Genomic DNA, 57087 nt, shown 5'->3' on the forward strand with positions numbered 1-57087 from the left:
GCCCTCGCAGCCTAGGCTCTTACTTAGCCAGTCCAACTTTCAGGGACCAGTTCATAAACTGCCGGGGGCTTTTCGATGGCCGGATTCAGGCGGGGAAGTCGCCGCGCTTGACCTGGGGCTTGGGAAGGCGGAGGCGGCGGAACTGCAGGGAGCGCATGGAGCCGTACCAGACGGTGCCCCGCTCCACCTCACCGAACTTCTCGGCCAGGCGCTTCTTGAGCTTCCGGGACAGGATGAAGACGTCCACGAAGACGGCCAGGAACATGACCCAGAAACCGCCAAGGACGTAGATCATCTGTTCGCTGCTCGCCGGGACCAGCAGGGAGATGATCACGAAGACGAGGGCGCCGAACATCAGGTATTCGCCAAGGCTGAAACGGGCGTCCACGTAGTCGCGGGCGAAGCGCTTCTGCGGCCCCTTGTCGCGCAGCGGCAGGAACTTCTCGTCACCGGTATCCATGGCCTGGCGCATCTTGAGGCGCTGGTCCGCGATCGCCGTGCGCTCGGCCGCCCGGGAGGCCTTGCGGTCCTCCGGAACCAAGGGGCGCTTGCGGGCAGCCACCTGGGCGCTCCGCTTGGGCGTGGGTGCGCCCTTGCCGATGGCGGCGTCCCGGGCTGCTGCCTCGGCCACCTGCTGGTCAACTACGTCCTGCGCCAGGGGCGCTTCCTTTTTACGTCCAAACACCCCTAAAGAATACCCTGCGGCGGCGCGCCCGAGACCCAGCCCACACCCGGCCGGGAGCGCGGTGATCCCAGCCGCAAATCGCGCCGTTGTCAGCGCCGGGGGAGACGCGTCCCGGGCCGCCGCCGGAGCGCCGTGGCGCATTTGTCGTGATGCCGGACACGGGTAGTGTTTTGGCCATGACTTCATCACCCGCGGGGACCCCGCAGCCCTCAGCCGTCGGCTCCATCGATGCCGCCGCCCTCCGCCAGGCCGTTACCGAATCCTTTGACGCCACCGTCGAGCAGTTGAAGGCGCTCGTTGCGATCCCGGGCATCGCCTGGCCCAGCTTCGATCCTGCTCCGCTGAACGCCAGCGCCGACGCCGTCGCCGAACTGGTCCGCGCCAGCGGGTTCGGGGACGTCCGGATCCTGCGCTGCGACAAGGAGGATGGCACCCCCGGCGGGCCCGCCGTCGTCGCACGCCGCCCCGCCGCAGCCGGCAAGCCCACCATCCTGCTCTATGCCCACCACGACGTCCAGCCGACCGGCGACCTCGCGCTCTGGGAAACCGAGCCGTTCACCGCCGTCGAACGCGACGGCCGCCTCTACGGCCGCGGCGCCGCGGATGACAAGGCAGGGATCCTGGCCCACGTCGCCGCCTACTCCGCCGTGACCCGGGTGCTGGGGGAGGAACTGGGCCTGGGCGTGACCTTCTTCTTCGAAGGCGAGGAAGAAGCAGGCTCACCCACGTTCCGTTCCTTCCTGGAAACCCACCAGGAACTGCTGCGCTCCGACGTGATCGTCGTCGCCGATTCGTCCAACTGGAAGGTCGGCATCCCGGCCCTCACCACCAGCCTGCGCGGCCTGGTGGACGGCACCATCGAGGTCAAGGTGCTGGACCACGCCGTCCACTCCGGCATGTTCGGCGGCCCCGTGCTGGATGCCCCGACCCTGCTGGCGCAGCTGATCGCCACCCTGCACGACGACGAAGGCAGCGTGGCGATCGAGGGACTCGTCAGCCGTGACGACGCCGAAGTCGACCTCACCGAAGAGGAGTACCGCAAGGACGCCTCCGTGCTCGACGGCGTCAAGCTGGCCGGCACCGGCACCATCGCCTCGCGCATGTGGACCAAGCCCGCACTGTCCATCATCGGCTTCGACGCCCCCGCCGTGGACGTCGCCTCCAACACCCTGCTGCCGCGTGCCCGTGCCAAGTTCAGCCTGCGGCTCGCCCCCGGCCAGGACCCGGCCGAGGCCATGGAAGCGGTACGCCGGCACGTCGAGACCCACGCGCCGTTCGGCGCCGAGGTGGTGTTCACCCCGGGGGAGAGCGGCAACGCCTTCCTCACGGACACCACCTCCACCGCCGCCGGCATGGCGATGTGGGCGCTCGGTGAGGCCTGGGGCGTGCCGGCCGTCGAGACCGGGATCGGCGGTTCCATCCCGTTCATCGCCGACCTGACCGAGCTGTACCCGGACGTGCAGATCCTGGTCACCGGCGTGGAGGACCCCGATTCGCGGGCGCACAGCGCCAACGAGTCGCTCCACCTCGGCGACTTCCGGAACGCAATCGTGGCCGAGGCGTTCCTGCTGGCCCGGTTGAACGCGGAAGGCCTGGCCTGAGCGGGAGGCGCCTGCGGCTGGACCGCCGGCTGGATCTCCGGCTGGATCTCCGGCTCTGCCGGGTGGGCGTTTCCGGGGAACATCCAGCCGGCGTTGACGGTTACGTCAGGAGTTAGAGCTACACGTCTGATCGACGTAGCATGTAGCTATAGCCCATACCGTTTAAGTAGGGGCGGGCACCGCGCAGGCGGAGCCGCCACGACCGTCGTAAGAAGGTAGGCCATGAGCACTACAACCAATGAAAACAGCGCCGACACCACCGTCCAGGCGGACCAGGAACTGGCCAGCCACGAGGTCCAGCTGACCGATGTGGCCGCCGGCAAGGTCCGCAGCCTGCTGGAACAGGAAGGCCGCACTGATCTTCGGCTCCGCGTTGCCGTGCAGCCGGGCGGTTGTTCCGGGCTGATCTACCAGCTGTACTTCGATGAGCGGCTCCTCGAGGGCGACGCCGTCCGAGACTACGACGGCGTCGAGGTCGTTGTCGACAAGATGAGCGTCCCCTACCTCAGCGGCGCGAGCATCGACTTCGAGGACACCATCTCGAAGCAGGGCTTCACCATCGACAACCCGAATGCGGGAGGATCCTGCGCCTGCGGGGACTCCTTCCACTAAGGCCTAAGGCCGGGCAATCAGCCCGGCCTTAGTGCCGTCCAAGGGACGGTCGCCGGAACCGCCGAAAACTCCATCGAGGCACGGCGCGGACATGTGGGCGAAAACTCGCGGGGAGCGGTAAGCTCTACATCGAGTAGTAAAACTTTTAGTGTGCCCGGAACGCCGACGGCGGCCGGGCGACAGCAACAAGTAGGAAGGGCCGTCTGTGAGTTCGCAGAACCGAACCGGCAGCCGACGCAAACAGATCACTACGATCACTGGCTTGGCACTAGCCGGCGCGTTGGCTTTGACTGGATGTTCACCAGAGGTACAGAAAGGGTGGCTGCCCACTGAGCGTGGCACCACCAACCACACTGACCGCATCATGGACCTCTGGGTCAACTCATGGATTGCCGCGCTGGTCGTCGGCATCATTACCTGGGGCTTGTTGATCTGGTGCATCGTCGCTTACCGGCGGCGGAAGGGCACCGTAGGGTTCCCCCGCCAGAACAGTTTCAACCTGCCCCTCGAGGTCTTCTACCTGACGATCCCGCTCTTCATGGTCCTGGTGTTCTTCTACTTCACCGACCGCGACCAGCAGGCGATCGACAACCGTGACCAGCCGGCCGACGTCGTCGTCGACGTCCGCGCCAAGCAGTGGGCCTGGGACTTCAACTACAAGAAGGGCGACGTCGTTACCGACGACGTCCACGAGGCCGGCGTCCAGGCGCACCTCACCGGCAACAACGTGGACAAGGAAAAGCTGCCCACGCTCTACCTGCCGGTCAACAAGTCGGTTGACCTCGAGCTGAACGCCCGCGACGTCATCCACTCCTTCTGGGTTCCCGCCTTCCTGCAGAAGCGCGACATGATCCCGGGCAAGACCAACTACATCCGGTTCACCCCCACCAAAGAGGGAACCTACGACGGCAAATGTGCCGAACTCTGTGGTGAGTACCACTCCGAAATGCTGTTCCGCGTGAAGGTTGTCTCCGATTCGGAGTTCAAGGCCCACCTGGACCAGCTCCGCCAGGACGGCAACACCGGACTGCTCGGCGAAGAGTACGACCGCAACCCGGCCCCGACCGAGAACAAGTAAGGGGAGCGCGACGTGGCAACGACCTACTCTCAGCCCTCCGGGATCCTTGAGGCTCCCGTAGTACCCAAATCCAAGGGGCGCATCGTCGTCAACTGGATCACCTCCACCGACCACAAGACCATCGGGTACATGTACCTGATCGCGTCCTTCGTGTTCTTCTGCTTCGGCGGCGTCATGGCGCTGCTGATCCGTGCAGAGCTCTTCGAGCCGGGCATGCAGATCCTGCAGACCAAGGAACAGTACAACCAGCTCTTCACCATGCACGGCACCGTCATGCTGCTGATGTTCGCGACGCCGCTGTTCGCCGGCTTCGCCAACGTGATCATGCCCCTGCAGATCGGCGCCCCCGACGTCGCCTTCCCGCGGCTGAACGCGCTGGCCTTCTGGTTCTTCCTGTTCGGCTCCACGATCGCCGTCTCCGGCTTCATCACCCCGCAGGGTGCGGCGTCGTTCGGCTGGTTCGCGTACGCGCCGCTGTCCAACACGACCTTCAGCCCTGGCGTGGGCGGTGACCTCTGGGTCTTCGGCCTGGCGCTCTCCGGCTTCGGCACCATCCTCGGCGCGGTCAACTTCATCACCACGATCATCTGCATGCGCGCTCCGGGCATGACCATGTGGCGGATGCCGATCTTCACCTGGAACACCCTGGTCACCGCCATCCTGGTGCTTATGGCCTTCCCGCCCCTGGCCGCCGCCCTGTTCGCCCTTGGCGCGGACCGCCGCTTCGGCGCGCACATCTTCGATCCGGAAAACGGCGGAGCCGTCCTCTGGCAGCACCTGTTCTGGTTCTTCGGCCACCCCGAGGTGTACATCATCGCGCTGCCGTTCTTCGGCATCGTGTCCGAGATCTTCCCGGTCTTCAGCCGCAAGCCGATCTTCGGCTACAAGGGCCTGGTCTACGCGACCATCTCCATCGCCGCACTGTCCGTGACCGTGTGGGCCCACCACATGTACGTCACCGGCTCGGTCCTGCTGCCGTTCTTCTCCTTCATGACGATGCTGATCGCGGTTCCCACCGGCGTGAAGTTCTTCAACTGGATCGGCACCATGTGGCGGGGTTCCATCACCTTTGAAACCCCGATGCTCTGGAGCATCGGCTTCCTGGCGACCTTCCTCTTCGGCGGCCTGACCGGCATCATCCTGGCTTCACCGCCGCTGGACTTCCACGTGTCGGACTCCTACTTCGTCGTGGCGCACTTCCACTACGTGGTCTTCGGCACCGTGGTGTTCGCCATGTTCGCAGGCTTCTACTTCTGGTGGCCGAAGTGGACCGGCAAGATGCTCAACGAGCGCCTTGGCAAGATCCACTTCTGGATGCTCTTCCTGGGCTTCCACGGCACCTTCCTCATCCAGCACTGGCTCGGCGTCGAGGGCATGCCCCGCCGCTATGCGGACTACATGCCGCAGGACAACTTCACCTGGATGAACCAGTTCTCCACCTACTCGTCCTTCCTCCTGGGTGCTTCGCTGATCCCGTTCTTCTGGAACGTCTACATCACCTGGCGGAGCAACGAGCGGGTTACGGTCGATGACCCTTGGGGCTTCGGCGCCTCGCTCGAATGGGCGACGTCCTGCCCGCCGCCGCGGCACAACTTCACCTCGCTGCCGCGGATCCGCTCGGAGCGTCCTGCCCTGGACCTGCACCACCCGGAACTCTCCCAGTACTACACCGTCGACTCTCCTGCCCCGGCAGCAGCGGCGCTCGGTAACGCCGACCAGAAGGATCAAGCCAAGTGAAAATCGAATCACGGATTTTTGGATTCGGAGTCTTCTTCTTCATCCCGGTCTCGATGGTCTACGGTTTCCTGACCGGTTGGTCGGAGTGGGTCGGCATACTCGGAGTCCTCCTGCTCGGCGGGCTGGCTGGCATGATCGGCGCGTACCTGGGCTTCACCGGCAAGCGCGTGGGCCTGCGCCCCGAGGACCGCAGCGACGCTGAGATCCACGAAGGCGCCGGCGAACAGGGCCACTTCAGCCCTTGGAGCTGGTGGCCGCTGGTTCTCGGCCTTGCCTGCGCTGGCGGGTTCCTTGGCCTGGCCGTGGGTTTCTGGATCACGTTCATCGCCGGCGGCCTGGCCGTGGTGGCGCTCGTGGGCTGGGTTTACGAGTACAGCCGCGGTGACCACGCGCACTAGCGCCTGGCACTGACAACGACGACGGCGGGCCCCCACCATTTGGTGGGGGCCCGCCGTCGTTTGCGTATGCCCTGCGGGCCGCGTCGGCCGGTCAGCCGGACTGGGACTCGAGCAGGGCGCAGAGGTCCGTGAGGGCGCGCTCAGCGTCGGCGAGGCTCGAATCGTCCGGGACAGTCTCCGGCCGGACGGCCAGTTCCACTTCACACCCGCAGGCGAAGTCCTCGGTCATGACCTCCAGCAGCGACCGCGCATCCACGCCCGGCCTGCCGTCCTTGCTGATCGTGACGGCGAATCCGGTCTGCGTCACGGCCCGGACAAACGCGGCCGCCGGGCGGGCGTGCAGTCCGATCGAGGCCTGGACGACCGCCTTGCGTGCTGGCAATGGAACTCCCTAAAACGTCTGTCGCCGGGCTGTGCCGGCCGGGTGCTTTTTTCGCCCGCCACCGGGTCCGGAAACGACAGGCCGGCGGGGCGCATATCCAGCGTAGCCGGGGGAGAAGTTCCGGGCGAACCGGGTAGCTTGGGTGGTCTAGACCTGCCGGTAAAGTGCCCTAGGCTTAAGGCATGAACTATTGCAGCAGGCGCCTCCGTGGGCTCTAACGCGGCCCGGATGTCCGGCGACATCGACCGGAACAGCGGCACCCCCATCTACGTCCAGCTCCGCGAGATCCTCCGCGCCCACATTGCCAGCTCCTGCCCGCCGGGCTCGGCGCTTCCCTCCGAACGGGACCTCTCCGAACGGTTCGGCCTGGCCAGGATGACGGTGCGCCAGGCCATCGATGCGCTCGTGGGCGAAGAGGTGATCGAGCGCGTGGTGGGCCTTGGCACGTTCGTCCGCAAGCCGAAGCTGGACCTCCAGGTCAAACTGACCTCGTACAGCGAGGAGATGCAGCGACGCGGTATGGTCCCGGCCGCCAAGGTGCTCAGCTTCGAGCAGATCAACGCCAGCGCTTTCCTGGCCCGCGAACTGCAGCTCGAAGAGGGCACCCCGCTGGTGCGGTTCCGTCGCCTCCTGCTGGCGGACAGTGAGCCAATGAGCGTGGACGAGAACTTCATCCCCGCGCACCGCGTGCCGGGACTGCTCGACGGCGAGCCGCCGACGTCGCTCTACAACGTCCTGAGCGAGCGGTACGGCCTGGTGATGGAGTGGGGTGAGGACATGATCGAAGCGACGGCGGCGTCCCCGTCCACGGCGCGTCTGCTCAACGTGGAGGTGGGCTCACCGCTGCTGAAAATCCAGCGCCACGCCTTCGTGGCCCGCGCCATGGTCGACTACTCGGTCTCCTACTACCGGGCGGACCGCTACAAGCTCTGGGTGCCGCTGCAGCGCCCGGGCGTCCGTCCCACACGGAACTACGCCTCCGGCTACCGCCCCTGACAGGCAGCGCGGGGCCCTTGGATACGCAGAAAGGCCCGGTCCTGGTGGACCGGGCCTTTCTGTTAGCTAACGCCGTGTCTCAGTGGCTGAGGCTCTTCTGCTCCGCAGCCGGTTCGATCGACTCGTGTTCGCCGTGGTGGCCGTGTGCCGCCGCGAGTTCGGCCGGGGTTGCCGGGGCGACCCGGTCCTCGAAGAACCACTTGGAAAGCATCGCGCGGCGCTTTTCCTTGCGGTCCACGACGCCGTGGCTGTTCGGCTCGGCCGGGAGCGGCGACGGGGATTCGAAGCCGACCAGCTTGTAGCGCTTGTATTCGTTCAGCGGGGCGTGGACCTCGATGAACTCACCGTGCGGCAGCCGCACGATGCGGCCGGTTTCGCGGCCGTGCAGGGCGATTTCGCGGTCCTTGCGCTGCAGGGCCAAGGCGACGCGCTTCGTGATGATGAAGGCGAGTACCGGGCCGATGAAGAACAGGGCGCGCAACCAGTAGGTGACGTCGTTCAAAGCCACGTGGAAGTGCGTGGCGATGAGGTCGGAACCTGCAGCAGCCCACATCACGCAGTACCAGACGAAGCCGGCCATGCCGATGGCGGTGCGGGTCGGCGCGTTCCGGGGGCGGTCCAGGACGTGGTGCTCGCGGTCGTCCTTGGTGATCCAGCGTTCAATCCAGGGGTAGGTGAACATCACGGTGAACAGGATGCCCGCCGGGACCAGCGCCGGCAGCAACACGTTGAACGTGAAGACGTGGCCGAACCAGACCTGCTCGACGTGCCAGTCCCCGAAGGTGCCCGGCATCAGGCGCAAGGCGCCGTCAACGAAACCGATGTACCAGTCAGGCTGGGTACCGGCCGAGACGGGGGAGGGGTCGTAGGGACCGTAGTTCCAGATCGGGTTGATGGTGAAGAAACCGGCCATCAGCGCGACGACGCCGAACACGATGAAGAAGAAGCCGCCGGCCTTCGCCGCGTAGACCGGGCCGAGGGGGTAGCCGACGACGTTGCCGTCGTTGCGTCCCGGGCCGGGGTACTGGGTGTGCTTGTGCACGACCACCATGAACAGGTGAATGACGATCATCAGCAGGATGAGCGCGGGAACCAGCAGGATGTGGAGCATGTACAGGCGGCCGATGATCGCGGTGCCCGGGAATTCTCCGCCGAAGAGGAAGAACGAGATGTAGGTGCCGATGACCGGGATGGACTTGATCACGCCGTCGATGATGCGCAGGCCGTTGCCGGAGAGCAGGTCATCGGGGAGCGAGTAGCCGGTGAAGCCGGCGGCCATGGCCAGGATGAGCAGGACGCTGCCCACCACCCAGTTCATTTCGCGCGGCTTGCGGAAGGCGCCGGTGAAGAAGACGCGCAGCATGTGCACGGACACGGAGGCCACGAACAGCAGTGCCGACCAGTGGTGGACCTGGCGCATGAACAGGCCGCCGCGGACATCGAAGGAGATGTTCAGCGACGAGTTGTAGGCCACCGACATTTCGACGTTCTTCAGCGGCAGGTAGGAACCCTGGTAGTGGGTTTCTGCCATCGACGGGTCGAAGAAGAACGTCAGGAAGGTGCCGGAGAGCAGCAGGATGACGAAGGAGTACAGGGCCACTTCGCCGAACATGAAGGACCAGTGGTCCGGGAAGACCTTGCGGCCGAATTCCCGGAGCATTCCGGAACCGCCAACGCGCTGGTCAACAAAGTCGGTAATGCGGCCGCCCTTGGTCTTGGCGACAAAGGTGGGGGTGTCAGCTGTTGATGTTGCGCTCATGCTCATCACGCTCCCAGTAGCTAGGTCCAACAGGTTCTTTGAAGTCGCTCGTAGCGTAGAGGTAGCCCTCGTCGTCTACGGCGATGGGCAGCTGCGGGAGCGGCCGGCTGGCCGGGCCAAAGATAACCTTGCATTCCTGGGTCAGGTCGAAGGTCGACTGGTGGCACGGGCACAGCAGGTGGTGGGTCTGCTGCTCGTACAGCGCAACAGGGCAACCAACGTGGGTGCAGATCTTGGAGTAGGCAACGATTCCGTTGTAGCTCCAGTCCTCACGGCCCGGGGAGGGCTTGAGGGATTCCGGGTTCAGGCGCATGAGCAGGACGACGGACTTTGCCTTCTCGTTCAGCTTGCCTTCGTGCAGCTCGTTCAGGCCTTCCGGGATGACGTGGAAGGCGGAACCGATGGTGACGTCCGAGGCCTTGATGGGGGTGCCATCGGGGTCGCGGGTGAGTCGCTTGGTCTTGCCGTCAACCGGGGCCCACATGGTGTGAGCCAGCTTGTTGTCCGGACGCGGACCGAGGTCGCCGAAGACGGCCAGGGCCGGAAGCGGAGCAAGTGCGACGGCGCCCAGCAGGGTGTTGCGGATCAGCGGGCGGCGCTTGATGCCGGTTTCCTCGACGATGTCGTCGACGATCCGGACGGCGGCCAGGCGGTCCTCTTCGGTGCGGATGGCGTGGCGCTCTTCCGACACTTCGTGGTCCGGCATGAGGGCCTTGGCCCAGTGCACGATCCCGGTGCCGATGCCCAGCATCGCGAAGGCGGTGCCGATGCCCAGCAGGGTGTTCTGCAGCCGGATGGTGGCGATCGAGGAGTCAGCTCCAAGATCGATGGCGAAGTACGCCACCAGGAATATCAGGGTGCCAACGACGGAGGCACCGAACAGAATGGCCACCTGCCGTTCCGCTCGCTTTGCGGCCCTCGGGTCCGTGTCAGCCAGGCGCAAACGATGCGGGGGAATTCCAGGATCCTGGAACTTCTCCACCTCATTCTGACCAGCCGTAGCTACGGTGCCCGAGTGGTTCGGACTGCCGTCACTATGGTTGCCCATAATTCGCCTCATCCTTCTCTCGTCTCGACCAGTGTCGAGTTAGTTTTCAATTCAAACTGCTGACGGATCAGCAGAAAATTCTTACAGGTACCGCGGTGTGCCTAGGACGTCCGCGAAGTCAGCCAGATGGTGAAGGCGATGATGACGCCCAGGCCGGCGATCCAAACAAACAGGCCTTCGGAGACAGGACCCAGGGCGCCCAGGTCGTTGCCCCCGGGGGAGCCGTTGGCTTCGATCTGCTTCAGGAAGGTGATGATGTCACGCTTGCCTTCGGGGGAGACATTGGCGTCGGAGAAGACCGGCATGTTCTGCGGGCCGGTGACCATGGCTTCGTAGATGTGCTTGCCGGAGACGTCGGCGAGGGCCGGGGCGAACTTGCCCCGGGTCAGCGCGCCGCCGGCTGCAGCAGCGTTGTGGCACATGGCGCAGTTGGTGCGGAACAGCTCGCCACCCTTGGCGGCGTCGCCCTTCTCATCGAGGACACCTGCCTCCGGAATGGACGGGCCGGGGCCGAGCGAAGCAACGTAAGCCGCCAGCTGGTGGGTCTGCTCTTCGTTGAACTGGGCGGGCTTCTTGTACGCCTGCGGGCCGTTCATCTGCATGGGCATGCGGCCGGTGCCAACCTGGAAGTCAACGGCGGCGGCGCCGACGCCGACGAGCGACGGGCCGGCCTGCGAGCCGCTGGCACCCATGCCGTGGCAGGTGGCGCAGTTGGCGGCGAACAGCTTGCCGCCTTCTTCTGCGTCGCTTGCACTGAAGCTCGTGGTGTCGGCCTTGGCCTGGTTGACGGTGGTGGCGACGGCGTACAGCCCACCAGTGATGAGGAGGCCCATCAGCAACAGCGCAACTGCTGCCAGTGGGTGACGTCGCTTCTGCGAGAGTGCCTTCACGTGGTGGTTCCTTTATTCGATCCTGCGTTGGCTCGGGGAGCCGATTCTTGAAATTCTATCTCTTGTAGAAAGAGAGACAAGTCTTGGCTACTTAAGGACGTAGATGACCAGGAAGAGGCCGATCCATACGACGTCGACAAAGTGCCAGTAGTACGAGGTGACGATCGCGGAGGTTGCCTCAAAGTGCCCGAACTTCTTCGCCGCGAAGGAGCGTCCGATGATGAGCAGGAAGGCAATCAGGCCGCCGATAACGTGCAGGCCGTGGAACCCGGTGGTCATGTAGAACGCGGAACCGTAGGCGTTGGAAGAGAGCGAGACGTGCTCGGAGACGAGCATGGCGTACTCGGTCGCCTGGCCGGCCACGAAGAACGCACCCATGATGAATGTGAGTGTGAACCACTCGTTCATTCCCCAGCGGGTGAAGCTCAGGGGCCCGCCGAGCCTGCGCGGCTGGAGCCGTTCGGCGGCGAAGACGCCCATCTGGCAAGTAAAGGAACTGGCCACGAGGACGATCGTGTTTACGAGCGCAAAGGGGAAGTTGAGCTTGGCTGTCTCTTCGGCCCACATCTGTCCTGAAGTCGAACGGAGTGTGAAGTACATGGCAAAGAGACCGGCGAAGAACATCAACTCACTGGACAGCCAGACGACGGTTCCAACGGAAACCATGTTCGGGCGATTCAGCGTCGGGTGCGCCGGGGTACTGGGGGCATGGGTCGCAGATGTCACATAGACATTATGTCTGTAAAAGTCCGTCCTGCCCAACGCAAACCGCGTTTCGGGGCGACTTTTTCTACAAAGACGCGAAATCGCGCGGAAAAGTTCCCGGGCCCCTTCGCATTGGGCATTGCAGCCCCCGGCTCGATAGCATCGGAACGTGACTTCTCAGGCATCTGCACAGGCTGTAGGCAAGACTTGGCCGCGCCTCATTGGCGCCCTCATCCACGGCACGGACCTCACCGCCGGCGATACTGAGTGGGCGATGAACTCCATCATGTCCGGCGAGGCGACCCCCGCCCAGGTGGCCGGCTTCCTGGTGGCGCTGCGCGCCAAGGGCGAAACGGTGGAAGAACTCACGGGCCTCGTCGAGGCGATGATCAACTCGGCCAACCCGATCGAGATCGCCGGTGAGAAGCTGGACATTGTCGGAACCGGCGGCGATCAGCTCAACACGATCAACATCTCCACGATGGCGGCCTTGGTCTCGGCAGGCGCCGGCGCGAAGGTGGTCAAGCACGGCGGCAGGGCGTCCTCGTCGACCTCGGGCTCCGCCGACGTGCTGGAAGCGCTGGGCGTCCGGCTGGACTTGCCCATTGAACGCGTCGCCAGAAACGCCGAGGAGGCCGGCATCACGTTCTGCTTCGCCCAGGTCTTCCACCCTTCAATGCGGTATGCCGCCGTCGCGCGCCGCGAGCTGGGTGTGCCCACGGCGTTCAACTTCCTGGGGCCGATGACCAACCCCGCGCACGTCCAGGCGTCCGCCGTCGGCGTCGCGAATGAACGGATGGCGCCGCTGGTGGCCGGCGTGCTCGCCAAGCGCGGCAGCCGCGGCCTGGTTTTCCGGGGCAACGACGGGCTGGACGAGTTGACCACCACCGGCCCGTCCAGGATCTGGGAGATCCGTCACGGCGAAGTGGCTGAGCAAGTTTTTGACCCGCGCGAACTGGGAATCCGGCAGGCGACCGTGGAGGAACTGCGCGGCGGCGACGCTGCGGCCAATGCCGCCGTCGTCCGTGCGGTGCTGGCCGGCGAACCCGGGCCTGCGCGGGATGCCGTGCTGCTCAACGCCGCGGCCGGCCTCGTTTCCTTTGACCTGGACGCCTCGGGCCCGCTGACCGACCGGATGGCCGCGGCGATGAAGCGGGCCGAGGAGTCCGTCGAGTCGGGCGCGGCAGCTGCGGTGCTGGACCGCTGGGTCGCACTGTCCCGCGACTAACTTCCTTCCGGCTGGCTGCGCTCCCCGCCCGCTGGACTGGCTACTGTTCGAAGCCCAGGGCGAACGCCGCGTCGAGGTCGTGCTGCGAGTAGGCCCGGAAGGCGATGTGCGTGGTGGTGTGCACCACGGCCGGGACCTTGGAGAGCTTGTCCGCGATGACGTCGGCGAGTTCCTCGTGCTTGGCGACGCGTGCGATCGCGATCAGGTCCCATTCGCCGGTCACGGAATAGACCTCGCTGATGCCGGGAATCGCGGAGATTTTTTCAGCCGTCTCCGGGATGGCGGAAGCGTCTGTCTTGATCAGGACGAAAGCGGTGATCACGTGGGGGCCTTTCGGATCTGTTGCGCCGTTGCTGGCTTGTTGATTGGCCCCATTGAGGCCGTGCCATCTGCTTGCAAGCCTAGTGCATCAGCCCAGCCGGCGCCGTGCCCGGAAACGCCGTGTGGCCGCGAAGAGCAGACGGTAGCCGAGCAGGAAAACGGCCAGGCTGAGCAGCGCCACGATCACGAACGGCAGCACCACAACTTGTCCGGTGAGGGCCCTGAGCAGCATGCCTACCGCCACCGTGCCGAGCCAGACCGCGACGCCGGCCGGCCACAGCGCCAGGGGTGCCCGCCAAAGGCGCAGGGCGAGCCATGCCACGGCGGCACCGGCGAGAAACGGCCAGGCCGTCGCCAGGACCCCGGTGATGATCTCGCCTCGCTGATGGGCGTCGCGTCCGATCGCGGCGAAGAGCAGGATCAGGACCGCGTCGGCGGCGGCGGCCAGCAGGGCGGTTCGTGCGGTCGACGGCGGGTGGGGGACTGGGGCAGTGTTGGCTGGCATGCTTTTAGCCTAGCCGCGCCCCGATGCTGGCATGAGGTTCCTGCGTGGCCTCTTCGCGAGGGGTCCAAAAAATCTTTGCCTGCCACCTCCCTCTATTGTGAAGCAGCATGTTACTCTCCCGTACATAAGTCGCATTGGGGTGTGACTTCTGACGGCAGGGGAAGGCTGAGATGACCGATCGGAAGTATGCACTTGACATGCGCAATCCATGGCGCTGGGGGGCTGCCGTTGCGGCGGCTGCACTGGTCAGCGGCGCCCTGTTGCCCGTTGGCTCCGCTGCGCTGGCAGCTGAGGATGGAACCAGTGCTTCGGCCTGGGACTGCTCGTCGGGCTTCGTGGCACTGACCTTCGATGACGGACCCAACGTCTTCAACGAGGACCGCACCAGTTGGATCTTGGACACCCTGCGCGATTATGGCGTCCACGCCACGTTCTTCATCCTAGGAGAACGGGTCGCCGATCCTAACCAGCCCACCCGACCTGATCTCGTGCGCCGGGAAGCTGCTGAAGGCCACACGGTTGCCAATCACACGTGGGACCACCCGGATCTGACCAAGTTGAGCACCGGCGACGTGCAGTCGCAGCTGTCTCGCGACAACGACGCGATCACCGCGGCAGGCGCACCCCGGCCCACGTTCTTCAGGCCACCTTACGGCTACACCAATGACAACGTTGCCGCGGTGGGCGAGTCCTTGGGCCTTCGGCAAGTGATCTGGGACGTTAACAAGGGTGACACAGCGGCGACCAGCACGTCCGCGGTTTCCGATCCGGTCCTGGCGGCCGTTCGTTCCGGGAGTGTGGTCGTCCTTCACGACTGGGCTCCGCACACGGCCGAGGCGCTGCCGGCAATCCTCGACGGTCTGAAGTCCCGGCAGCTTTGCCCGGGGCTGCTGAACCGCACCACTGCCTACAACGCACAACTGCGCAGCTATGTGTCTGTCGTGGCCGATCCGAACGGGCCTAACAGTTCGAGCCCCCGGCAATGTCCCTGCAGTATTTTCAAGTCCCTTCAAGTCCCGAGTCTCGCAGCAAGTTCTGCCACCGGCCCGCACGAGCTGGGCGTGCGGTTTGCTGCTGATGTCCCCGGGGTCATCACCGCTATCCGGTTCTACAAGGCCGCGGTGAACACCGGGCCACACCCTGTTCGCCTGTGGTCCAGCAGCGGGCAGTTGCTCGGGTCCGCAGTCGCACAAAGCGAGACCAGCTCCGGCTGGCAACAGGTCGACATCCCCGGCGGCGTCCACGTCGAGGCGGCGACGCAATACATTGCCTCCTACTCGGCGCCGGCCGGCCGCTTCGCTCAAGACGTCAACTTCTTCGCCTCCGACGCGGGCTCCCCGCCCGTCCGGGGACTGGCCAGCGTCGCCGGGGCGGGCAACGGCGTCTACGCCACTGCGACAGGAACCTTCCCCGCCCACACCTATGCGGCCAGCAACTACTGGGTGGATGTGGTTTTCGTCCCGGACGGCTCCGCACCGACAGTCGCCGCGGCAGATGACACGGGGGCCACGGCTTTCCAGACGGTGCTCTCGGTGCCGGCACCCGGTGTGCTCTCCAACGACACCGGGAGCGGATTGGCCGTCTCGGCTTGGACCCAGCCCTCACACGGTTCGGTGAACATGACGTCCACGGGTGGTTACAGTTACACGCCGGCAGCGGGCTTCTCCGGAGCAGACGCTTTCACTTATACCGTCACCGACACGGCAGGAAGGACGGCGTCCGCCACCGTGCGGATCACCGTGTCCGCACCGGTGAACGTCATCGCCCGTGACAGTTTCACACGCGTTGGCACCGGCGGCTGGGGCAGCGCGGATCTCGGCGGCGCCTGGTCACCGAACAACTCGGCGCTCAGCCTGGACGGTCAGCGGGGGGTGGTAAGGCTTGCCGCCGGGCAGACCCGCCAAGTGTTCCTGAACGGTGTCAGCGTAAGGGACACCGACGCGACGGCCACGCTCCGACTGGATGCGGTGCCGGGGGGAAGCGGAGCGTACGCCAGCCTGGTGGCGCGCCACGTTGCCCCCACGGTCGAATACCGCGGGACGGCCAGGGTGCAGGGGAATGGCACGGTTAGCGCCCTCATCTACAGGATGAACGGCACCGAACCCGAGACCGTCATAGGACGGGAAATCCAAATCCCCGGGTTGTCCGCCGCGCCGGGGTCTACGCTCTCACTTCGGTTGAAAGCGGTGGGTACCGGTCCCACAACGCTCAGCCTCACCGTGTGGCAGGCGGGTTCGAATGAACCCTCGCCGCAGGTGACGGCGAACGACAGTACCGCAGCCCTGCAGACTGCCGGTGTGCCTGGGGTGACTGCTGGGCTGTCTTCCAAGAACGGGCCAACAAGCATCCGGTACAGCTTCGACGACCTTGTCATTCGCTAGTGGATCCAGGAAGCGACCATGACCACGCTGCCCGGCAGAGCCAACACGGCCTTGATGGTGATCGATGTGCAGAACGGCGTGGTTGAGGGTGTTCACCGGCGCGACAGCGTGATCGCAAACATCGCTGAGCTCGTGGACATGGCCCGGGCCGCGGAGGTCCCGATTGTCTGGGTTCAGCATTCCGACGCCCAGTTGGAACGGGGGAGTGAGGCCTGGAAGTACGTCCCGGAGTTGTTCCGGCGGGATGCTGAACCGCTGGTGCATAAGTCCTACGGCGATTCCTTCGAGGGAACCGATCTTGAAGAGGTCCTCGCCGCCGCCGGCGTGGGGCGCCTGCTGGTAGCGGGGGCTCAGACGGACGAATGCATCAGGTCCACGATCCATGGAGCGTTTGTGCGCGGTTACGACGTCACCCTCGTGGCCGACGCCCACAGTACCGAGGACCTAACGGCCTGGGGCGCCCCGCCGCCGGAGCTGGTTATTGCGCACACGAACCTCTACTGGCAGAACCAAACGGCTCCCGGGCGTACTGCGGCGGTAGTGCCGACCAAAGAGGTGACCTTCGACGCCGCCGGCGCCACGACCGCCGACGGATGACACCCCGGGTTGCAATGACGGGCTCTGACGCCGGCCGCTGGCCTACGATCGTGGGATGGCTAGCCTCATCGTTCCGGACGTAAGTTACCACTCCACCTGGCTGGAGGGATCAGCAGAATTCGACGGCGCCCACAGGGACGGCGCCGGCGGTGAGGACTGGAGCCTGGAAGAACTCAGGGATCCTCGGTCATTCCGCCGCTTTGTCGACGCGCTCGTCGACGACGCGTTGCCGGAGAGCCCCCGGAAACCGGGGTACGTGCCGTGCACCTACTTGTGGATCGTGGACGGTGAAACATTCCTGGGCTCACTGGCGATCAGGCACGAGCTCAACGATTGGCTCCTCAACGAGGGCGGCCACATCGGCTACAGCGTGAGGCCATCCGGCAGGCGCCGCGGGCACGCCGCGAAGGCACTGGCCGATGCCCTGCCGGTGGCGAAGGAACTTGGAATCTCCCGGGTCCTGATCACCTGCGACGAGGACAACGCCGGCTCCAGGGCGACCATCGAAAGGAACGGCGGCCGCTACGAGGACACCCGCAACGGCAAGCGGCGCTACTGGGTGGACACCGCCGAGCAGGGCGTCGCCTGAAGTTTTTCCGCTGCGTCTGTAACTCCTGGCCATGCCCGGGAAACCTTATATCTAGCGGGATGTTGAGCCCGCCTTCACAGATATTGGGGGGGGTACTGAAAATGAAATCCAATCGCGCCACAGTCTTCACGGCCGCCACCGTGACAAGTCTTGCCGTCAGCCTGTTACTTGCCGGCTGCGGATCACAGCCGGGGGCTGCTCCTGGCGCCGCGCCACAGATGGCAGTGACAGACACAACCAATACCTCGTCGGTGCTGGCCGTCGCGCCGGCGTCCAGTGCGTCGGGAACCTCTGCCGGCCCGACGGCGGCAAAGCACGCACCCAGCGAGCTGAAAACCTTCACGTTCCCGGACGGGCATATCTCCTTCGCCTACCCGGCGACGTGGACCGTGCGAACCGTGGCCCCACCCGCCGGACTACCCGGAATCGAAGCGATCGTCGCGGACGCTGCGGGCCATGACCTGCTCTCTCTGGCCAATGGAGTCACCGCGGGCTGTGCCGGCGGTCCCGTATCGCGCCGAGTGTTCGATCAGGCGGCGGTCCCGGGAATGACCGCCCCGGACGGCACGGAGCCCGTCTTCGGGTTCGCGGTGGAATCCTACGGAGCGGGCGATGCCTACAACATGGGCCTGGTCGATCCCCGGTCCCTGAAGCCGGGCGACGGCGTCCCGTCATGGTGCAACCTCGTGTCGACCGCCAACGGCGGGCTGTTCACCCGTGTCATTTTCGACGACCCCGCGTTCCCGAACAGGGGAGCAGCCAGAGCCTGGATGGCAACCGACCAATACGCCCAGCTCAAAGCGCTACTGGTAAGCCTGGACTACAGCTGATACCCGTGCTGGGTTGACATGTAGTTCGCAGGACGACGACGTCGACAGCGGTTTGAGTTGGACGCGGAGAACTGCGCAGGCAAGCCCGCCGGGTGGGGTACCGGCGTGCTTTCCTGCAGCAGGGCCTTGTCGTAGTCTCCGTCAGTGGCAATCGATAGGTAGGCTGATGCCAACTTCGTCGTCCACACGACCAGGGCACGTCCGTGCGGCCGGCCGATGACGCTCAAAGAATGCTATGCAGGTGAGGATAAGGACGACTATTGCCTGGGGTGGGTCGGTGACGCGCTTAGTTCGGTGGGGACGGGCATATTTCGCCTTCCAGGCTCTTGCCGGTGCGTCCTGGTGGGCCGCGGTTTTCGCATCGCCGATGGTGCGTGAGGCGACCCTCGGCAATCTCGACTCTGTTGCCGTCGCAGTCTTCGACATTCCACTGTTCGTCGTGGCCTCGGCCATGGCGGCTTTCGGGGTTCGGGCCGCAGCAGTCGTGAGTGCCGGCTGGACCGGCGTTGTCGCCGTCGTGCTGGCGGCATATGCCTCGATTACAGCCGAAGCGGGCTGGGGCGTACTGAGCATGGGTGCTGCCACCGCTGGTTCACTGATCGCGCTTTGCGCGGTCTTGCTAGGCCGCATACCGACAGCGTGGATCATCCGCGGCCCGTTCGCGTTCCGTCCCGCCACCAGGCGCCGGACCGCGGCCGGCCATCTGGCCACAACATTCGGGCAGATCGTCGTCTTTTGGAGCTTCTTCCTGGCGGTGATTCCTCTTGCCATCTTGTTCCTCGAACGACGCTTGGCGCTGGCGCTCCCGTTTCCGCCGTTTACCGCTCCAGCCGGTGCTGTGGTTCTCGTGCTGGCCAGCGCCCTCGGCCTCTGGTCGGCAGTAGTCATGTCAACGCGGGGGCACGGCACGCCGTTGCCGTCAGCGATGCCCAACCGCCTGGTCATCGCGGGTCCGTACCGCTGGATTCGCAATCCGATGGCCGTCGCCGGCATTGTCCAAGGCGCCGCGGTCGGCCTGATCATGCAGTCGTGGCTCGTCATCGCCTACGCGATCGCCGGCTCGCTGGTGTGGAACTATGCCGTCAGGCCGCTGGAGGAATCCGACCTCAGGGAACGGTTCGGGGACGAATATCAGCAATACCGCGACACGGTGCGCTGCTGGCTCCCTCGGCTACCGAGAGCACAGCGCCGTCAGACGAGTTCACCGTAGCCGCCGGTGAGCCTGACCACCACCGAGGCGGCGGCGCTCTGTGGGTCCGAGCCCGGGAGAGAGGGCTCCGGGAACGCCCGGCGTAGGCTGAGCCCACGAATCCTTTGCTCCGGCGCCGCCTGGCGGCTGGCCTGTGGGCCGGGGCGATCTTGCCGCGCCGGACAGCCTGCTGCCGCACCTTGGCGGTCTCATTGCGGTTCCTGCGGCAATTACGGGGTTGATTGTCGGACTGCCGGTCGTACACCCGGGGAGGGATTACCAGGAGCCGCTCCTGTAGGGCTTTTCGCGTTACTTTACATAATGTTGATTATCGGCGTTACGGTGAGCGGTCGGAAGAAGGCTTCCGCCGGACGGGCCGCGGCTGCTGTCCGTCGTCTGCGCCATCCTCTGCGCCGCGACGTTGATGCTGGGATGAAGCTGCCACAGCGATTGGCCTTGGGTTGCCGAAGGCATTCCAACTCTGGATGCGCCAGGACGGTGCCTAAGCCCGCGGATTTGCTGACGATGTGATGGATTGGCTGCAAATCCATATTTCTCACGCATGGTCGCTCTGTTATTAGCCAAACTAGTCTCAGTTCACCGGCAAGCGTCGTTTCTGACCCGCCAGACAGATTCCTGGCCATTAGCGGCTATCTGAACCGCAATTTGCTCCATAATGCTGCTGCGTCGTCCCACCATGCAGGCTGGATGCCACCCCGCCACAGCCCTCAGCCGAAAATCGGACTGGCTGGGAGCCCGGGACAGTAGGGAAGCTGCGTGTAGGCAGGGCGCCTGCTGGGGAGGCATGCATATGCAAACAATGTATCGGGAGAAAGTCCGGCGCCACTTCAGAGGCTACTCCCCCGGCCATTTCTTAAATTATCATTTATATTTCATTAGCATAAACTATATGTTACTAAATCGACGTCCGCTGTGCAGTTTATGATGTGCAATATAGGTAGAGAACTTATCCAGTATTCATGCCGCAACTAACTGACCCAGGCACAGCCCGCGCTCACTTCCCGACGTAAGCCGCCAGATGCTCCCCCGTCAGCGTGGACTTCGCCGCAACCAGCTCGGCGGGCGTGCCCTCGAAGACGATCCGTCCGCCGTCGTGTCCGGCGCCAGGGCCCAGGTCGATGATCCAGTCCGCGTGCGCCATGACCGCCTGGTGGTGCTCGATGACGATCACGGACTTGCCGGAATCGACCAGCCGGTCCAGCAGGCCGAGGAGGTTCGCGACGTCGGCCAGATGCAGGCCCGTGGTCGGTTCGTCAAGGACGTAGACGTCCCCCTTCTCCGCCATCTGGGTGGCCATCTTGAGCCGCTGCCGTTCGCCGCCGGAGAGCGTGGTGAGCGGCTGCCCCAGGCTGAGGTAGCCGAGTCCGACGTCCACGAGCCGGTCGAGAATCTTGTGCGCCGCCGGCGTGCGGGCCTCCCCGGCGCCAAAGAACAGCTCGGCCTCGGTCATCGACATCGCCAGGACTTCAGCGATGTTGCGGCCGGCCAGCTTGTATTCCAGCACCGACGCCAGGAACCTGCGGCCCTCGCAGTCCTCGCAAGTGGACTCGACTGTGGCCATCACGCCAAGCTCCGTGAAGATGACGCCCGCGCCGTTGCAGGTGGGGCAGGCGCCTTCGGAGTTGGAGCTGAACAGCGCCGGCTTGACGCCGTTGGCCTTCGCGAACGCCTTGCGGATCGGCTCAAGCAGGCCCGTGTACGTCGCAGGGTTGCTGCGCCGTGAACCCTTGATGGCGCCCTGGTCGATCAACACCACACCGTCCCGGCCGGCCACCGAGCCCTGGATCAGCGAGCTCTTGCCGGATCCGGCCACGCCCGTGAGCACACACAGCACGCCGAGCGGGAGGTCGACGTCGACGTCCCGGAGGTTGTTGGTCGACGCGCCGCGCACCTCAAGCGAGCCCGACGGCGTACGCGCCGTTTCCTTAACCATCGCCCGGTCGTCCAGGTGGTGGCCGGTGATGGTGTCACTGCCCCGCAGTCCCTCCACACTTCCTTCGAAGCAGACACTGCCGCCCCCGGTGCCCGCGCCGGGACCAAGATCAATGACGTGGTCGGCGATCGCGATGGTCTCCGGCTTGTGCTCGACGACGAGCACCGTGTTGCCTTTATCCCGGAGCTGCAGCAACAGCTGGTTCATCCGCTCGATGTCATGGGGGTGCAGGCCGATCGTCGGCTCGTCGAAGACGTATGTGATGTCGGTCAGCGATGATCCCAGGTGGCGGATCATCTTGGTCCGCTGCGCCTCTCCCCCGGACAAAGTCCCCGCCGGCCGGTCCAGCGAGAGGTAGCCCAGCCCGATTTCGGCAAACGAATCGAGCAGGTGCCGCAGGCCTTTAAGGAGCGGCGCGACCGAGGGCTCGTCGAGCTCACGGACCCAAAGGGCCAGGTCACTGATCTGCATCTCGCACAATTCGGCGATGTTCTTCCCCAGGATCTTCGAGGACCGCGCCTCCTTGCTGAGCCGGGTGCCGTTGCACTCGGGGCAGGCCTGGAAGGTAATGGCCCGGTCTACGAAGGCCCGGATGTGCGGCTGCATCGCCTCGACATCCTTGGAAAGCATCGATTTCTGGATCTTCGGGATCAGGCCCTCGTAGGTGAGGTTGATGCCCTCGACCTTGATCTTCGTCGGCTCCTTGTAGAGGAGATCGTTCATTTCCTTCTTGGTGTACTTCGCGATCGGCTTGTCCATGTCGAAACCGGCACCGCTGAAGATGCGGCCGTACCAGCCGTCCATGCTGTACCCGGGGATCGTCAGCGCGCCCTCGGCCAGCGACTTGCTCTCGTCATAGAGCGCCGTGAGGTCAAAGTCGGAGACCGAGCCCATCCCCTCGCACCGCGGGCACATGCCGCCCAGGTAGACGGCGCCGTGCACCACACTCTTCTCGACCCGGCCCCCGGCTTTTTCGGTGCTCATCACCCCGCTGGCCTTCCTTGTGGGGACGTTGAAGGAGAACGCCGTGGGCGGCCCCACGTGCGGTGTCCCAAGCCGGCTGAAGAGGATGCGGAGCATGGCGTTGGCGTCGGTGGCGGTGCCGACGGTGGACCGCGGGTTCGCCCCCATCCGTTCCTGGTCGACGATGATCGCCGTCGTGAGCCCCTCCAGGAGGTCGACGTCGGGCCGCGCCAGGTTGGGCATGAAGCCCTGCACAAAGGCGCTGTAGGTTTCGTTGATCATCCGCTGCGACTCGGCGGCGATCGTGGCGAACACCAGCGAGCTCTTACCCGAGCCGGAGACGCCGGTGAACACGGTCAACCGGCGCTTCGGGATCTCAACGCTGATGTTCTTGAGGTTGTTCTCCCGGGCGCCCTGGACACGGATCAGGTCGTGGGTGTCGGCGACGTGCGGCGCCGGCAGCCGCGGGTCGGTCGGCGTGTCCGTGTTCGTCGCCATGCTCATTGTGTCTCCCTCTGTTCGGCCTTGCCGCCCCCGCGGTGTCCGACGGCGTCGCCTCGCTCGATGTGATCAGCTTAGAACAGACGATGGGGTTATCTTCCGCCGGGTCAGCCGTACGCCGTCGGCATGCATTGTCTTATCCGCCGCCCTCACTGAGAATGAACCATGACGGTCTACCTGAGGTCCCTGGAAACTGCTGTCCCGCCCACCGTATTGATTCAGTCCGAGGCCCGCGACGTGTTTGCCGCCCAGCCGGGGCTCAGCCGGCTCGGCTCCCGGCTGGTGAGCACCTGCTTCGACTCCGCCGCCATCGACACCCGCTACACCGCCGTCGGGGAGCTCACCACCGGCAGCCGGGCGGAGAATCCGCAGTTCTTCGACCCCGCCACCGGCCTGCTGCTGAGCCCCAGCACGAAAGTCAGGAACGACATCTTCGCCGCCGAAGCCAGCAAGCTCTTCATTGAGGCGGCGGACAAGGCGCTGGCGGCTTGCCCGGGCATCGACGCCCGCGACATCACCCACCTCGTCACAGTCTCCTGCACCGGCTTCTTCAACCCCGGCCCCGACTACAAGATTGTCCGTGCGCTCGGGCTGAACCCCGCGGTCCAGCGCTACCACCTCGGCTTCATGGGGTGTTACGCCGCCTTCCCGGCGCTGCGCGCGGCCAAGTCGTTTTGCGACGCGGATCCGGAGGCCGTGGTGCTGGTGGTCTGCGCCGAACTTTGTTCCCTCCACGTCCGGACCTCCAACGACCCGGACACGATCATGGGATCGGCGTTGTTCGCCGACGGCGCGGCGGCCGCCATCATCAGCGCCCGCGACATCGCGGACCAGCCGGCCCTGCTGACCCTGGACCACTTTGAAACGGTTTTGACCCCGGTTGGCGAGGAAGCGATGGCGTGGAACATCGGCGATGAAGGCTTCGAAATGGTCCTCGGCACCTACGTCCCGCACATCATCGACGACCACATCATCGGCGCCCTCGAACCGCTCTTGTCCCGGGATGCCTCGCTGCTCGGGCTCTCCTACCGGGACATCCGGCACTGGGCCATCCATCCCGGCGGCCGCAGCATCCTGGACAAGGTGCAGTCCAGGCTGGAGCTCAGCGACGAACAGCTGGTCCCGGCGCGCGAAACGCTGCGGAACTACGGCAACATGAGCAGCGCCACCGTGCTCTTCGTGATCCGGCACATCCTCGACCTCCCCGCGGCCGGCGCCGGCACCGAGGGCGACACCGGCGATGTGCTGGAGGCCGACGGCGACGGCGGGGAACGCATCTGCTCGATGGCATTCGGCCCGGGCCTCACCGTGGAGACCGCCCTCTTCACCAAGATCACCGCACCACGGGGAGCCAGGGGCGAGGCCGATCCCGAGCGCCCCGGCGTGCCCTGGCCGGCATCGGCCCTGGCCTGAGCACGGGCGCCATGGTGCTGCTGCGCACGCGTGCCCTGGACGCCGTTGAGGAGATGGACCGGCCCGACTGCGATCCGGCCAGGCTGGAACGAACCTACGCCCAGTTCGCCCTGGTGAACCGCGCCGTGTCCGGCTGGAGGGGCATCTACCGGCAGCAGCTCAAGCCGCTGCTCTCCGCGGGGTCGGCCACCACGTTGTTGGACATCGGTTGCGGCGGAGGCGACGTCCCGGTGCTGTTGTCCCGCTGGGCGGCCCGGGACGGACTGCGACTGGAGATCACGGCGATCGACCCGGACCCACGGGCCGCCGCATTTGCCGCCAGCCGGCGCACCCGTGGCGGCGTGCGGTTCCGGCGGCAGACGGCGGCGGAGCTGCTCGGCGAAGGCGCGCGCTACGACGTCGTTGTCTCCAACCATGTGCTGCACCATCTGGACGCCGGCGAACTTGCCGGTTTCCTGGCCGAATCGGCCGCGTTGAGCGCCGGCACCGTGATCCACAACGACCTCCGCCGCAGCCCGGCCGCGTATGGGCTGTTCTATGCGGGCGCCACGCCGTTCCTGGGCTCCTACATCCGGCAGGACGGCCTGACGTCGATCCGGCGCAGCTATACCGCGGCGGAACTGCGCGCGGCGGCTCCCCCGGGCTGGACCGTGCTGGCCCGCGCCCCGTTCCGCAACTTGCTGGTCCTGGACAGGACACAGCAGCGGCCTGCCGGGGCCGGACCATGACCGACGCCGTGACCGATGCCGTGATCATCGGCGGCGGCCCGGTGGGGCTGTTCATGGCTAGCCTGCTGCTGCAGCGGGGGCTGCAGGTCACGGTGCTCGAACAGCGGACCGGGCCGGAACCGCACTCGCGGGCCATTGGTATCCATCCGCCGGCCCTGGAGGCCCTGCGGCAAGTCGGCGTGGATCAGGAGCTCGTCCGCCGGGGCGTCCCGATCCGGCGCGGCATTGCCCTCAACTGCGGCACCAGGCTGGCCGAGATGTCCTTCGCCCGGGTGTCCGAGCGGTTCCCATTCGTGCTCTCCCTGCCGCAGGGCCGCACTGAGGCTGTGCTGGAGAAGCGGCTGCAGGAGCTCGACCCGGACGCGCTGCGCCGCGGCGTGCGGGTGGACGGGCTGCACGACGACGGCCGGCAGGTCACGGTGCAGGCCTGCCGGGGCGGACGGGCGGTCAGCTTCGCGGCTCCCCTTGTGATCGCCGCGGATGGGGTCCGCTCCGCGGCCCGGGCCGCGCTCGGCGTGCCCCTGCGGCGCAGGGACTACCCGGACCGCTACCTCATGGGCGACTTCGTCGACGGCACCGGACTTGGTCCCGATGCGGCACTGTTCCTGGCCAGCGGCGGGATCGTCGAGTCGTTCCCGCTGCCGGGGAAGCTCCGCCGCTGGGTGGTTCGCCTGGGTCCGGCCGCGGCCGGGAGCGCGGCCGACGCCGCGTGGCTGGCACGGGAGGTCCGGCGACGGACGGGCGTCGACGTCGACCCCGGCAGCAACAGCATGCTCAGCGGCTTCGGCGTGCGTTCCCGGCTGGCCCGCCGGATGGTGGCGGGCCGCTGCATTCTGATCGGGGACGCGGCACACGAGATCAGCCCGATCGGAGGTCAGGGCATGAGCCTGGGCTGGCTCGACGCGCTGGCGCTGGCGCCCCTCGTGCCGGCGCTCGTGGCCGGCACCCGCACCGGCCTGCCGGCGTTCGAACGGCACCGGATGCGCCAGGCCGCGAGGGCGGCGCGGCAGTCGGAGATCAACATGGCGCTGGGCCGGCCGCTCCGCGAAGGACCGCTGGCCGCACGCAACAGTGTCTTAGCCGCCGCGGCGGCCGTCCCGGCCGTCAACAGCTTCGTGGCCCGCCGGTTCACCATGCAGTAGCCGGGGCGGGAGCCCTCAGCGCGGCGTGTAGTAGCAGTCGTAGCTGTGCTGGCTGATGATCCGGCCGTCGCGCACCTCGAACACCGAGGCGGTCCGGGCCCGGATTTCGTCGCCCTTGTCCCAATGGGGCAGATTCATCAGCACCGTCGCGGACCACTCGGCCTCGAGGACCACCCGGCCGCCCTCGCAGGTGCTGCGCCGGACTTCGAAGCGCTGCCCGGAAACGATTTCGCCGCTGTGCTCGGCACCGTCGAGGACCTGGTCCCGGTTGCGGGTGGATCCCCCGGGAGCGAGCAGGTGCGGTGCCTCGGTCAGGACGTAGTCTTCGGCCAGGAAGGGCCCGAGCGCCGCCGCGCCGCCTCCGGCTTCAATGGCCCGGAGCAGGCCGAGCACGCAGTCCAGGGGTGTCGGTGAAGTCATGGACCGAGACTAGCCGAACTGCGCCTCGGGCGTGCCCGCCGCGGTGCCGCGGCCTAGACTGACCGCATGGGCAGCCTTCCCTCGACGCTCAGGCGGTCCGCCGCAGTGCTGGTCCTGCTGGCGGCGGCAGCGTGCAGCGCGGGCACAGGCCCGGCAGTAACCGGCAGCGGAGCGACGCCGGCCGCTTCCGGAAGCGGACCGCTGACCGCGGAGATCAGCCAGTTCCGCGACAACTACAGCAAGCAGATCATTGAGATCCAGCTGACCAACACCACCGGCGAGGCGGTCACCGTGCTCGCAGCCGGGCTGCGGAGTCCGCTTTTTGCTAACGAAATCAACTGGACATCGGCGCCAGCAGGGACGGAGCTGCCGCCCGGCCAGACAAAGAGCCTGCCGACCCGGTTGCCGGGCGCCGTCTGCCCAAATCCGGCGCCGCAACCCGGCGAAGCTTCGCAACCCGGCCAGCCCGCGCCGTACGGTTCAGAACCTGCAGAGCCGGGCGCCGTCGTCGAGGTCCGGGTGACGCCCGCCGCCGGAACGCCGGAAAGGACGCTCACCGCAACAGCGGCCGATCCCTTCGGAGTCCTGCCTCGGAACAACGCCGAAATGTGCGTTGCCCAGGCCGCCGTCGCGGTGGCCGGCTTCCGGCTCAGCCCCCGCCTCGAGGTCTCCGCAGACGCCCGATCTGCCGTCCTGCGCCTGGTCATCACGCCGCGAAACCCGGCCGGAGCTGGTGGTGGCAGCAGCGGGACCCTGACGATCGACAGCATCGGCGGGACCACCTTGCTGGAAGAAGACACGAGTGCGCCCTGGCCCAGCGGCCTCCGGGTGGACGCGGCCGGGCCGGTGCACGAAGTGCGGCTCGGCATCCGCCCGGCCCGGTGCGACCCGCACGCCGTGGCGGAGGACAAGGTGGGGACGCTGATCCCGCTGCAGGTCACCGTCGGCGGCCGGGAGGGGACCCTGAAGATCGACGCCGGGGCACAACTGCGGGGACGCATTTACGATTTCGTCACGTCAGCGTGCGGTCGCCAGTAGTCTGTTCCCATGTCTTCAGACACGACGAACGACGCAAACACGAACGCCCCCACCGCCGAGATCAGCACCGAGAGGATCCGGGAGACTGTCGAGGAGATCCTGAACGCGGGCGTGCTTCCGCCGATCGTCCAGGTGGGCCACCCGGTCCTCCGGCAGCAGGCGGTGCCCTTCACCGGCCAGCTGGACGACGCCGAACTCAGCCGGCTGATCGACCTGATGCGCAGGGTCATGCACAAGGCACCGGGTGTGGGGCTCGCCGCGCCGCAGCTGGGAATCCCCCTGCAGATTGCCGTCCTGGAGGACCGGTTCGACGTCGACCCGGAGGTAGCGGCGGCCCGGGGCCGGGAGCCCCTGCCGTTCTTCGCCATGCTCAACCCGAGCTACGTGCCGCTGGGCTCGGCCAAGAAGGCCTTCTACGAGGGCTGTCTGTCACTGAACGGATTGCAGGCGGCAGTGCTGCGGCCTGAATCGGTGCGGTTGGACTTCACTGCGGTGGACGGCACAGCGCAACAGCGGGACTTCACCGGCTGGCAGGCCCGCATTGTCCAGCACGAGACTGACCATCTGCACGGGATCATCTATCTGGACCGGGCCGAGCTGCGCTCCCTGAGCAGCAACGCCGAATACGCCGCCCGCTGGGCACAGCCGGACATCGAACACGCCCGGCAGGAACTGGGGTTCCTGCCGGACGAGCCTGCCGGTTAGGCCGCGGAGCTATCCCGCCGAGCTGTCGGCTGCGTTGTTCGCCGTGCCGCCCGCCGGGGCGGGATTGGCGGCCGTCGGAAGATGCCGTGACCACCACTGCAGGATCTGCTCGAATCGCTGCCGGCGGTGATGCGGTGTTCCGGACCGGGACAGTTCGTGGTTCTCGCCCGGGAAGACCAGGAAGGCAGCCTCCACGCCCCGCTGCTTGAGGGCCGTGAAGTAGCGCTGGCCCTGCTCCACCGGGCAGCGAAGGTCATCCTCGCTGTGGATGACCAGGGTGGGAGTGCGCACCTGCTCCACTCGGGCCATCGGGCTTTGCGCCGCCATTTGTTCCGCCGTGCGGCCGGTGTACTCGCCGCCGAAGAACCAGCCGATGTCCGAGGATCCCGTGAAGCTCACCGGATCGAGGAAGCCGCGCTCCACGATGGAGGCTTTGAAGCGGTGGTCGTGGCTGATGGTCCAGGCCGTCAGGTAGCCGCCGTAGGATCCGCCCATGATGCCGAGGGCCGCGGCGTCGAGTTCCTCGAACTTCTGCAGCGCCCCGTCCAGGAAGGCCAGGACGTCCTGCATGTCGACGGTGCCCATCCGCTCCTTGATGGAGCGGCCGTGGGCTTGGCCGTAGCCGGCCGAGCCGCGCGGATTGCACATCAGGACGGCGTACCCGGCCGCCGCGTAGACCTGGGCCTCATCGAAGAGCGCCCCGGTGAACTGGGCGAACGGGCCGCCGTGGATGTTGAGCAGCACCGGGTGCGGTCCGTCGCCCGCTGGCCGGACCAGCCAGCCGTGCACCGGGTAGCCGTCCCCGGACGCGAAGGTGAGCTCCTGCGGGGCGATTATTCCGGCTGCATCACGCAGCGGCGCCGAGAAGTTGCTCAGGACCCGGAGCCGGCCGCCCTCGAGGACTGCCACGTCACCGGCGGTTTCCGCATCGGCGAAGCTCAGGACCAGCGTTCCCCCGCCGTCGGCCGCGCCGCTAACCACGCGGTCGCCATCGAGCAGCACGCCGCGTTGCCCGGTGGGGCCGAACTCCAATAGTTGTACGGTGCCGCGTGCGTTATTCAGGACCAGGGCGCCGTCTGCGCCGCGCGGCTCAATCCCGCCGCCGCTCAGATCCGTGGTCTCCGGATCGCTGAGCAGGACAGCGTCCCCGCCGCCGGCCGGCAGGACGTAAAGCGCCGTGTTGCGGGCCACGAAGTCCCTACCCTCGACGCCGAGGTCCTGCGCCGAGAAGTACAGCCATAGGCCGTCCCGGCTCTGCCGGACGGCGGTGACGGAGAGCCGCCCGGTGTTGCCGAGTGGCACGGACTCGGGGCCCTCTCCCCCGGCTTCGGGATCAACCGGAATCCGGTAAATGCCGCTCACCAGGTCCTCGTCGCTGCCCTCGTGCAGGGCGGCGGTGAAGTACACGGCTTCGCCGTCGGCGCTGTAGCTGGCACCGTTGTGGTCCGTCGCGGCTGTGGTGAGCTGACGCGCCTCCGGCAGACCTGCGGCAGCCGTGCCACCTTCTGCGGCCTTGGCGGCCTTGAGTGCCCGGCCGGCCGGAGCCACCCTCGGTTCCTCCTCCAGGTCCGGGACCGCGATCACGAAGAGCTGCAGGGGTTTATCCGCCGTGTAGCCGACGCCATTCATCCGGTACTGGTAATCCGTGATCAGCCGGGCATCCTCGCCGCCAGCGGAGACACCGTCGACCGTGCCGTAGCGGCCGTCCTCGGGTGTCCTGGCGCTGAAGACGATGCTGCGCGAATCCGGGGACCAGGTGAAGGCGCTGACGCCCAGCGGCGCATCCGTCAGCACCACGGGCTCGCCGCCCGAGGCCTCGACCACGTGCAGCTGCGGTTTGCCGCCGGCCTCGGCGCGGAGGAACCCCAGCACCTGGCCGTCCGGGGAAAAATCCGGTGCGGTGTCACGGAAGCCGCGGGTCAGCCGGCGCGGTCGCAGTGCCGGATCCACCGGCACGTTCCACAACTGGCCCACGTAGGCGTCGGCGTCGAAATCGGGGCGGACCACGGCCACGACGGCACGGGAGCCGTCAGGGTGCACGGCGGGAGCCGAAACGGACTTGAGCAGGGGAAGATGTTCGGATTTCACGAGTGCGAGCCTAACCGCTGGCGCCCGTGAGGTGAAATACCTCACATCGGAACGGCGCTGCCCGGAGTCCGCGGCGGGTGCCGGAGCGCGCCGGCCCTACGATTGACTCTATGCCCGCCGCTTCCCTCGCCGCCCTCGTGTGTCCCGTGTGCCGGAGCCCGTTCACGGCAGGCAGTGGCGGACGCTCCCTGATCTGCCCCGCCGGGCACAGTTTCGACGCCGCCAAGCAGGGATACTTCAACTTCCTGACCGGCAAGGGCACCGTCTTCGAAGCGGACTCCGCGGCGATGGTCGCGGCCCGCTTCGACTTTCTGTCCGCCGGCCACTACCGCCCCCTGGCCGGGGCCGTCGCCGAACTTGCCGCCCCTTTCCTCGCCGAAGCTGGGTCCACGGTGCTGGACTCCGGCACCGGCACCGGGCACTACCTTCGCGCCCTGCTGGACCGCGTCCCGGCTGCGGCCGTCGGCATCGACATCTCAAAATTCGCGCTTCGCCGGGCGGCGCGGCTGAACCCGGAGGCGGTCAATCTCGTCGGCGACGTGTGGCAGCCGCTCCCTGTAGGTGACGACGCCGTCGACGTCGTCACCGTGGTCTTCGCGCCGCGCAACGCGGCTGAGTTTGCCCGGGTGCTCCGGCCCGGCGGCCGGCTGATCGTGGTGACACCCCGGCCCGGGCACCTGGCCGAGATCGCCGGACAGACCGGCATGCTAGGAATCGAGCCGGCCAAGGAGGAGCGCCTCGCGGCGACACTCGCCGGGCATTTCCGCGCGCACGAGGGGCGGGACCTGGACCTCGACCTGCGCCTGGCGCCCGCCGACGTCGCCAACCTGGCCCTGATGGGACCCGGCGGGCACCACCTGGACCCTGCCGCCCTGGCCGCCAGGGTGGCAGGACTGCCGCCCCGGACCGCGGTCTCCGCCCGTTTCCGGATCAGCGTCTTCGAACCGCTGGGGTCTCCGCAACAGGCCGGTAAACGATAACGACTTGGCCACGTTCCCGGGCTGATCCTGGCACTCTGCCCCCGTCCTTGCCGTCCGGCTTAGGATGGAACCACGTTACGGAGGGTCTGCGCCTGCAGGCCCGGCTGCGTGGCTAAGGGGGAATGATGTTCGACTGGCTGGCCGAAAACTGGTGGGCGTTGTGGCTCACGGTCTTCCTGGTGTTTGCCGTGGTGGAGATGCTCACCCTCGACCTGTTCTTCATCATGCTCGGCGGCGGTGCCCTGGCCGGGCTGGTCGCCGCCTTCGCCGGCGCAGACTTCTGGCTCCAGATCGTAGTCTTCAGCGTCGTCTCGCTGCTCATGATCGGCTTCGTGAGGCCGGTGGCGCTCAAGCACCTGCGCAGCAGCCCGGCCGACCAGCGGAGCAACGTCGAACGCCTGATCGGCGAATCCGCGCTCGTCATGGAACCCGTGAGCGCCAACGGCGGCCTGGTCAAGATCGGCGGCGACATCTGGAGCGCCCGCTCGGAGTCCGGCGTGCTGGCTCCCGGGCAGCACGCCGTCGTCAGGGCCATCGACGGCGCCACCGCCGTCGTCGACCCGCAGCCGAACCCGCAAACGAACCCGCTGCCGGAGCCGGGGACGCAGTAGGGCCGCGCCAGTTCCGGCCGCCCCTCGGGGCACAGTCTTCCTGTTGCCGCCACCGGCCGCAGGATCAGCGGCAGCCGGACTGCCGCGATCAGCAAAACCACATAACTGGGGAAAAGGTGATGTATGGATATCGCAGTCGCAATAGTGCTGCTGGTACTCGTTGCGTTCGTAATAATCGTGCTGGTGCGCTCGGTGCGGATTGTCCCGCAAGCGCGCGCCGGCGTCGTGGAGCGCCTGGGCAAGTACCAGCGGACGTTGAACCCGGGCCTTACCATCCTGATTCCCTTCGTTGACCGGCTCCTGCCCCTCCTCGACCTGCGCGAACAGGTGGTGTCCTTCCCGCCGCAGCCGGTGATCACCGAGGACAACCTCGTGGTGTCCATCGATACCGTCGTCTACTTCCAGGTGACCGACGCGCGGGCCGCCACCTACGAGATTGCCAACTACATTCAAGCCGTCGAGCAGCTCACCACCACCACATTGCGTAACGTGGTCGGCGGGCTGAACCTCGAAGAGGCGCTGACCTCGCGCGACCAGATCAACGGCCAGTTGCGCGGCGTCTTGGACGAAGCGACCGGACGCTGGGGCATCCGGGTCTCCCGGGTGGAGCTCAAGGCGATTGATCCGCCCCACTCCATCCAGGACTCGATGGAGAAGCAGATGCGCGCGGAGCGGGACCGTCGTGCCGCCATCCTCACCGCCGAAGGCACCAAGCAGTCCGCCATTCTTACAGCCGAGGGCCAGCGTCAGTCCTCGATCCTGAAGGCCGAAGGCGATGCCCAGGCAGCCATTCTGCGGGCCGACGGTGAGGCTCAGGCCATCCAGAAGGTCTTCGACGCCATCCACAAGGGCAACCCGGACCAGAAGCTCCTGGCCTACCAGTACCTGCAGACGCTGCCGAAGCTCGCCGAGGGAAGTTCCAACAAGCTGTGGATCATCCCCAGCGAGGTAGGCGAGGCGCTCAAGGGGATCGGCAGCGCCCTTGGCGGCACCAACCCCGACCCGCGCTCGGACGGGCCGTTCGGGACCTCGGCTGCCTCTGCCGCAACGTCGACGGAGCCGACGACGGCCGCGGGTTCCGCGCCGGAGGCCTGATCGGGACGCTGCAACCGTAGGTACAGGGGAGGCACCCGCTCCGGCGGGTGTCTCCCCTTTTTCCTGCCGCATTTTCGCTGTCGCTTCTCCCGGTCGCTTCTCCCCGACGCGCGTAACGGCTTTACCTGCGGCGCCGCTCCCGCGTATACTTGAGTATTTGTCCGGACGGTTCAGCCTGCCGGAACAATTACGCTTCGCGCGGCGTTATAACTACTGACGATTTCTGCAGTAGGGAACGCCACGCAACAAGTAGTCCGGCGAGGTCCTGGTGGCCCCCGGCTAGCGCAGGGCCCGGCCCTGCGAACCGATCATAAGGGAGAAAAGATGAGCGATCGCAGCCTGCGGGGTATGCGCCTTGGCGCACAAAGCATGGAGACCGAATCCGGCGTCGAACCGGCTCCGCGCCAGCGGGTCGAGTACCGCTGCGAGGACGGCGAGCAGGTGTTCGTGACCTTCTCCTCCGAAGCGGAGATCCCCCCGGTTTGGGTTTCGAAGACCGGCAAGGAGGCCCTGCTGGTCGACGGCGAACGCCCCGTGAACAGCAACGAGAAGGCCGTCCGCACGCACTGGGACATGCTGCTGGAACGCCGCTCCCTGCCCGAACTGGAGCAGATCCTGGAAGACCGGCTCACCATTCTGCGCGAACGCCGCGGCGAACGCCGCTCGGCCTAGCAGCCGCGCCCACGCACAAAGGCCGGACCGGCACCTCAACGAGGTGCCGGTCCGGCCTTTGTGCGTCTGATGCTATTTGCGGGCGAGCTTGCGGCTGAGGGTGTTCCAGCGGGCGGTGAGGCCCCACTTGGTGACGTTGATCATGGCTTCAACCACGATGTTGCCGCTCATCTTCGACGCGCCCAGCTCGCGCTCGACGAAGGTGATGGGACGCTCCACGATGTTCAGGCCCAGCTTGGCCACGCGCCAGGCGAGGTCCACCTGGAAGCCGTAGCCCACCGAGTCGACCGAGTCGAGGTTGAGCTTCTCCAGCGTGCTCCGGCGGAAGGCGCGGAAGCCGCCGGTGACGTCCTTGATCTTGACGCCCAGCATGATGCGGGCGTAGGTGCTACCTACGCGGGAGATGGCCTGCCGGTACAGCGGCCAGTTCACTACGCTGCCGCCCGGGACCCAGCGGGAACCCATGGCCAGGTCTGCACCCTGCTCCACTGCGTCGATCAGCTGGGGCAGTTGCTCCGGTTTGTGCGAGCCGTCGGCGTCCATCTCGACAAGGATGTCGTAGCCGGCGTCGAGGCCCCACTTGAAGCCGGCGATGTACGCCGCGCCGAGCCCGGCCTTGCCCTCACGGTGCAGGACGTGGACTTGGCCATCCTCAGCCGCGATGCGATCCGCCAGCTGGCCCGTGCCGTCAGGGCTGTTGTCGTCAACGACCAGGACGTCGGAGGCCGGCACGGCGGTGCGGAGACGCCCGAGGGTCTTGGGCAACGATTCCAGCTCGTTGTAGGTCGGGATGATCGTGAGGACACGCACAGCGAGGCCTTTCCTTGGAGGGAGCGGTCGGAGGGCCGGGATAGTCGGCAGTTAGCCGACGACAGGCACAGCTCCCCATTATAGTCAGTCAGCACGGAGAGGCCGGGCGGCCGGCCCGGGCAGGCGTAGTCCGGCGCGGACCGGCCGGGCAGGCCGCTTAGCTTCCGAGCGAGCCGCTGGAGAAGAGTTCGACGCCGTCCCGCACGGTCTGCAGGCAGACCGGGTCGGTACCGGTGTCCAGTGCCGGTAGCAACGGTGTCCGGGCGCGCGGGTCCGTGCTCCAGGACTGGACCCTGCCGTCGGCCACCTGCACCATGAGCTCTTCGACTTCCCAGACCGCGAAACTCGCCGGGGCGCCGGGGACAAGCTGGCCCGCCATCGGGTTCCGGTACCGGGCCGCCCGCCAGCCGGCCCGGGTGTGGCCCAGGAAGGCCGCGCGGGCGGAAATCCGCTCGTCGGCGTTGTGATGCTCGAGGCAGGCGCGGACGCTGGACCAGGGCCGCAGCGGCGTGACCGGGCTGTCGCTGCCGAAGCAGACCGGCACGCCGGCGGAGTAGAACGAGCCGAAGGGGTTCATGGCGGCGTGGCGGGATCCAAGCCGCTGGGCGTAGAGGCTGTCCCCGCCGCCCCAGAGGGCGTCGAAGACGGGCTGTGCGCTGACGGTCACCGAGTACTTGGCCAGCCGTTGGATGGCGTCCGGGTCGGCGATTTCGACGTGCTCCAGGCGGTGGCCGGCGGCACGGACGCGCTGTTCCCCGACTTCGGCGGCGGCCTGGTCCAGGGCGTCCAGCGCGGCGTCGAGCCCGGCGTCGCCGATCACATGGAAGCCTGCCTGGATCCCAAGCACCGAGCAGGCCGCGAGGTGCGCGGCGGCCTCATCGACCGAGAGATAGCGGGTGCCCCGCTCCCCCGGCGCGTCGCTGTAGTCGCCGCGGAGCGCGGCGGTCCGTGAACCGATGGAGCCGTCCATGTTCAGGTCGCCGGCGAGGCCCAGGACAGGGACGCCAAGGCTGTCCAGGATGGACCGGGCCTGTTCGGCGGAACCGGCGAGCTGGCCCCAGTAGGGCAGGATCTCCGGGACGGCGTGTCCTGGCCGGTCGGGCGCGTTCCATCCGGCCGCGAGCTGCAGGTCCTCGACGCTGCCGATGTGGGGTGCCGCCATTTCGGCCAGAGCGACGTAGCCGTTGGCGGCCGCCTCGGCCAGCGCGGCCTCCTGGTAGCGGCGCAGGGCACCGGCGGGCAGGTTCCGGGCGGCGCGCCGCGCGGCGGTGTGGGCGGCCCGTTTGACCTGCCCGTCGGCGGCGTAGCCGTCGAGGCTTTCCAGGCCGGACGCGGCGGCCAGGGAGGCGGAGACGAGGGCCGAGTGCACATCCACCCGCGACAGGTACACCGGCCGGCCGCCGGCGGCGCGGTCCAGTTCTTCGCGGCTGGGCAGGGCCGGGTCGGCCCAGAGCGTTTCGTCCCAGCCGTGCCCCAGCACCGTGCCGCCCGCGCCGGAAGCGGAGACGGTGGCGCCGGCGACGGCGTCCAGCAGTTCGGCTGCGGAGCGGACACCGCCGAGCTGGAGCGAGTCCAGGGCGATGCCAGTCTCCGTCAGGTGCACGTGGGAGTCGACGAAGCCGGGGGCTAGGAGGGCGCCCTGCAGGTCGATGACCTCCATGGAGGAGTCCGCGATGGACGTGGCGGCCTGTTCGGAGCCGACCCAGGCCACGGTGTCGCCGTCGATGAGCAACGCCGTCGCAAACGGATCCGCCGCGGTGTAGACGGAGCCGTTGCGGTACAGCGTCACCTTGCGCTGTTCCTTGGGAGCCTCGGACGGGGAAGCGGTCATGGTGTGGAACTCCTTGTAGCTGGGGGCCGGTGTGCCGGGACTGTGGCATCGGGCATGGTGAAGGAAGGGCAGGGACGGAGGGCCGCTAGGGGCCGGTCACGCGACGGCCGAGTAAGCGACGACGCCGCGTTTGACCAGGGTGATCGCGTCGCCGCACAGCCGTGCGACGCGCGGTTCCAGTCCGGGAATCTTGGCGAGCTGGTCCAGCAGGTCGATGACCTGCTTGACCCAGCGGACGAAGTCCCCGGCGGCCAGGTCCGTGCCGCTGAGCACCTCCTGGAGGTGCCGGCCCTTGGCCCACTTGAAGATCGGCCAGACGAGGCCGAGCTCGGGCTCCCCCGTCAGCGGCAGCTTGTTGGCCTCCTCCACGTCCTCCAGGGCGGACCACTCGCGCACCACGGTGTCGACGGCTGACTCCAGCGAGACGCTGGGCATCTTGGGCCGCAGCCCGCGGTCCTCGCGCTTGGCCTGGTAGACCAAAACGCTGGCCAGTGCCGCGATTTCGGCGGCGTCGAGGTCGCTGAAGGCGCCCATCCGCAGGGACTGGGAGATCAGCAGGTCCTTTTCCCCGTAGATCCGGCGCAACCGCTGGCCGTCCGGGCTGATCGACAGCGTGCCCGAGTCGGAGGTTTCCAGGTAGCCATAGCTGGAGAGGACTCCGCAGACCCGGTCGAAGGTCTTGGCGATGGTGTTGGTGCGGCCCTGGATCTGGCGGATCAGGCCGTCGGTTTCCTGCCGCAGCTTCCACCAGCGCTCGGACCAGCGGGCGTGGTCCTCGCGTTCGCTGCAGCCGTGGCAGGGGTGGGCCCGGAGCTCGCGGCGCAGTTCCGCGATCTTCTTCTCCATATTCGGCAGGGCGGCGGCACGGCCGAAGTCCTCGTTCCGGTTCGGCGGAGCCGGCGGACGGCTCTCCCGGATGGCGTTGCGGACCGATGAGGCCAGATCACGCCGCGACTTCGGCACCTTGGCGTTGAAGGACTTGGGGATCCTGACCCGGGTGATCGGGGCCAGCGGGCCCTCCACATCGTGCAGGCCGATCCGGCGAAGCTGGTTGTCCAGGGTCATCACCGCCGGCCGCGGCTCGCGGGAGTGGTGGTCCGAGCTGAGCACGACGGCGAGGCCGGGGGCCCGGCCGGACGGCACGTCAACGACGTCGCCGGGCAGCAGCCGGCTCAGCGAGTCTTCGGTCAGCGACTTCCGGGCCCGCGACGTGCCTTTGGAGGCAGCGTTTTCCGCGTCCGACAGGGCCCGGCGCAACCTGGAGTACTCGGTGAAATCGCCCAGGTGGCAGCTCATTGCCTTGCTGAACCCGGCCAGGGATTCCTCCCGGCTGCGGACCTGCTTGGCCAGTCCGACCACGGAGCGGTCCGCCTGGAACTGAGCGAAGGAGGACTCCAGGATTTCACGGGCGCGCGGCCGGCCGAACTGGGCCACGAGGTTAATGGACATGTTGTAGGTGGGCCGGAAGCTGGAGTTCAGCGGGTAGGTCCGGCGGGAGGCGAGACCCGCGACCGCTGCCGGATCGGTGCCCGGCTGCCAGAGCACGACGGCGTGGCCCTCGACGTCGATCCCGCGGCGGCCCGCCCGGCCGGTCAGCTGGGTGTACTCCCCCGCCGTGATGTTCACGTGCGCTTCGCCGTTGAACTTGTCCAGCTTCTCCAGCACCACGCAGCGCGCGGGCATGTTGACGCCCAGCGCGAGGGTCTCGGTGGCGAACACCGCCTTGACCAGTCCGTCCACGAACAGCTTCTCGACGACTTCCTTGAAGGTCGGCAACATGCCGGCATGGTGCGCGGCCAGGCCACGCAGCAGCCCGTCCCGCCAGCTCCAGAAACCCAGGACGTCCAGGTCGTCGGAGGGGATGTCCTGGGCCGCTTCGTCGACCCGCTGGGCGATGATGAGCTGTTCCTTTTCGGTGGTCAGCCACAGCCCGGCGGAGACGCATTGCGCCACGGCGGCATCGCAGCCGGCGCGCGAGAAGATGAAGGTGATGGCCGGCAGCAGGTCCATCCGGTCCAGGCTGGCGATGACCTGCGGCCGGCTGGCCTTCCGGACCGGGCTGCGCGGGCCGCCCTGCGGACTGTCCGGCCGCTGGCCGCCCTGGCCGCGCTGCTGACGGCGCTGGTTGCGGCCGCCGTGCCCGAAGCGGCCGCGGAAGTTCATCTGGCTCTCGGCCCGCGCCATCGACAGCAGTTCCGGGTTGACCTCGTAGCCGGCGCGCTCGGTGATCGCGGCGCCTGCGTCTGCCCCTGCCACTGCGGGTTCCGCGGTGGCGGCCACGTTCTCCTCTCCGGCGGGCGCAATCTCGTCGAAGCTTGTGTCGCCGGCGAACAGGTCCACGATCTTGCGTCCCACCATGACGTGCTGCCACAGGGGTACGGGACGGTGCTCGGAGACGATCACGTCGGTCTGGCCGCGGACGGTGTCCAGCCAGGCGCCGAACTCCTCGGCGTTGGAGACCGTGGCGCTGAGCGAGGCCACCTGCACCTCGCTGGGCAGGTGGATGATGACTTCCTCCCAGACCGCGCCGCGGAACCGGTCGGCGAGGTAGTGCACCTCGTCCATCACCACGAAACCGAGGTCATCCAGGGTCTCCGAGCCGGCATAGAGCATGTTGCGGAGCACCTCGGTAGTCATCACCACCACCGGGGCTTCGCCGTTGATGCTGGTATCACCGGTCAGCAGGCCCACCTGCGCCGCGCCGTACTTCTCGGCCAGCTCGGTGTACTTCTGGTTGCTCAGCGCCTTGATCGGCGTCGTGTAGAAGGCCTTCAGGCCGCGCTGGAGCGCCAAGTAAATGGCGAACTCCCCCACAATCGTTTTTCCGGCGCCGGTCGGGGCGGCCACCAGCACGCCCCGGCCCGCCTGCAGGGACAGGCACGCCTCGCGCTGGAAGGGATCGAGGTCGAACGCGAGCGAACGGGTGAAACCGCCCAGATAGGTTTTGGCTTCTGCGGCCCGCTCGGCGCTGGCACGGTAACGCTCGGACGGCGACTCCGGCCCGGGTAGTGAGGACATGCTTCCAGCCTAGTGGGCGGACGGCTAGAGATTCTCCAGCTCGGAGCTGGGAGTCGCCTGGTCCGCGGTGGCTTCGGTCTCGGCGGCGACCTTGGCCGCCCGCTTCTCCCGCCGGCGGTCGTTGAGCAGGCACAGCCCGATGGCGGCGAAGAACAGCACCAGCATGGGCACGGCAAGGTAGAACATGCTCATCGCATCGGCGCCGGGGGCGGCCATCGCAGCGAAGAGGCAAACCAGGAACACGGTGATCCGCCAGCTCTTGAGCAGCTGCTGGCCTTTGATCAGCCCGGCCAGGTTCAGCCCGAATAGCACCACCGGCAGCAGGAAGGCAATGCCGAAGGCGAGCAGCAGGCGCAGCACGAAGGACAGGTAGACCTGGGCGCTAATGAAGTTGGAGCCGCCGGAGGGGGTGAAGTCGGTCAGCACCCGCACCGCGTTGGGCAGCACCAGCCAGGCGAGCAGGACGCCGCCGACAAAGAGCGGCACGGCGGCGGCCACGAAGGAGAGCGCCAGGCGCCGTTCCTTCTTGTGCAGCCCGGGGACAATGAACGCCCAGAGCTGGTAGAGCCAGACCGGGCTCGCGACGATCAGGCCCAGGAACACGGACACCTGGATCATCAGGTCAAAGGAGCTCGCCACGCCGTCGAAGTTCAGCGAGGCCTGCCGGCCTTCATGCTCGTTCAGGTCGCGGATCGGCTTGATCAGCGCCGCCAGCATGGGCTGGTAGACGAGGAATCCTACGACGGTTCCGAGGACGACGGCGATCGCCGACTTAAAGAGCCGGTTCCGCAGCTCTTTGAGGTGATCGAGGAGGGCCATCCGGCCCTCGGGGTTCGATCGGCGGCTCATGGTTACTGCCATGTGGTTCTAGGCGCGGTTCGGCGGCGGAACGTCGGTTCCCTCGCCCGGGCGGCTCTCGGTGCCGGTGGACCGGGGGTGGTTCACGACTTTGCCTTCGACGGCGTCGGAGTCAGCCTTCGCCTCCGGCGTGCCGTCCTTCTTCATTTCGCGGACCTCGGATTTGAAAATCCGCATCGACTGGCCCAGGCTGCGGGCCATTCCGGGCAGCTTCGGTGCAGCGAAAAGCACCAGGGCCAGGACGATGATGATGATGAGATGCCAGCCTTCAAGCCTCATGCTGGGTGGTCCTTTCGTTTGAGTACATCCTATGTCTAACGCAGATCGATGTCGCGCAGCGCCTGGGGCTGCCCCCGCTCCGCTTTGCGCCGGATCCGGCGCAACCGCTGGGCTTCCTGACGGGCGATTTTGGATGCATGGTAATCATGTCGCATCAACGCGGGCGGGGCAAAAACGGCAGCGCCGGGTTCGGCGTACAGGCCGAGTCCCTCCCCCGCGTCGTCGCCGTCCGAGCCTACGGCGCCCACATGAACAGCGGCTGAACCAGAGGCAAGCGGGGAGGATGCAAAGGTGGAGAAGCGCTCCCCCGCCTCGCCGAGTTCCTTGACCGTGGCCATGAACTGCCGGAAGAGCCGGACGCCGAGCACGCCAAAGAACAGCAGCGACAGCGCGACGAGCGCTATCCAAATTACGATCCAGGACCACCAAGGCATGCTGATCAGTCTAGCTGTCGTGCGGGGTGGGCTGCGTCGCAGCTGCGTATTGGATGAGGGCGGCCTCGAGCCATTCCCGGGCGGCGGCGGCCAGCGCAGGAGGCTGCAGGATGCGGACGGCGCCGCCGTGCTGGGCCACGAACATCGGCAGCCAGCCGGCACTGCCGAAACGGATTTCGGCCAGGACGTGTCCGTCCGGAAGCGCCGCGGTCCGTTCGGCATAGTAGTCATCCGCGAGCCCGGAGCCCTGCCTGGTCAGCTCGACCACCACCACGGCGTCGTCGTCGTTGGGTGTGAACAGCTTGACCGGGAACCCGCCGGCCGGGTTGGCGGTCGAGGACACCGGGCGCCCGTTGGGTTCCAGGCTTTGGATCCGGTCCAGCCTGAAGTTCCGCAGGCCCTGCGCGGAATGGCAGTACGCCTCCAGGTACCAGGTGCTGTCCAGTGAGTAGAGCCGCTGCGGGTCGATGTCGCGTTCGGTGACGGCGTCCCGTTGCGGAGAGAGATAGCTCAGCCGCAACTGTGCGCCGGTGCGGATGGCGTTGCGTGCCGTTTCGAGGGTGCCGGAGTCCTCCGGCGCCACTTCGGGACCGGACACGGCCGCCGCCTTCAGTCCTTCCTCGCCGGCAGCGGCCATGAGCTTGAGCGTCACGGACTCCAGGGTGCCGCCCTCGGCGAGTCCGGGCAGGCCGTTGAGGGCTTCGAGGCCGGTGAGCAGCGCGCAGGCCTCGTCCACGGTGAAACGCACCGGACGCTTGAGGTCGAGGTCCTCGATGATGTAGACGTGGTCGTCGTCCCACTGGATGTCCAGTAGATCGTCCGGGTAGCCCTCGGGCAGGCCGGAGCAGATCAGGATCCGCAGGTCGTCCTCGAGTTCCTTGCGGGTGATGCCGAACCGGTCGGCCACTTCGCTGATGTGCAGGCCCTGGTTGTGCACCAGGAACGGGACCAGCTGGAGCATCCTCTTGAGCTGGTCCTCGGACGTGCGCTTCCGGCTCCGTTTGGCCGGCGCCAGGCGCGGGAATTCGATCGGCGGGACCGGCGCCGCAGCGAACGCTGCGGCCGCCGCCAGTCGCCTGCGCACGGCGGTGTGCAGCTCGGGCGGCGCGACGACGACGGCCTTCGGGCCGTAGGAAGCGAGCTCCTCGGCGAGCGTCTCGATGTCCCGGTAAGGCACCTTGAAGCGGTCGAAACCGGCGCGGGCCGGTGCCGCGACGGTATCGGTGATGTCCTCCCCCTCGGTGCCGGCGGCGGGCCCGGCATGCTTGCGAAGCCCCAGCAGAGCGCCGTCGGCGACGTCGACAAGGGCGTGCCGCACGGGCAGCTCGGGCAGCGCGGCAAGTTGTTCGCGGACGTTGAAGGACGACGGCGGGGTGAAGGACTCCTGGTCCAGCACGGTGACGGCGGAGGTGAACCGCGACAGCCGGTAGAACCGTTTGTCCCCGCGGGCGCGGTCGTGGCCAACGAGGTACCACTGCCCGAAGCGGCTGCCCAGGCCCCAGGGCTCTACGGTCCGGGTCTCCTCCTGTCCGGTGCTGCCGGCCAGGTAGTTAAAGCTCACGGGGTGCTGGGTGTGAATGGCGGCGACGAGGTCCTCGAAGGCCTGCCCGGCAGGGCGGATGCGGGGCTGGACCCCCGGGGGAAGTTCAGCGTCCAGCAGGCCGCCGGCGGCCTGCAGTTTGCGCACGGCGTCGCGCGCGGCGGACCCGAGGGCAGCCTGTTCCCAGAGCTGCGCGGCGAGGATCAGGACCGTGCACTCTGCGGGGGTCAGGCTGACGTCCGGCAGCCGGTTGGATTCCTTGCCGATCCGGTATCGCGTGGTCGCCGGGTCGTCGGAGCCCCAGCCCTTGTCCGTCACGGTCTCGACGTCGAAGCCGAACTGGCGCAGCTCGCCTTTGTCCCGTTCGAACATCCGGCCAAAGGCGGCTTCGGAGCTGGTGGTGTCGTGATAGACCTTCTCGCGCAGCTCGCTGCGGCGCAGCCCGTATTGGGTGTTGAGGAGGGCGATGAGCAGGTTCAGGAGGCGTTCAGTACGTGAGGCGGACACTCCGCAAGGGTACTAAAGTGTCCGCCCGGAAAACGGCGAAAGCGCGGCAACAGCCGGAAGAACTTTCCGATTGTTACCGCGCTTTCGCGGAGCCGGTGGGTGGGCCCTTAGCGGACGGCGACGAGGTCGACGACGAAGATCAGGGCCTCGTTGGGGCCGATCGCTCCGCCGGCGCCGCGGGCGCCGTAAGCCATTTCGGAGGGGATTTCGAGCCGGCGGCGGCCGCCGACCTTCATGCCCAGCAGGCCCTGGTCCCAGCCCTGGATGACCTGGCCGACGCCGACCCGGAAGTCCAGGGGTGCGCCCCGGCCCCAGGAGGCGTCGAACTCTTCGCCGGTGGACCAGGCCACGCCGACGTAGTGGGTGGAGACGGTGTCGCCGGCCTTGGCCTCGGCGCCGTCACCCTCGATCAGGTCGGTGATGACGAGTTCGGTGGGTACGTCGCCCTCGGGGAAGTCAATTTCCGGCTTCTGGCGGTCGAGGTTGCGCTGTCCAAATGACATGGTTGCTCCTTCTTGGGTGGCTTGCTTAAGCGGGGTTGTTTACTTGACGCCGAGGATGTCGACGACGAAGACGAGGTCGCCCTTGGCGTCGCCCTGGCCCTTGTCGCCGTAGGCGAGGGCCTTCGGGATGACCAGGAGGACGCGGGAGCCGACGGTCTTGCCAGCGAGGCCCTGGGTCCAGCCCTTGATGACGCCGTTGAGCGGGAACGTGGCCTTCTTTCCGCTGGTGAAGCTGGAGTCGAAGACCTTGCCCGAAGCCAGCGCCACGCCGACGTAGTTGACGGTGACGGTGTCGGTTTCCTTGACCGCCTGGCCCTTGCCCTTGATCAGGTCCTGGGAAATGAGGGCCTTGGGAGCGGCCACACCCTTGACCGAGATCTCCGGAACGCCCTTGTCGTTTTCCTTCACGGTGGGCAGGCCGGCCGGCGGGGTCACGGCGTCGCCCTCGGGCTTGTCCAGGACCTTGGGGGCGTCCTTCGCGGCGAGGATTTTGATGACCAGTAGCTGCGAGGGCTGCGCGGCGCCGCCCTCGGCGCTGGCGGCCTTGCCCGGGACGGCCAGGGCCAGCTGGGAACCCACCTTGGCGCCGACGAAGGCGTTGTAGATAACAGCGCTGCCGGTCTTCAGCTCATCGTTCAGCTCAAGCTTCTCAGGGTCCTTTGCGAAGGTGTCTTCGAGGGTGGAGCCGTCCTTGCCGTTGAAGGCGATGATGGAGATGTCCGCGACCTGGTTGGCCTTGACGGGGTCGCCCTCGCCTTCCTTGACCACCTTGATGGTGGGGTCCTTGACCTCGAGCGGCTTGGTGAATTCAACGCCGGGCGCCTTCTTGTCGCCGTTCTCGGTCAGTTTCAGGGAGTCCAGCTTCGCGGTCTCGCCGGCGGACTGGCTGGTCGGCTCCGGGGCGGCAGGCTGGCCGCCACCACAAGCGGTGAGCAGCAGCAGTCCGGGGAGGAGAATTGCTAATAGTCGGCGCACGTAAGAACTTTCGTCGGGGCAGGATGGACGCTTCGCCGGACGGTTGCCAGCGGCAAAGCATGCGGTGGCCGTGAAACGGCACCTCCCCCAGAATAACGCGGAAAGCTGGGTATCAGCCCATAGAGTCCAGCAGGGCGTCCACCCGGTCGTCCACGCTGCGGAAGGGATCCTTGCACAAAATGGTCTGGTGGGCGCGGTCGTTCAGCTTCAAATGGACCCAGTCCACGGTGTAGTCACGGCCCAGTTCCTGCGCCCGACGGACGAAGTCGCCGCGGAGTTTGGCCCGGGTGGTCTGCGGCGGCGCGTCGACGGCGTCCTTCACCGCCGTGTCGTCGACGACCCGCCGCGCCGCGCCGCGGGCCTGGAGCAGGTAGAAGAGACCGCGGCTGCGTGAGATGTCGTGGTAGGTGAGGTCCAGCTGGGCGATCCGCGGCGCGTCCAGTTCCAGGCCGTGCCGCTCCCGGTAGTTGTCCATCAGCTTCTTCTTGATGGCCCAGTCCACTTCGGTGTCGATGGTGCTCGTGTTGCCGCTTTCGATCGCGTCGAGGGTCCGCTCCCACAGGTCAAGGATGAGCGGGACGTGCGCGTTGTGGGCGCCGCGGTCCGCCACGAACTCGGTCACCTTGTTCAGGTACTCGCGCTGGATCTCCAAGGCGGTGAGCTGCCGGCCGTTAGCGAGGCGCACCACCGCGCGGCCGCTGAGGTCGTGGGAGATCTCGCGGATGCTGCGGATCGGGTTTTCCATCCGCATGTCGCGCATGATCACCCCGGCCTCGATCATCCGCAGGATCAGGTCCACGGTGCCGACTTTGAGCAGGGCCGTGGTCTCGGACATGTTCGAGTCCCCCACGATCACGTGCAACCGCCGGTAGAACTCGGCGTCGGCGTGCGGCTCGTCGCGGGTGTTGATGATCGGCCGGGACCGGGTCGTCGCGGAGGAGACGCCCTCCCAGATGTGGTCCGCGCGCTGGGAGAAGGCGTAGGTGGCACCGTGTGGGGTCTTGAGGATCTTTCCCGCACCGGCGATCAACTGGCGGGTCACGAGGAACGGAATCAGGATTTCCGCGAGCCGGGAAAACTCCCCGCGGCGGGGAATCAGGTAATTCTCGTGGCTGCCGTAGGAGTTGCCCGCCGAGTCGGTGTTGTTCTTGAACAAATATACGGTGCCGTTGAACCCCTCGGCTGCAAGGCGTTCCTGCGCCTCGTCAACGAGGTCGTCCAGGATCAGCTCGCCGGCCCGGTCATGGGCGATGAGCTGGGCCAGGTCGTCGCACTCGGCGGTGGCGTACTCGGGGTGCGAACCGACGTCGAGGTAGAGCCGTGAGCCGTTGGTGAGGAACACATTGGAGGACCTCCCCCAGCTGACCACCTTGCGGAAGAGGTACCGGGCCACTTCCTCCGGCGCGAGCGGGCGGGACTCCGGGCTCGAATAGGAAATTCCGAATTCGGTTTCGATACCGAAGATGCGCTTGTCCATTTCAGTTCTCCTCAGCCAGCAGTGCCACGACGTCGGCGTCGTCGAGGCGGCGGAAAGCGCGGCGGGTGCCGCGGCTGCTCTCGGAGCCGCGGTCTAGCACGGCCACCTCCACGGCCGACGCCGGCAGTGCGTCGGTTTCCTTGTCCGCTACCAGTCCGGCCAGGGCCAGCCGGATGGCGCCGGCGAAGTCGAGTTCGCTGCGCCAGCCGGCCGCAACGGCTTCGGACACCTTGTCGGCCTGGCCGCCCATCACGATGAACCCCTGCTCGTCGGCGATGGACCCGTCGAAGGTCAGCCGGTAGAGGTGGTCCAGGTCCTGGCTGTCCCCGACCTCCGTCACGGCCAGTTCCACTTCAAAGGGCTTCTGCTCGGCGGTGAAGACGGCGCCGAGGCTTTGCGCATAGACGCTCGCCAGGCCCCGGGCGGTGACGTCCTCGCGGTCGTAGGAGTAGCCGCGGACGTCCGCGTAGCGAACCCCGGCCTGGCGCAGGCTCTCGAACTCGTTGTATTTGCCGACGGCGGCGAAGGCGATTTTGTCGTAGATCTCGCCGATCTTGTGCAGCGACGGCGAGGGATTTTCCGCGACCAGGGCGATCCCGTCCCGGCAGCTGATGACCACCACAGAACGTCCCCGTGCGATGCCTTTCCGGGCGAAGTCCGCCCGGTCCTTCATCAGCTGTTCGGGCGAGACATAGAACTGCTGGGTCATCTCAGGCCTCCCGCTGGGCTACGGCCCGTGACTCGATGATGGCGCCGGCCACGGCCGCGAGTTCGCGCTCCGGGACGCGGACGGCGCCGGAGCGGCTGACGGTGTAGACCACGGGCCAGAGTTGCCGGACCGGGTCCGGACCGCCAGTGGCGGAGTCGTCGTCGGCCGCGTCATACAGCGCTTCGACGGCCACCTGGACGGCGTCGGCTTCGGAGAGGTTGGGCCGCCAGAGCTTTTTGAGCGCGCCGCGGGCGAACATGGAGCCCGAACCGACGGTGTGGTGCTCCTGCTCCTCGTAGCGGCCGCCGGTGACGTCGTAGGAGAAGAGGCGGCCGACGCCGGCGGGCCGGTCAAAGCCGGCGAACAGCGGGACCACGGCGAGGCCCTGCATCGCCATCGGAAGGTTTCCGCGGATCATGGCGCCGAGCCGGTTGGCTTTGCCGTCCAGGCTCAGCTGCGTGCCTTCGATTTTTTCGTAGTGTTCCAGTTCCACCTGGAACAGCCGGGTGATGTCGAGCGCGATGCCGGCGGTCCCGGCGATGCCGAGCACGGAATACTGGTCCGCGGGGAACACCTTCTCGATGTGCCGGCTGGCGATCACGTTGCCCATCGTCGCGCGGCGGTCACCTGCCATCAGCACTCCCCCGGCGTAGGTCAGGGCCACGATCGTGGTCGCGTGCGGCGTCTGGAGGGGCGCGGCTGCAGGTCCGGTTGGTAAGCCGTGTTGGAGGGCGTTGTAGGGCAGCAGTTCGGGCCGTGAACGCTGCAGGTGCTCCGTGAATGAGGACGTCGCGTTCGCTGTTACCTGGTTGGCTGATGTTTCCTGCACTGGTGCACTCCCTCAACGTAGTGGATCAACGACTTCCGGCCCTCAGCCCTGTGTCTCCTCAGTTCCGGTTCTCCTCCAGTAGTGTCCGCGACCAGCCGGCGGCCGGGGGGCTACTGTCCGCCCTTCTGGACGAAGGCCCGGACGAACTCCTCGGCGTTGGACTCCAGCACACCGTCGATCTCATCGAGCAGATCGTCCACGCCCTGGGTCGCGGCAGAGGCCTGAGCCTCGGGTGCCGCGGGAGGTGCGGGGATGTCCTCCTCGACCTCGGTGTCGCGGGACTGCGGCTGCTGCTGCTCCTGGCCTGCCATCGTTTTCTCCTTCGTATCCCACTGTCTTATCCCACTGGCTGTCCCAAGCTGCGCAGGACATCCTGTAAGCAATATTGCCACGCCCTGGCCCCGCGCGGGGGTCATTGGGCCTAAGAACCCGGGGGCAACCCGAGCAGCTCCGCCAGGAACGGCGCGGCCTCGCGGTGGCGGGCGAAGAGGCCTCCGGTCAGGGCCTCCGTGCCGCGCAACGGTTCGCGGGTGGGGACCCGCTGCAGCTTGCCGCGCCCCGGCAGGTCGAAGATCACCGAGTCCCAGCTCGCGCCAACCAGGTCACTGCCGAAGCGGCTGACGCAGCGGCCGCGGAAGAAGGCCCGGGTGTCCGACGGCGGCTCCGTCACCGCGCGGGCGATCGCTTCGTCGTCGACGATCCGCTGCATCCGGTCGCGGGCTAGGAGCCGGTGGTAGAGCCCCTTCTCGGGCCGGATGTCCGCCCACTGCAGGTCCACCAAACCCAGCCGGGCGTCGGACCATTCCAGCCCGTCGCGCTGGCGGTAGCCCTCCAGCAGCGAGAGCTTGGCGAGCCATTCGACTGTCGACGCGGCGGCGGCCCGGTCGCTGTCCAGCTCGGTGAGGGTCGCTGACCAGCGCTCGAGCACGGCGTGGGTGTGACCGTCACCGTCGACGGCGTCAGCCACACCGGTGTCCTGGGCGAGTTTGGCGGCAGCCTCGAAGTACATCCACTGCAGGTCCAGGGCGGTGACGCGGCGTCCGTCGAGCAGGCGCAGGGTCGCGGTCAGCGAGGTGTCGTGGCTGACAGCCTGCAGGGCGGCCACCGGGTCGTGGACCTCGATGCGGGGTGCCAGGCCGGCCTCGATCAGGCTCAGGACCATGGCGGTGCTGCCGAACTTCAGGAAGTTGGCTCCCTGGCTGAGGTTCGCGTCGCCGATGATGACGTGCAGCCGGCGGTATTTGTCCGCGGTGGCGTGCGGTTCATCCCGGGTGTTGATGATGGGTCGCCGGATGGTGGTTTCGAGACCGACCTCGGTCTCGAAGAAGTCCGCCCGCTGGCTGATCTGGTAGCCGGGCCGGGAGCTGTCCTGGCCCAGGCCGACGCGGCCGGCGCCGCACATGATCTGGCGGGTGACGAAGAACGGCGTCAGCCCCCGGGCTATTTCGCCGAACGGGACCGAGCGCGGCATCAGGTAGTTTTCGTGCGAGCCGTACGAAACGGATTTGTTGTCCGTGTTGTTCTTGTACAGGTTGATCGGCGGCAGTTCCGGGTCCGCGGCCAGCCGGCGGACCGCGGCCAGCGCCACGAGGTCCCCGGCGGCGTCCCAGGTGACGGCGTCGCGCGGGTTGGTGACTTCCGGGCTGGAGTATTCCGGGTGGGCGTGGTCCACGTAGAGCCGCGCGCCGTTGCCCAGCACCATGTTCATGAGCAGCGAACCGGACTCGTCCTCGCCGTCGTGGTCCAGCTCCGCGCGGCCGTAGGCAAGCGCGACCGCCTCCGCGTCCAGGGCCGGTGGCCGGTCGGTGAGTTGTTCCGGTTCCGCCTCGCTGCGCTCCAGGGTCCAGCCGCGGGCGTCGTGCAGCGGCTCTTCGTCGGTGTAGTCCCAACGGGTTTCGGCACCGCCGGCCGCGCGTTGCCGGGTCACCTGGGCATAGGCCTGGATGACCCTGGCCGACATCATGGTGGCGTTGGCCCCCGGCGCGGAGGGCGCGTGGATGCCGTATTCGGTCTCGGAGCCCATGACCCGCATGGCGCCGCCGGCGGGCAGCCCTCCGGATACCGCTGAAGGTCCCGCGGTCACAGGTACTGGCCCGTGCTGGGCATCGTCTCGATGGACTTCCCGGGCTCCTGGCCGGCCTTGCCTTGGACGATGGTGCGGATGTACGTGATGCGTTCGCCCTTCTTGCCCGAAATCCTGGCCCAGTCGTCCGGGTTGGTGGTGTTGGGCATGTCCTCATGCTCACGGAACTCGTCAATCACGGCGCGGAGCAGGTGGTCGATGCGCAGGCCCTTCTGCCCGGAGGTGAGCAGGTCCTTGATCGCGGACTTCTTGGCGCGGTCCACCACGTTCTGCACCACGGCGCCGGAATTGAAGTCCTTGAAGTACAGCATTTCGGTGTCCCCGTTGGCGTAGGTCACCTCGAGGTACTCGTTGGACTTCTCGGTGGAGTACATCGCCTCCACCGTGCGCTGGATCATGGCATCCACCGTGGCCTGCACGTCGCCGTTGTGCTCGGCGAGGTCCTGCTCGTGGAAGGGCAGGTCCGTGGTGATGTACTTGTTGAAGATGTCCGCGGCGGCCTCGGCATCGGGACGCTGGATCTTGACCTTCACGTCCAGCCGGCCCGGGCGCAGGATCGCCGGGTCGATCATGTCCTCGCGGTTGGATGCGCCGATCACGATCACGTTGTCCAGCCGCTCCACGCCGTCGATCTCGCTGAGCAGCTGCGGCACGATGGTCGTCTCGACGTCCGAGGAGATGCCGGTGCCGCGGGTGCGGAACAGCGAGTCCATCTCGTCGAAGAACACCACCACCGGGCTGCCCTCGGAGGCCTTCTCGCGGGCCCGGGCGAAGATCAGCCGGATGTGCCGTTCGGTCTCACCGACGTACTTGTCCAGCAGCTCCGGTCCCTTGATGTTCAGGAAGTAGCTCTTCATGTCCGTCTTGCCGGCACGTTCGGCGGCCCGGGCGGCCAGCGAGTTGGCCACGGCCTTGGCAATCAGGGTCTTGCCGCAGCCCGGCGGTCCGTAGAGCAGGATGCCCTTGGGCGCCTTGAGCCCGTGCTCCCGGTACAGGTCCGGGTGCAGGAACGGCAGTTCGACGGCGTCGCGGATCTGTTCGATCTGCGGGCCCAGTCCGCCGATGTCCTGGTAGGTGATGTCCGGGACTTCTTCGAGGACGAGGTTTTCCACTTCGGAACGCGGGATCTTCTCCAGGGCGTAGCCGGTGCGGCTGTCGATCGAGAGCGCGTCGCCGACCCGCAGCTTCTGCGCCAGCAGGGCGCCGGAGAGCCGGATGACCCGTTCCTCGTCGGCGCGGCCCACAACAAGGGCGCGGTCCGATCCCAGCAGTTCCTTAAGCGTGACCAGGTCTCCGGCCCGCTCGTAGCCGAGGCCGGCCACCACCAGCAGCGCCTCGTTGAGCAGGACTTCCTGCCCGACGGCGAGTTGGTTGATGTTCACGAGCGGGCTGATGCCTACCCGCATCTTGCGGCCGGCATTGAAGATATCCACGGACTCCTCCGTGGCGGCCTGCCCGCTGTTGCCGGGTTCGGGGCGGCGCTTCGGGTTCAGCTGCAGGACGGTTCCGAAGCTGTAGGGCGGCTGGCCCTCCTGGTCCAGGGCGTTCTTCAACCTCAGGATCTCGGCCTTGGCCGTTTCCAGCATGCCGACGAGCTTGGAGTTGTTCTGCGTGGCGGCCGCGAGCTGGCGGTCGATGTGGCGGAGCTTGTCCCGCAGGATATTGACCTGGCGTTCGGCAACCGACAGCTCATTGGCCGCGTACCGGTCGACGTCGGAGGCGCCCGCCGGTTCAGTCCCTCCGGCAGCGGCAGCCGCCTGGGCCTCGTCCTCCGCCGGCGTCCGGCCGTGGTCGTTGTTCGGAGTCTCCATCATGCATCAGCCCCTTCTGTACTTCTATTAAGACCATAGCCCCAAGTCGGCGGGTGCTGCTGAAGACTTCCGAAATACGGACTAGTTCGTAACCTCGGGGGTGTCCTTGACATTGGTGCCGGCGATCGCGTCGCGGGCGGCCCGGCGCAGCTTCTTGTCCGAGACCGCGCGTTCGCCGACGGCCCCGGGGGTCCAGGCGTTGACGTCCTCGGCGTCGAACTCGGTCTTGGACGGCCGGCGCTTCACGGAGATCCCGGTGACGCCGTCGGCCAGCCGGCGGGTAACCAGCAGGAAGCCGGTGTGGGCCACCATCCGGTGGTCCGGGCGCACGGCGAGGCCCTCGAGGTGCCAGCCGCGAACCATGGATTCCCAGGCATCCGGTTCGGTGAAGCGGCCGTCGGCGCGGATGGCCTCGGCGGTCCGTGACAGCTGCGTCACAGTCGCGACATAGTTGATCCACACGCCGCCGGGGGCCAGCACGGTGGCCACGGCGTCGAGGCATTCCCACGGCGCCAGCATGTCCAGGACCACCCGGTCCACGGATCCCGGCGCCTCGGTCCGCACAACTTCCTCCTGGAAGTCGCCCAGGCTGATCTGCCACGCCGGGTGCGGGCCGCCGAAGATCGTTTCGACGTTGCCGCGGGCGATGTCGGCGAATTCCTCACGCCGCTCGAAGGAGTGCAGGTAGCCGTTGTCTCCCACCGCGCGCAGCAGCGAGATGGACAGCGCGCCGGAGCCGACGCCGGCCTCGACCACGCGGGCGCCCGGGAAAATGTCGGCCATGGTGACGATCTGGCCGGCGTCCTTGGGATACACCACGGCCGCGCCGCGCGGCATCGAGAGCACGAAGTCCGAGAGCAGCGGGCGCAGGGTCTGGTACTGCTGGCCGACGTTGTTCACCACGACCGAGCCGTCCGGCTTGCCGATGATCTCGTCGTGGTTGAGGAAGCCGCGGTGCGTGTGGAACGCCCCGCCGGCCTCGAGGCTGATGGTGTTCATCCGGCCGCGCTCGTCCGTGAGCTGCACCCGCTCGCCCTCGCGGAACGGACCGCGGCGCCGGTTGGCGCCGACCGGCGCAGTGGCGGGTGCGGTGCCTGTTGCTGTTTCGGTGGCTGTTACATTGGCAGTTTCGGCGGCTGGCGCCGAAGTGCTGTCGGCGGCCGTGCTGTCCCCGCTGGGGGTGGCGTTGGCGGCAGTGTCGCTGCTCATGAGATGTTCCTCGCTCCTGTAAAGCTGCGGTGGCCGCGGATGGGGCGGCGGGCACCGGCCCGTGTTCGTGGGCCGGAGAATTCACGACCGGCAGGTAACTCTACCGGGTCTGGTCCTGATTACGGCCTTCGCGCCCGGTCTGTGAGCCGGCGGTGCCGCTCGGCTGCTTCCCGGTCAGGGCGTTGAGCACGGTGAGCTGGCGCAACAGTCCGGTGACGGCGCCGGCGTCGTCGACCACGGCATAGTCCGAGCCTTCGATCTGGGCAAGGTACGCCAGCAGTTCGGCGCCCCGGTCGGTTTCCTTGACGTAGGCACCCGCCGCGAGCGGATAGGCGACGGCGGTTGCCGGGGTGGCGGCGGCCAGCGCGGGCGGAACGGCCGCGGCGGCGGTTTCGTCGACGACGGCTGAGGGCCGCGCGTCCTGACCGAAGAGCACGACGGCGGGGACGCCCAGCGGCGAGTGCCGCAGCACGTCCAGGACGGTGGCGGTGTCCGGCAGCCCGAGCGCCGGCTCGGCGAGGGCTGCGGCGTCCACCAGGTGCAGCCGGCTCCGGTAGCGGGCCTGCTGGATTGAGGCGGTGGCACCCATCCAGAGGAAGCTGCCCACCAGCAGGGTAATGAGCATGAGGGAGGTGTCCGGACGGTTGCCGCTCAGTAGCGGAAGTGCAACAAACCACACGGCCAGCGCGATCACGATGATGCGGCCGGCCCAGCCGGCTGCAATGGTGCCCTTCTCGTGGCTGCCGGTGACCTTCCAGACCGCGGATTCCACCAGCCGGCCGCCGTCCAGCGGCAGCCCGGGCAGCACATTGAAGATGCCGATCAGCAGGTTGGCCCAGACGAAGATGTTCGCCAGGGTGTCCGCGACACCGTCCAATTGCCCGCCGGAGAGCACCAGCCAGCCGCCGGCGGCGAGGACCAGGTTCGCGGCTGGTCCGGCCAAGGCAACCAGCACGGATCTGCCCGGCGAGGCGGTGAACTCTTCGAACTGGGTGTGGCCGCCCCAGAGGTTGAGGACGATTTTGCGGGTGGGCCAGTGGTAGAGCCTGGCGGTGAGCGCGTGGGCCAGTTCGTGGACGAGCACCGAGATCAGCAGCAGCACCGAGTAGGCGAACGCCACCAGGTAGGCGGTAACGCCCAGGCGGGGGTCGTTGTGCTCGAGCACGGGTCCGTAGGCGATGACGGTGAATGCGGCGATGGCGAACCACGAGTAGGCCAGCACCAAGGGAATGCCGGCGATCCGGCCAAGCGGGATTCCGCCGCGGAGCGAAAAGGGGCGGTCCTCGGTCTCCGGTGGCTTCTGCGGCAACGGCTCAGTCAAGGCGACGGCCTCCGCTTGCCGCGTTTTCCAGCCCGGCGTTCTCCAGTTCGCCGGCGGACAGCCGCAGACCCGCCCCGGTAAATTCGTGCCGGAGGCCGAGCAACTCCTCCAGGTCGGCGACCGTGCGTCCGGCGAGGGTGTCCCAGGTCGCGCGCCGCGGATCGTGCGGGAGCGGGACGATGTGCGGAATCGCCACCGTGACGACGCCGGAAGCCACGGCCGCCGCAACCCCCGGCGCCGAGTCTTCGAGGGCCACGCAGTGCCGGTGGTCCAGCTCGGGGTCGTGCTGCTGCAGGAGTTCCACGGCTGTCAGGTACGCCTCGGGATGCGGCTTGCCCTGCGTGACGGTGTCCCCGGTGACCAGGAACTCGAAATAGGGTTTGGGCAGGCTGGCCACGATTTCGCGGGCAAGGGGCGCCTCGGACATGGTGACGAGGGCGCAGCGGACGCCCGCCGTGTGCAGTTCGTCCAGCAGTTCGCGTGCGCCGGGGCGCCACGGCACGGACTCCCGGACCAGGCTGACGACATGCCCGGTGAGGGTGTCGATGATTTCGCGCACTTCCAGCGCCACGCCGGCTTCCTGCAGGATGCCGGCCGAGTAGACCAGCGACTGGCCTACGAGCTGCATGGCCTTCTCGTGCGACCACTGTCCGCCGTGGGCGGCCACCAGGGCGTGTTCGGCTTCAATCCAGTACCGTTCGGTGTCCACGATCGTGCCGTCCATGTCCCATAAAGCGGCTTTGAGCAGGGGCTGGGAGGCTGGGGATCGCATGCCCTCCAGTCTACGGTGCGGGCCCTGCGGGGTGCCCACGGCTACGCCGATGGCGAATTTCAGGGCACCCGGGGCGTTTTCCTTCATGCGCGCGCCCGCGACTTGGACGTAGGGTGAACACATGAATAGCTTCGAGCCAGACACCACGGAAACTGGCGTCACGCCCGAGCCGGAGCGGCTGCTGCAGCCCGTGCCCGAGGGCCAGCGTGTCACCGTGATGCTTGCAGCCTTCGAAGGCTGGAATGATGCCGGTGAAGCGGCGAGCGATGCGCTGCGCTACCTCAACAAACTCTGGGGCGGCAAAAAGGTGGGCTCGATCGATGCCGACGAGTATTACGACTTTCAGTTCACCCGCCCCACCATCCGGCGCACGGCGTCCGGCGAACGGAAGATCAAGTGGCCTGCCACCCGGATCTTTAAAGCCAGCGTCCCGGACTCCAACGTGGACGTCATCTTTGTCCAGGGCACCGAGCCGTCCTACAAATGGCGCGCTTACACGGCTGAGCTGTTGGTGCACGCCGAGGCGCTGAAGGTGGACTACGTGATCCTGGTCGGGGCCCTGCTCGCGGACGTGCCGCACAGCCGCCCCATCCCGGTCAGCGCCTCAACCGACGATGCGGCACTGCGGGAGCGGATGGACCTTGAGGCATCCCAGTACGAAGGTCCGGTAGGGATCGTCGGGGTGCTCGCCGAGGTGGCCCTGCTGGCCGGGCTTCCCACCGTCTCGCTCTGGGCGGCCGTGCCGCACTATGTGGCGCAGGCGCCCTCGCCGAAGGCCCAGCTGGCCCTGCTGCACCGGATCGAGGAACTGCTGCAGGTCCCGCTGGACACGCAGGAGCTGGTGGAGGACTCGGACGCGTGGGAACGCGGCGTGGACGAGCTCGCAACTGAGGACCCGGAGATCGCCGCCTACGTCCGCCAGTTGGAGGAAGCGAAAGACACCGCAGACTTGCCCGAGGCCAGCGGCGAATCGATCGCGCGGGAATTCGAGCGATACCTCAAGCGCCGCGGCAAGGACAAGCCCTAGAGCCTGAGGCCCTAGGGCCGGCGCTTTAGAGTTCGACGCCGAGCAGCGCGTCGACGGCGTCGCCCACCAGTGCCGCGTCAGCGGCGGAACCGGTACCAGCTCCGGCCGCCAGCGCCGCAGCGGCCCACGCGTCCATGGTCGAGAGGGCACGCGGGGCGTTGAGGTCGTCCGAGAGCGCGGCCCGCATCTCTGCGAGGACAGGACCGGCAGAACCCGCCGGTGCGAGTTCGACGGCGGCACGCCAGGTCCGGAGCCGGTCCTTGGCCTCGGCGAAGCCCTCATCGGTCCAGGACCAGTCGCTGCGGTAGTGGTGGGCGAGGATCGCCAGCCGGATCGCGGCAGGGTCTTCGCCGGCGGCGCGCAGCTTGGAGACGAGCACGAGGTTGCCCTTGGACTTGCTCATCTTCTCGCCGTCGAGCCCCACCATGCCGGCGTGGGCGAAGTGCTTGGCCAGCGGCACCCCGGTCAGGGAGTAGGCGTGGCCGGCTCCCATTTCGTGGTGCGGGAAGACCAGGTCGGACCCGCCGCCCTGGACGGTGAACGGAGCGGGCAGGTATCGCTGCGCGATGACAGTACATTCGATGTGCCAGCCGGGACGCCCCTCCCCCAGCTCGCCGCCGGGCCAGCTGGGTTCGCCGTCGCGGGCCACGCGCCAGAGCAGCGGATCCAGCGCCTGGCGTTTCCCGGCGCGGCCGGGGTCGCCGCCGCGCTCGGCGAAGAGTTCCAGCATCTCGGCGTCGGACAGGCCGGAGATGGATCCCAGCGTCCACGCGTCGTGCGCCTCGGCCGAGTGCTTTCCGGCCGCCTCGACGTCGTAGTAGACGTCGCCGTCGGGCTCGCCGGCGGTGCCGGACACCCGGTAGGCCAGTCCGCGCTGCACGAGCGACTCGATTGCCGGGACGATCAGCGGGATGGCTTCGACGGCGCCCACGTAGTTGTCCGGCGCCAGCACGTTCAGGGCTTCCATGTCGGTCTGGAACAGCTCGATTTGGCTGGCGGCGAGTTCCCGCCAGTCCACCCCGGTGGCCGTCGCGCGCTCCAGCAGGGGGTCGTCGACGTCGGTCACGTTCTGGACGTACGCGACCTGCTGACGGCCGTCGCGCCACGCCCGGTTGAGCAGGTCAAAGGCGACATAGCTCGCCGCGTGGCCCATGTGGGTGGCGTCATAGGGGGTGATCCCGCAGACGTACATGGACTGCTCCCCCGTCGCTTCAAGGGTGACGAGGCCGCCCTTGGCGGTATCGAAAAGACGC

52 protein-coding genes (1 of these 52 only partly in view) are annotated in these 57087 nt (G+C 67.3%); 22 read left to right on the top strand and 30 right to left on the bottom strand.

The genetic code is table 11. The annotated features are described in order from the left end of the window. Window positions 1–85: 85 nt before the first annotated feature. Window positions 86–685, bottom strand: a complete 600-nt coding sequence (locus tag HNO80_RS14810; protein ID WP_175323623.1) for a DUF3043 domain-containing protein — start codon at window positions 683–685, stop codon at window positions 86–88. A 176-nt stretch (window positions 686–861) separates the two neighbouring features. Here HNO80_RS14810 and HNO80_RS14815 point away from each other — a divergent pair, with 176 nt between their 5' ends. The 5 genes from HNO80_RS14815 to HNO80_RS14835 all read left to right on the top strand — a co-directional run bounded on the left by HNO80_RS14815 (window position 862) and on the right by HNO80_RS14835 (window position 6111). After that, entirely contained in the window at window positions 862–2286 is a 1425-nt protein-coding gene (locus HNO80_RS14815; protein ID WP_175323624.1) for a dipeptidase, read from the top strand. Window positions 2287–2508: 222 nt separating this feature from the next. Then, window positions 2509–2898, top strand: coding sequence for a HesB/IscA family protein (locus HNO80_RS14820; RefSeq protein ID WP_138769282.1), 390 nt, complete (start codon window positions 2509–2511; stop codon window positions 2896–2898). A gap of 205 nt (window positions 2899–3103) precedes the next feature. Beyond that, entirely contained in the window at window positions 3104–3976 is an 873-nt protein-coding gene (gene ctaC, locus HNO80_RS14825; protein ID WP_175323625.1) for an aa3-type cytochrome oxidase subunit II, read from the top strand. Window positions 3977–3988: 12 nt separating this feature from the next. Beyond that, complete coding sequence (ctaD, locus tag HNO80_RS14830) at window positions 3989–5713, top strand: aa3-type cytochrome oxidase subunit I (RefSeq protein ID WP_175323626.1); 1725 nt, start codon at window positions 3989–3991, stop codon at window positions 5711–5713. Beyond that, window positions 5710–6111, top strand: a complete 402-nt coding sequence (locus tag HNO80_RS14835) for a cytochrome c oxidase subunit 4 (RefSeq protein ID WP_175323627.1) — start codon at window positions 5710–5712, stop codon at window positions 6109–6111. The genes ctaD and HNO80_RS14835 overlap by 4 nt, the downstream gene beginning before the upstream one ends. A 91-nt stretch (window positions 6112–6202) precedes the next feature. Here HNO80_RS14835 and HNO80_RS14840 read toward each other — a convergent pair whose 3' ends face one another. Next, entirely contained in the window at window positions 6203–6493 is a 291-nt protein-coding gene (locus HNO80_RS14840) for an HPr family phosphocarrier protein (protein ID WP_175323628.1), read from the bottom strand. Between the two features lie 228 nt (window positions 6494–6721). Here HNO80_RS14840 and HNO80_RS14845 point away from each other — a divergent pair, with 228 nt between their 5' ends. Next, entirely contained in the window at window positions 6722–7489 is a 768-nt protein-coding gene (locus tag HNO80_RS14845; RefSeq protein ID WP_175323679.1) for a GntR family transcriptional regulator, read from the top strand. Between the two features lie 79 nt (window positions 7490–7568). Here the strand turns inward: HNO80_RS14845 and qcrB are convergent, their stop codons facing one another. From qcrB to ctaE, 4 genes are all read right to left on the bottom strand, one after another. Beyond that, a complete protein-coding gene (qcrB, locus tag HNO80_RS14850) occupies window positions 7569–9248 on the bottom strand; it encodes a cytochrome bc1 complex cytochrome b subunit (protein WP_175323629.1) in 1680 nt (559 codons plus the stop codon). Beyond that, entirely contained in the window at window positions 9226–10296 is a 1071-nt protein-coding gene (gene qcrA, locus HNO80_RS14855; RefSeq protein ID WP_175323630.1) for a cytochrome bc1 complex Rieske iron-sulfur subunit, read from the bottom strand. The genes qcrB and qcrA overlap by 23 nt, the downstream gene beginning before the upstream one ends. Before the next feature lie 101 nt (window positions 10297–10397). Then, the gene (qcrC, locus tag HNO80_RS14860) at window positions 10398–11186 is read right to left on the bottom strand and encodes a cytochrome bc1 complex diheme cytochrome c subunit (RefSeq protein WP_138769290.1); all 789 of its coding nucleotides are present in this window, start codon (window positions 11184–11186) and stop codon (window positions 10398–10400) included. 87 nt (window positions 11187–11273) lie between these two features. Beyond that, the gene (gene ctaE, locus HNO80_RS14865; protein ID WP_217500973.1) at window positions 11274–11948 is read right to left on the bottom strand and encodes an aa3-type cytochrome oxidase subunit III; all 675 of its coding nucleotides are present in this window, start codon (window positions 11946–11948) and stop codon (window positions 11274–11276) included. A 112-nt stretch (window positions 11949–12060) separates the two neighbouring features. Between ctaE and trpD the strand changes: the two genes are divergently transcribed. After that, on the top strand, window positions 12061–13119 hold the full coding sequence (trpD, locus tag HNO80_RS14870) for an anthranilate phosphoribosyltransferase (RefSeq protein WP_175323632.1): 1059 nt from the start codon (window positions 12061–12063) through the stop codon (window positions 13117–13119). A 40-nt stretch (window positions 13120–13159) separates the two neighbouring features. Here the strand turns inward: trpD and HNO80_RS14875 are convergent, their stop codons facing one another. Together HNO80_RS14875 and HNO80_RS14880 are read right to left on the bottom strand one after the other, a co-directional pair. After that, a complete protein-coding gene (locus HNO80_RS14875; protein WP_146337532.1) occupies window positions 13160–13441 on the bottom strand; it encodes an Lrp/AsnC family transcriptional regulator in 282 nt (93 codons plus the stop codon). Between the two features lie 87 nt (window positions 13442–13528). Next, on the bottom strand, window positions 13529–13945 hold the full coding sequence (locus tag HNO80_RS14880) for a DUF3054 domain-containing protein (RefSeq protein WP_175323633.1): 417 nt from the start codon (window positions 13943–13945) through the stop codon (window positions 13529–13531). A gap of 197 nt (window positions 13946–14142) precedes the next feature. Between HNO80_RS14880 and HNO80_RS14885 the strand changes: the two genes are divergently transcribed. The 5 genes from HNO80_RS14885 (at window position 14143) to HNO80_RS14905 (ending at window position 19552) form a co-directional block, all read left to right on the top strand. Continuing rightward, window positions 14143–16326 (top strand): DUF4082 domain-containing protein, encoded by a 2184-nt coding sequence (locus HNO80_RS14885; RefSeq protein ID WP_175323634.1) that lies wholly within the window; start codon window positions 14143–14145, stop codon window positions 16324–16326. 18 nt (window positions 16327–16344) lie between these two features. Beyond that, on the top strand, window positions 16345–16923 hold the full coding sequence (locus HNO80_RS14890; protein WP_175323635.1) for a cysteine hydrolase family protein: 579 nt from the start codon (window positions 16345–16347) through the stop codon (window positions 16921–16923). Between the two features lie 55 nt (window positions 16924–16978). Then, window positions 16979–17512, top strand: a complete 534-nt coding sequence (locus HNO80_RS14895) for a GNAT family N-acetyltransferase (RefSeq protein ID WP_175323636.1) — start codon at window positions 16979–16981, stop codon at window positions 17510–17512. A 224-nt stretch (window positions 17513–17736) separates the two neighbouring features. Next, the gene (locus HNO80_RS14900; protein ID WP_175323637.1) at window positions 17737–18342 is read left to right on the top strand and encodes a hypothetical protein; all 606 of its coding nucleotides are present in this window, start codon (window positions 17737–17739) and stop codon (window positions 18340–18342) included. Between the two features lie 370 nt (window positions 18343–18712). Beyond that, entirely contained in the window at window positions 18713–19552 is an 840-nt protein-coding gene (locus HNO80_RS14905) for a methyltransferase family protein (protein WP_349627367.1), read from the top strand. A gap of 994 nt (window positions 19553–20546) precedes the next feature. Here HNO80_RS14905 and HNO80_RS14910 read toward each other — a convergent pair. Continuing rightward, window positions 20547–22952 carry an ATP-binding cassette domain-containing protein gene (locus tag HNO80_RS14910; protein WP_175323639.1) on the bottom strand — a complete coding sequence of 802 codons (2406 nt, stop codon included), beginning with the start codon at window positions 22950–22952 and terminating at the stop codon, window positions 20547–20549. A gap of 162 nt (window positions 22953–23114) precedes the next feature. Between HNO80_RS14910 and HNO80_RS14915 the strand changes: the two genes are divergently transcribed. Genes HNO80_RS14915 through HNO80_RS14925 form a run of 3 tightly spaced genes read left to right on the top strand, consistent with a single transcriptional unit; the run spans window position 23115 to window position 26232 of the window. Next, complete coding sequence (locus tag HNO80_RS14915; RefSeq protein ID WP_175323640.1) at window positions 23115–24362, top strand: type III polyketide synthase; 1248 nt, start codon at window positions 23115–23117, stop codon at window positions 24360–24362. A gap of 11 nt (window positions 24363–24373) precedes the next feature. Further along, the gene (locus HNO80_RS14920; RefSeq protein WP_175323641.1) at window positions 24374–25090 is read left to right on the top strand and encodes a class I SAM-dependent methyltransferase; all 717 of its coding nucleotides are present in this window, start codon (window positions 24374–24376) and stop codon (window positions 25088–25090) included. Then, window positions 25087–26232, top strand: coding sequence for an FAD-dependent oxidoreductase (locus HNO80_RS14925; RefSeq protein ID WP_217500974.1), 1146 nt, complete (start codon window positions 25087–25089; stop codon window positions 26230–26232). Before HNO80_RS14920 ends, HNO80_RS14925 begins: the two co-directional genes overlap by 4 nt. A 15-nt stretch (window positions 26233–26247) precedes the next feature. On the opposite strand, the gene HNO80_RS14930 is transcribed toward HNO80_RS14925, so the two are convergent. Continuing rightward, the gene (locus HNO80_RS14930) at window positions 26248–26652 is read right to left on the bottom strand and encodes a nuclear transport factor 2 family protein (RefSeq protein ID WP_175323642.1); all 405 of its coding nucleotides are present in this window, start codon (window positions 26650–26652) and stop codon (window positions 26248–26250) included. 66 nt (window positions 26653–26718) lie between these two features. Here HNO80_RS14930 and HNO80_RS14935 point away from each other — a divergent pair, with 66 nt between their 5' ends. Further along, window positions 26719–27690 (top strand): hypothetical protein, encoded by a 972-nt coding sequence (locus HNO80_RS14935; protein ID WP_249777379.1) that lies wholly within the window; start codon window positions 26719–26721, stop codon window positions 27688–27690. Window positions 27691–27699: 9 nt separating this feature from the next. After that, window positions 27700–28395, top strand: coding sequence for a peptide deformylase (locus HNO80_RS14940; protein WP_175323643.1), 696 nt, complete (start codon window positions 27700–27702; stop codon window positions 28393–28395). 9 nt (window positions 28396–28404) lie between these two features. Here the strand turns inward: HNO80_RS14940 and HNO80_RS14945 are convergent, their stop codons facing one another. After that, the gene (locus tag HNO80_RS14945; protein WP_175323644.1) at window positions 28405–30483 is read right to left on the bottom strand and encodes a S9 family peptidase; all 2079 of its coding nucleotides are present in this window, start codon (window positions 30481–30483) and stop codon (window positions 28405–28407) included. A 110-nt stretch (window positions 30484–30593) separates the two neighbouring features. On the opposite strand from HNO80_RS14945, the gene HNO80_RS14950 reads away from it, so the two are divergent. The 4 genes from HNO80_RS14950 to HNO80_RS14965 all read left to right on the top strand — a co-directional run bounded on the left by HNO80_RS14950 (window position 30594) and on the right by HNO80_RS14965 (window position 33841). Further along, a complete protein-coding gene (locus HNO80_RS14950; protein WP_175323645.1) occupies window positions 30594–31463 on the top strand; it encodes a methyltransferase domain-containing protein in 870 nt (289 codons plus the stop codon). A gap of 125 nt (window positions 31464–31588) precedes the next feature. Then, entirely contained in the window at window positions 31589–32074 is a 486-nt protein-coding gene (locus HNO80_RS14955) for an NfeD family protein (protein WP_175323682.1), read from the top strand. A gap of 123 nt (window positions 32075–32197) precedes the next feature. Continuing rightward, window positions 32198–33169, top strand: coding sequence for an SPFH domain-containing protein (locus HNO80_RS14960; protein ID WP_249777380.1), 972 nt, complete (start codon window positions 32198–32200; stop codon window positions 33167–33169). Window positions 33170–33493: 324 nt separating this feature from the next. Further along, the gene (locus HNO80_RS14965; RefSeq protein ID WP_026266329.1) at window positions 33494–33841 is read left to right on the top strand and encodes an RNA polymerase-binding protein RbpA; all 348 of its coding nucleotides are present in this window, start codon (window positions 33494–33496) and stop codon (window positions 33839–33841) included. 72 nt (window positions 33842–33913) lie between these two features. On the opposite strand, the gene HNO80_RS14970 is transcribed toward HNO80_RS14965, so the two are convergent. The 18 genes from HNO80_RS14970 to HNO80_RS15055 all read right to left on the bottom strand — a co-directional run bounded on the left by HNO80_RS14970 (window position 33914) and on the right by HNO80_RS15055 (window position 54807). Beyond that, window positions 33914–34651, bottom strand: a complete 738-nt coding sequence (locus HNO80_RS14970) for a polyprenol monophosphomannose synthase (RefSeq protein ID WP_175323646.1) — start codon at window positions 34649–34651, stop codon at window positions 33914–33916. 157 nt (window positions 34652–34808) lie between these two features. Then, window positions 34809–36482, bottom strand: a complete 1674-nt coding sequence (locus HNO80_RS14975; protein WP_175323647.1) for an amidohydrolase — start codon at window positions 36480–36482, stop codon at window positions 34809–34811. Between the two features lie 96 nt (window positions 36483–36578). Beyond that, the gene (locus HNO80_RS14980) at window positions 36579–39500 is read right to left on the bottom strand and encodes a DEAD/DEAH box helicase (protein ID WP_175323648.1); all 2922 of its coding nucleotides are present in this window, start codon (window positions 39498–39500) and stop codon (window positions 36579–36581) included. A 24-nt stretch (window positions 39501–39524) separates the two neighbouring features. After that, the gene (gene tatC / locus HNO80_RS14985; protein ID WP_175323683.1) at window positions 39525–40319 is read right to left on the bottom strand and encodes a twin-arginine translocase subunit TatC; all 795 of its coding nucleotides are present in this window, start codon (window positions 40317–40319) and stop codon (window positions 39525–39527) included. A 48-nt stretch (window positions 40320–40367) separates the two neighbouring features. Continuing rightward, window positions 40368–40637, bottom strand: coding sequence for a Sec-independent protein translocase subunit TatA (gene tatA, locus HNO80_RS14990; protein WP_175323649.1), 270 nt, complete (start codon window positions 40635–40637; stop codon window positions 40368–40370). A gap of 35 nt (window positions 40638–40672) precedes the next feature. Further along, entirely contained in the window at window positions 40673–41071 is a 399-nt protein-coding gene (locus HNO80_RS14995; RefSeq protein WP_175323650.1) for a hypothetical protein, read from the bottom strand. 10 nt (window positions 41072–41081) lie between these two features. Continuing rightward, a complete protein-coding gene (locus HNO80_RS15000) occupies window positions 41082–43118 on the bottom strand; it encodes a helix-turn-helix transcriptional regulator (RefSeq protein ID WP_175323651.1) in 2037 nt (678 codons plus the stop codon). Window positions 43119–43225: 107 nt separating this feature from the next. Next, window positions 43226–43621 (bottom strand): FKBP-type peptidyl-prolyl cis-trans isomerase, encoded by a 396-nt coding sequence (locus HNO80_RS15005; RefSeq protein ID WP_175323652.1) that lies wholly within the window; start codon window positions 43619–43621, stop codon window positions 43226–43228. 39 nt (window positions 43622–43660) lie between these two features. Further along, entirely contained in the window at window positions 43661–44596 is a 936-nt protein-coding gene (locus tag HNO80_RS15010) for an FKBP-type peptidyl-prolyl cis-trans isomerase (RefSeq protein ID WP_175323653.1), read from the bottom strand. A gap of 112 nt (window positions 44597–44708) precedes the next feature. After that, complete coding sequence (pafA, locus tag HNO80_RS15015; protein ID WP_175323654.1) at window positions 44709–46073, bottom strand: Pup--protein ligase; 1365 nt, start codon at window positions 46071–46073, stop codon at window positions 44709–44711. A gap of 1 nt (window position 46074) precedes the next feature. Continuing rightward, entirely contained in the window at window positions 46075–46782 is a 708-nt protein-coding gene (gene prcA / locus HNO80_RS15020; RefSeq protein WP_175323655.1) for a proteasome subunit alpha, read from the bottom strand. Window position 46783: 1 nt separating this feature from the next. Next, entirely contained in the window at window positions 46784–47611 is an 828-nt protein-coding gene (gene prcB / locus HNO80_RS15025) for a proteasome subunit beta (RefSeq protein WP_175323656.1), read from the bottom strand. A 110-nt stretch (window positions 47612–47721) separates the two neighbouring features. Beyond that, the gene (locus HNO80_RS15030) at window positions 47722–47922 is read right to left on the bottom strand and encodes a ubiquitin-like protein Pup (protein WP_146337557.1); all 201 of its coding nucleotides are present in this window, start codon (window positions 47920–47922) and stop codon (window positions 47722–47724) included. A 110-nt stretch (window positions 47923–48032) separates the two neighbouring features. Further along, window positions 48033–49643, bottom strand: a complete 1611-nt coding sequence (gene dop, locus HNO80_RS15035; RefSeq protein WP_175323684.1) for a depupylase/deamidase Dop — start codon at window positions 49641–49643, stop codon at window positions 48033–48035. 47 nt (window positions 49644–49690) lie between these two features. Beyond that, complete coding sequence (gene arc, locus HNO80_RS15040; protein ID WP_175323685.1) at window positions 49691–51505, bottom strand: proteasome ATPase; 1815 nt, start codon at window positions 51503–51505, stop codon at window positions 49691–49693. Window positions 51506–51586: 81 nt separating this feature from the next. Next, entirely contained in the window at window positions 51587–52714 is a 1128-nt protein-coding gene (locus HNO80_RS15045; RefSeq protein WP_175323657.1) for a tRNA (adenine-N1)-methyltransferase, read from the bottom strand. A gap of 100 nt (window positions 52715–52814) precedes the next feature. Next, a complete protein-coding gene (locus HNO80_RS15050; RefSeq protein ID WP_249777381.1) occupies window positions 52815–54035 on the bottom strand; it encodes a site-2 protease family protein in 1221 nt (406 codons plus the stop codon). Beyond that, window positions 54028–54807 (bottom strand): HAD family hydrolase, encoded by a 780-nt coding sequence (locus HNO80_RS15055; RefSeq protein WP_175323658.1) that lies wholly within the window; start codon window positions 54805–54807, stop codon window positions 54028–54030. The genes HNO80_RS15050 and HNO80_RS15055 overlap by 8 nt, the downstream gene beginning before the upstream one ends. A 121-nt stretch (window positions 54808–54928) precedes the next feature. On the opposite strand from HNO80_RS15055, the gene HNO80_RS15060 reads away from it, so the two are divergent. Continuing rightward, entirely contained in the window at window positions 54929–55834 is a 906-nt protein-coding gene (locus HNO80_RS15060) for a PAC2 family protein (RefSeq protein ID WP_175323659.1), read from the top strand. 25 nt (window positions 55835–55859) lie between these two features. On the opposite strand, the gene mshC is transcribed toward HNO80_RS15060, so the two are convergent. Next, window positions 55860–57087: the 3' portion of a cysteine--1-D-myo-inosityl 2-amino-2-deoxy-alpha-D-glucopyranoside ligase gene (gene mshC / locus HNO80_RS15065; RefSeq protein WP_175323660.1), read on the bottom strand. It continues 56 nt past the right edge of the window; only the last 1228 of its 1284 coding nucleotides appear in the window; its start codon lies off the right edge, out of view — the gene reads right to left on this strand; its stop codon occupies window positions 55860–55862.

Source organism: Arthrobacter sp. C9C5 (assembly GCF_013359735.1).
GTDB lineage: Bacteria > Actinomycetota > Actinomycetes > Actinomycetales > Micrococcaceae > Arthrobacter.

Excerpts from the sequence above, each read along its gene's own strand:
- HNO80_RS14815 (WP_175323624.1), top strand. The coding sequence starts at position 862 with ATGACTTCATCACCCGCGGGGACCCCGCAGCCCTCAGCCGTCGGCTCC.
- HNO80_RS14820 (WP_138769282.1), top strand. The coding sequence starts at position 2,509 with ATGAGCACTACAACCAATGAAAACAGCGCCGACACCACCGTCCAGGCG.
- HNO80_RS14845 (WP_175323679.1), top strand. The coding sequence starts at position 6,722 with ATGTCCGGCGACATCGACCGGAACAGCGGCACCCCCATCTACGTCCAG.
- qcrB (WP_175323629.1), bottom strand. The coding sequence starts at position 9,248 with ATGAGCGCAACATCAACAGCTGACACCCCCACCTTTGTCGCCAAGACC.
- qcrA (WP_175323630.1), bottom strand. The coding sequence starts at position 10,296 with ATGGGCAACCATAGTGACGGCAGTCCGAACCACTCGGGCACCGTAGCT.
- HNO80_RS14880 (WP_175323633.1), bottom strand. The coding sequence starts at position 13,945 with ATGCCAGCCAACACTGCCCCAGTCCCCCACCCGCCGTCGACCGCACGA.
- HNO80_RS14885 (WP_175323634.1), top strand. The coding sequence starts at position 14,143 with ATGCGCAATCCATGGCGCTGGGGGGCTGCCGTTGCGGCGGCTGCACTG.
- HNO80_RS14890 (WP_175323635.1), top strand. The coding sequence starts at position 16,345 with ATGACCACGCTGCCCGGCAGAGCCAACACGGCCTTGATGGTGATCGAT.
- HNO80_RS14895 (WP_175323636.1), top strand. The coding sequence starts at position 16,979 with ATGGCTAGCCTCATCGTTCCGGACGTAAGTTACCACTCCACCTGGCTG.
- HNO80_RS14910 (WP_175323639.1), bottom strand. The coding sequence starts at position 22,952 with ATGAGCATGGCGACGAACACGGACACGCCGACCGACCCGCGGCTGCCG.
- HNO80_RS14915 (WP_175323640.1), top strand. The coding sequence starts at position 23,115 with ATGACGGTCTACCTGAGGTCCCTGGAAACTGCTGTCCCGCCCACCGTA.
- HNO80_RS14920 (WP_175323641.1), top strand. The coding sequence starts at position 24,374 with ATGGTGCTGCTGCGCACGCGTGCCCTGGACGCCGTTGAGGAGATGGAC.
- HNO80_RS14925 (WP_217500974.1), top strand. The coding sequence starts at position 25,087 with ATGACCGACGCCGTGACCGATGCCGTGATCATCGGCGGCGGCCCGGTG.
- HNO80_RS14930 (WP_175323642.1), bottom strand. The coding sequence starts at position 26,652 with ATGACTTCACCGACACCCCTGGACTGCGTGCTCGGCCTGCTCCGGGCC.
- HNO80_RS14935 (WP_249777379.1), top strand. The coding sequence starts at position 26,719 with ATGGGCAGCCTTCCCTCGACGCTCAGGCGGTCCGCCGCAGTGCTGGTC.
- HNO80_RS14940 (WP_175323643.1), top strand. The coding sequence starts at position 27,700 with ATGTCTTCAGACACGACGAACGACGCAAACACGAACGCCCCCACCGCC.
- HNO80_RS14950 (WP_175323645.1), top strand. The coding sequence starts at position 30,594 with ATGCCCGCCGCTTCCCTCGCCGCCCTCGTGTGTCCCGTGTGCCGGAGC.
- HNO80_RS14955 (WP_175323682.1), top strand. The coding sequence starts at position 31,589 with ATGTTCGACTGGCTGGCCGAAAACTGGTGGGCGTTGTGGCTCACGGTC.
- HNO80_RS14960 (WP_249777380.1), top strand. The coding sequence starts at position 32,198 with ATGGATATCGCAGTCGCAATAGTGCTGCTGGTACTCGTTGCGTTCGTA.
- HNO80_RS14965 (WP_026266329.1), top strand. The coding sequence starts at position 33,494 with ATGAGCGATCGCAGCCTGCGGGGTATGCGCCTTGGCGCACAAAGCATG.
- HNO80_RS14975 (WP_175323647.1), bottom strand. The coding sequence starts at position 36,482 with ATGACCGCTTCCCCGTCCGAGGCTCCCAAGGAACAGCGCAAGGTGACG.
- HNO80_RS14980 (WP_175323648.1), bottom strand. The coding sequence starts at position 39,500 with ATGTCCTCACTACCCGGGCCGGAGTCGCCGTCCGAGCGTTACCGTGCC.
- tatC (WP_175323683.1), bottom strand. The coding sequence starts at position 40,319 with ATGGCCCTCCTCGATCACCTCAAAGAGCTGCGGAACCGGCTCTTTAAG.
- tatA (WP_175323649.1), bottom strand. The coding sequence starts at position 40,637 with ATGAGGCTTGAAGGCTGGCATCTCATCATCATCATCGTCCTGGCCCTG.
- HNO80_RS14995 (WP_175323650.1), bottom strand. The coding sequence starts at position 41,071 with ATGCCTTGGTGGTCCTGGATCGTAATTTGGATAGCGCTCGTCGCGCTG.
- HNO80_RS15005 (WP_175323652.1), bottom strand. The coding sequence starts at position 43,621 with ATGTCATTTGGACAGCGCAACCTCGACCGCCAGAAGCCGGAAATTGAC.
- pafA (WP_175323654.1), bottom strand. The coding sequence starts at position 46,073 with ATGGACAAGCGCATCTTCGGTATCGAAACCGAATTCGGAATTTCCTAT.
- prcA (WP_175323655.1), bottom strand. The coding sequence starts at position 46,782 with ATGACCCAGCAGTTCTATGTCTCGCCCGAACAGCTGATGAAGGACCGG.
- HNO80_RS15030 (WP_146337557.1), bottom strand. The coding sequence starts at position 47,922 with ATGGCAGGCCAGGAGCAGCAGCAGCCGCAGTCCCGCGACACCGAGGTC.
- dop (WP_175323684.1), bottom strand. The coding sequence starts at position 49,643 with ATGCGGGTCATGGGCTCCGAGACCGAATACGGCATCCACGCGCCCTCC.
- arc (WP_175323685.1), bottom strand. The coding sequence starts at position 51,505 with ATGGAGACTCCGAACAACGACCACGGCCGGACGCCGGCGGAGGACGAG.
- HNO80_RS15045 (WP_175323657.1), bottom strand. The coding sequence starts at position 52,714 with ATGAGCAGCGACACTGCCGCCAACGCCACCCCCAGCGGGGACAGCACG.
- HNO80_RS15055 (WP_175323658.1), bottom strand. The coding sequence starts at position 54,807 with ATGCGATCCCCAGCCTCCCAGCCCCTGCTCAAAGCCGCTTTATGGGAC.
- HNO80_RS15060 (WP_175323659.1), top strand. The coding sequence starts at position 54,929 with ATGAATAGCTTCGAGCCAGACACCACGGAAACTGGCGTCACGCCCGAG.